This window comes from Methylophaga sp. UBA2496 (assembly GCF_002341635.1).
Lineage (GTDB): Bacteria > Pseudomonadota > Gammaproteobacteria > Nitrosococcales > Methylophagaceae > Methylophaga.
Genome location: NZ_DDOK01000004.1, coordinates 701,372 through 759,042, shown reverse-complemented (window position 1 = coordinate 759,042; position 57,671 = coordinate 701,372). Strand labels below are relative to the sequence as shown.

Here is a 57,671-nt window from a genome sequence, read left to right as displayed (position 1 = left end):
CGTAATCGCGCTTAGCCAGCGTATCCAGATGTTTGTCGATCAGTTCGGTCAATAATTCGATATGTTTCAGGGCAACGGAGGATTCATATAAACGCAGTTGTATCAGCAGACATTCGCGCAGATCGCGGGCGCCGACACCGACCGGGTCAAAGTGGTGAATCCGATGTAATACCGTTTCAATTTCATCAAGTTCTACTTCAGCAAATTCTTCGCCCAGACTTTGCTGAATTTCTTCCAGAGTGGTTTTCAGATAACCATCATCTTCAATCGAGTCAATGATAGTGGTGGCAATCGCCTGTTCGGTTTCGGTAAATGGTGTGAGGCGCATCTGCCAGAGTAAGTGCTGTTGCAGACTATCGCTGCTTTCATCCTGATTATCACGTTCAAAATCGCTGTCACCGGAAGGTCCTGAGCTGCTGATGCTCGGAGAATTATCGTAGGTATCTTCCCATTTGCTATCAACGGGCAGATCTTCTGGAATATCGGTGTTTTCCAGTTCGCTGATTTCGCGACTGCCATTATCTTCGTCACGACGAGCGATACCGGGCTCGTCATAATCGTAATCCTCCTCGACTTCCAACAGGGGATTGGTTTCGAGTGCTTCCTGAATTTCAGTCTGCAATTCCAGGGAAGATAGTTGCAACAAACGGATCGCTTGCTGCAACTGAGGCGTCATCGACAGGCTTTGACCAATACGTAGCTGTAATGAGGGTTTCACTTAATTTTTAGTTTTAATGTTGTGACCATGAGTTTATGTTACCGCAATCGTCGCGCCGTTGCCTATACGTCTCTCTAAAATAAAAAATCACAATAAGGTAACCGCCGTGGCTTTAAAACTTAACCACACAGAATTACCCAATGTGAGTTGTAAAGCGGACAAAGCCTGATGACTGATAATGACTTCAAATTTCTCTCCACAATCAATGGTCAGGCGAATTGCTTTGCCCGATTCACTGATGGCGATAAGTCTGCCTGGCAATTGATTTCGGGCACTGGTATCAGAATGCGGGTGCGTGCTGATGGTTATTGCCAGGGGATCAATTGCAATATGTCTTGCGGAGGCAGAACCCTCTGCGGCAAAGATTTTTAGCGCATTGGTATGAAATATTTCGCCATCATAATAGCCATGAAAAAGATTCAGCAAAGGAGCTGAAATGGGTTTTCCTTTAAGCAGTTGAATAGTGTGAGGTGTTATGGCCGAGGCCTGCACCCGATCATGCGTTGAAAACAGTACGGTGCGTTTACCACTGGCGCTTATCTCATTGATTACATCCTCCAACTGACGTTGATGGAGGCTGTCCAGATTGGCAAACGGCTCATCCAGCAACAATATCTCCGGTTCAAAGGCTAACACTCTGGCGATAGCAACACGGCGTTGTTCGCCACCGGATAATGTGCTGGCGGGTTGATTGGCCAGCCGGGTTAAATTGACGGTTTCCAATACGTGTTGTAGCCGGGACTGGTGAAATGACTTATCGACTTTTTGGAGCTTTAACGCCAGAAGAATATTATCTGCCACAGTGCCAGGCAACATATAAGGATGTTGATCAACCAGGCCTGTTTGCTGACGATGTTGCGGTTTTGGCGTAGCGATGTTTTCACCGAATAAGCGGATATCACCGGAGTCGGGTCGCTTGAGTAGGGCCAATAAATGAAATAGCGTGGATTTTCCAGCCCCATTTTCACCCAATACGGCCAGGCATTGGTTGGCTGTAATGTTGAGTTGTTCAATATCCAGCACCAGCTGATTGTCATAAAGAACTTTGACGTTGTCGAGTTGATAAGCGTAAGTCATGTTAATCGCCGATTTATCCAGGACAGGGCAAAATTCAAGATAAAAGCGATCAACAACAACACAATGCCCAGTGCCAGAGCCAGTTCAAATTCGCCCTTGCTGGTTTCCAGCGCAATAGCCGTGGTCATCGTGCGGGTATACCCTTCAATATTCCCGCCGAGCATCATCGCTGCACCTACTTCACCAATCGCTCGGCCAAAGCCCGTCAAAATGGCTACCAGTACAGCCAGCCGAACGGCTTTTAATACCTGAAAGCATTGTTGCCATTTATTGGCACCAAGGCTTTTCAAGGTCAAAAGTAATCGTGGATCCGATGTGTTTACGGTAACCAGTGTCAGGTTCATCATGATGGGAAAAATCAGGATGCTCTGGGCGATGATCATTGCTGATTGTGTATACAGTAATCCTAACTCACCTAAAGGCCCCATCCGGCTGAACAGTCCGTAGAGGAGTAATCCTATGACGACAGTGGGCATGGCCATCAAAGTATTAAGGAGATGTTGCAGAGCTGATTTGCCCGGAAAATCCGTCAACGCAGTAAACACCCCGGCAGGAATTGCCATTAAAGCGGCGATAGATGCCGCAGCGACAGAAATGCTGACAGAGGTCTGGATGATTTCCCATACAGTCGCATCAAAAGAGACCAGGAGTTTAATAGCAGCGGTGAACGATGCGCCGAAAAATTCCACGGTTAATTCAACCTGATAATCAGCGAACTAAACCCAGACGTTCGCATACGGTTAGTACAGGTTGGCTTTTATTCATGGAATAGAAATGCAATCCTGGTACATCAAGCCCGAGCAGTTTCTCAGTAAAATCCGTCAGGTAATCCGTAGTAAATGCCTGCATTGACTCGGTGTCATCATAAAACTCTTCAAGACGTTTTTTCAGCCAACGTGGAATTTCCGCCCCACAGGCGGAAGAAAAACGGGCCAGCTGGGAATAATTATTAATCGGCATAATGCCGGGAATTATCGGGATATCAATGCCTTTTTTCTGGCAACGTTCGACAAAGTACAAATAGGAATCAATATTGAAAAAATACTGGGTGATGGCACTGTCGGCACCGGCATCGACTTTACGTTTGAAATTTTCCAGGTCCACGCCGGCATCCTGAGCTTGCGGATGCACTTCGGGGTAAGCAGCAACTTCGATAGTGAAATGATCGCCGGTTTCTTTACGGATAAATTCCACCAGTTCATTGGCATAGCGGAAATCACCCGGATCCCGCATACCAGAGGGTAAATCACCTCTTAATGCCACCACACGGGAAATATCGTTATCAATATAGGTTTGTAAAATAGTGCGAATGCGTTCCTGAGAAGATCCTACACAGGATAAATGTGGAGCCGCATCGATTCCGGTTTCAGCTGCCCGCTGTTGGACAGCGATAACGGCTTCGAGCGTATTGTCCTGAGTCGACCCACCTGCACCAAACGTCACAGAATAAAATTCAGGTTTTAATACTGCGAGTCGCTCTTGCACGACTAAAAGATTTTGTGCGCCTTTTTCCGTTTTTGGAGGGAAGAACTCACAGCTGATAACAGTTTTTTTGGACATGATGCTTACTTCAGGTAAAAGAAAAAGGGCTAACTTTTACGTTAGCCCTGCTTAACTTAGTAACGATAGTGTTCCGGTTTATAGGGGCCCTGCTGTTCAAGACCTAAATATTTAGCCTGTTCAGCATTTAACTCGGTCAGATTAGCACCGATTCGGCCTAAATGCAGCCGCGCGACTTTCTCGTCGAGACGTTTAGGTAATACATAAACCTTATTTTCGTAATTAGCACTGTTATGCCATAACTCGATTTGTGCCATTACTTGATTGGTGAAAGAGGCTGACATGACAAAACTTGGATGACCGGTTGCACAGCCCAGATTAACCAGGCGACCTTCAGCCAGCAGGATAATACGCTTACCATCAGGGAAAATAACGTGGTCAACCTGAGGCTTAATGTTTTCCCACTCGTAGTTACGCAGTGAAGCAACATCAATTTCGTTATCAAAGTGACCGATGTTACAAACGATAGCTTCGTTACGCATCGCTGCCATGTGATCATGATTAATGACATTGATATTACCGGTAGCTGTAACAAAGATATCGGCTTTATCAGCGACTTCGTCCATGGTGACAATACGGTAACCTTCCATTGCTGCCTGTAAGGCGCAAATAGGATCAATTTCAGTGACCATAACGGTCGCCCCCATGCCACGGAAAGCTTGAGCACAACCTTTACCGACATCGCCGTAACCTAAAACCACACAGATTTTACCGGCAACCATGACATCAGTTGCACGCTTGATGCCATCAAGCAATGATTCACGGCAGCCGTACAGGTTGTCGAATTTTGACTTAGTGACCGAATCGTTGACGTTAATCGCCGGGACTTTCAATGCACCCGCTTTCATCATTTCATATAAACGGTGGACGCCGGTAGTGGTTTCTTCTGACAGGCCTTTAATGTCTGCCAGTAATTCAGGGTAATCCTGATGCATCATCGTCGTTAAGTCGCCACCATCATCCAGAATCATATTCGGGCGCCAGCCGTCGGTACCAATGATAGTCTGACGAATACACCAGATAGCTTCTTCTTCGGTTTCACCTTTCCAGGCAAAAACCGGAATACCCTGATCGGCAATCGCCGCTGCAGCGTGATCCTGAGTTGAAAAGATATTGCATGAAGACCAGCGTACTTCAGCACCTAATTCGACCAGGGTTTCGATCAAAACGGCTGTTTGGATGGTCATATGCAGACAACCGGCAATACGGGCGCCTTTTAAAGGGGCTTGACCGGCATATTCTTCGCGTAACGCCATCAGACCGGGCATTTCGCTTTCGGCAATTTTAATTTCCTGATGGCCCCATTTTGCCAGACTGATATCGGCAACTTTGTAATCCGGTGTCAAGTTTTCTACTGCTGATTGCATGATAAATTCCTGTGTTAGTTGATTTTTGCTGCTTCACGTAAGACGGGAGCAAGATCGGTTCGTTCCCAGCTGAAGTCAGCTTCTTCACGTCCAAAATGACCGTATGCGGCAGTTTGCTGATAAATAGGACGGACTAAATCCAACATTTTGATAAGGCCAACCGGGCGCAGATCAAAATGCTCGCGAACTAATTCGACAAGTTTATCTTCAGCAATTTTGCCGGTACCGAATGTATCGACACTGATAGATGTTGGCTGTGCGACACCAATCGCGTAAGACACCTGGATCTCACACCGATCAGCAAGGCCTGCTGCAACAATGTTTTTTGCAACATAGCGTCCTGCATAGGCCGCGCTGCGATCCACTTTGGAAGGATCTTTACCGGAAAACGCACCACCGCCATGACGCGCCATACCACCGTAGGTATCGACAATAATTTTACGCCCGGTCAGGCCGCAATCGCCGACCGGCCCACCGATAATAAATTGTCCGGTCGGATTAATATGATATTGCGTGTTTTTGGTCAGCCATTCAGCGGGAAGCGTTTTTTTGATAATCAGTTCCATTACTGCTTCTTTGAGATCGGCCTGGCTGATTTCAGGGTTATGCTGAGTCGATAACACCACCGCATCGATACCGACAGGAACACCATCCTCATAAATAAAGGTCACCTGACTTTTAGCATCAGGCCGTAACCATGTGAGTTCACCACTTTTACGCACTTCTGCCTGACGTTTGACCAAACGATGAGCGTAAGTAATAGGGGCGGGCATTAGCACTTCAGTTTCGTTACTGGCATAACCGAACATCAAGCCCTGATCACCTGCACCCTGATCTTCTTCTGTCTCACGATCAACGCCCATGGCGATATCACCGGATTGTTTCCCGATAACAGACATCACGCCACATGTTTGACCATCAAAACCGACGTCAGAGCTGTTATAACCGATATCCGTTATGGTTTTACGGACGATATCTTCCAAATCCACCCAGGCGCTGGTTGAAATTTCTCCGGCAACAATGGCAACACCTGTTTTAATGAGAGTTTCACAGGCAACACGGGCGTGGGGATCTTTTGTCAGGATGGCATCTAAAACAGCGTCGGAAATTTGGTCTGCTACTTTATCTGGATGACCTTCTGAAACCGATTCAGAGGTAAAAAGATAAGCATTACTCATAGACAACTTCCTCATTATTAAAATTCAAATAAGGTAATGATAGTCGGACTATGGGTAAAGTTCGGATGAAACGCCCATTACTATCAGTGACCTGTTAATAATGAACGCCGTTTTGAAAATGTGACATTGAATAAGCCTAGCAGAGCTTCCTCTGTCGCAGCGTTCCTCATTCAATGGGGCATATATTAATTCATATTCGAAAAATTACAAGTTAAGGACTAATGCTCATATAACTAGCTGATGTCCATGATTTTTCAGCCAACCACGATGTTGACGGTAATTCGGGTCGAATTGTTCCACCAACTGCCAAAAAGCTTTCGAATGATTGTGCTGTTGCAGATGACACAGCTCGTGAATGATGACGTAATCACTGATGGGCTGTGTGGCCTGAACCAGTTGCCAGTTAAGTTGAATATCTCCTCGGATATTACAGCTGCCCCAGCGGGATTTATAGCTTTTGATCTGAACCTGATTGGGCTGCAGGCCGGTATGCTTAGCAAGTTGTTTTACGCGGGCAGTCAGTAATGCTTCTGCCTGGTGTCTGTACCACCTCGCTAAGGCCTGCCTTATTTGTATTGATGAAGCACTGGCTGGAGCCATAATGAGAAATTTGTGTTGATCAAACTGAACATGTAATCGTTGGCGCTGGGACTCATGAATGATATGTAAAGGATAGTGTTCGCCCATAAACGGCTGCAATTCACCGTCGATGAATTGCCTTTCTGGCGGACGTTGCTGGTAATGCCGCAATTTATCCTGAATCCAATGTTGTTTGCGCATTACAAACTGCTTGGCCAGCCATAAGGGCATGAGTTTGGGTAAATGCACCGTCACGTTGCCATCCTGGATTTTAATGGCCAGAGACTTTCTGCGCGGGCTTCGAACAACTTCAACGGATAGATCGTTAATCTTAATGATACTCATCGCATGACTTAAAAAGCATATTAACTGGGCATTTTAGCGGCTGATTTGCGAAAATGTCGGATTAAACAGGTTTTATTATGACTCTGACAGCCAATATTAAATTCGCTCACCGGTTATCGCTGGCCCCCATGCTGGATTGGACTGATCGCGACTTCCGTTATCTATGCCGGCTCATTTCCAGACACACTATGTTATATACCGAAATGGTGACAACAGGTGCGTTATTGCATGGAGATTATCAACGTTTTCTGGCACATGATGAGCTGGAATATCCCATGGCGTTACAGTTAGGCGGTAGTGAGCCTGCTGAACTGGCAAAATGTGCCATATTAGGTGCCGAAGCGGGTTATCAGGAGATAAATCTAAATGTGGGCTGTCCAAGCGATCGGGTGCAAAATGGCCGGTTTGGTGCCTGTCTGATGGCTGAACCCAGACTGGTTGCTGAATGCGTGACAGCAATGAAACAGGCCGTCGATATCCCCATTACGGTAAAAACCCGCTTAGGTATTGATGAGAGTAATAGCTATGAATTCCTAAAAGAATTTGTTGAGTCAGTTTATCAGGCTGAGGTGGATGCATTGATTCTGCATGCCCGCAAAGCCTGGCTAAAAGGGTTAAGTCCTAAAGAAAATCGGGATATTCCGCCACTTGAATATGAAAAGGTGTATCAAATCAAGCAGGAATTTGCAGATTTGCATCTGGATATCAATGGGGGAATCCATATGCTGGATGAAGCTGAAAAACATCTGCAACAGGTGGATGGTGTCATGATGGGGCGCGCGCTTTATCATCAGCCCTATCTTCTGGCCGAGGCGGACAAACGGATTTTTAATGATGATCGATCAATCCCGAGTCAGCATGAAATAGTTGAATTGATGCTGCCGTATATTGAAATGCGCATGAAAGAGGGGAGACCCTTAAAATCGATAACCCGTCATATGCTGGGTTTGTTTCAGGGCTTGCCCGGCGCACGTCGCTGGCGACGGCATTTAAGTGAAAACGCCCATTTACCCGGGGCCGGGGTTGAAGTGGTTCAGGATGCGCTCAATTTAATAGGCGGAGATTAAAAGTAACCACAGAGACACAGAGGGCACAGAGTTTTATAAATAGTTTGTGGTTTATGATGACTGGCGTGTAAGTGGTGTTTGAAGACTTTCAAAAAATAGTCCGCAGAATACGTAGATGGACGCAGATTAAATAAATGGTTTTCAGTTTGATGCAGTAATGCATCACGAAAGAACTATGAGGGCTAACTTCTTTCAAACTGACTTGTTAAATCATTCATAAAGCATCTGCGAAAATCTGCGTAATCTGCGGATAAACCAATAATAAAAACTCTGTGTCTCTGTGGTTCATAAAAATCAATTCCTCAAGCCAGTACCTTTATGCAGCAGATACAACGCATAAGTGGTCAGGGCAGCGATAAACAGCAGGATGATGGCAAAAGCAGCGACTACGGGAATATCCGAGACGCCCAATAAGCCATAACGGAACGCGTTGACCATATACAACACCGGATTCAACATGGAAACGTTCTGCCAGAATTCCGGTAGCAGCGAAATCGAATAAAACACCCCACCCAGATAGGTGAGGGGGGTCAGGATAAAGGTTGGAATAATCGAGATTTCATCAAAACTGCGAGCATAAAGTGCGTTAATGAAGCCGCCCAATGCAAACATGATCGCGCTGAGAAACACCATGCTGATGGTGATGCCAATATGTTGTATGGTGAGTTTAGTAAAAAATAATGACACTAAAGTGACTATCAGTCCAACACACAATCCACGCGCGGCACCACCGACGACATAGCCTGCGAGAATGATGTAATTGGGAACTGGTGACACCATCAGTTCTTCAATATGGTTCTGAAATTTTGCACTGAAAAAAGACGAAGCCACATTGGAATAAGCATTGTTAATGATCGCCATCATGATGATCCCGGGGGCGATGTATTCCATATAGCTGAAGCCATCCATTTCACCAATTCGGGTGCCAATCAGGTTACCGAAAATAATAAAATACAAGGTCATGGTGATCGCTGGCGGTAACAGCGTTTGCGCCCAAATCCGCAAAAAACGTCTGATTTCCCGTGTTACTAATGTTGAAAATGCGATCCAATGGTGCTGACGACGATGATTCATTCGACAGACTCCGGACGCTCAACCAGGGTTAAGAATAATTCTTCAAGACGATTTACCTTATTTTTCATGCTTCCCACTTTTATGCCCCGTTCTGTCAATACACTGAACAAACCATTCAGTCCTTCATGTCGATGCAGCTCTACTTCAATGGTCGTCGGGTCCACCTGATGATATTCAATTCCTTGCAGTAAATTGTTATCTGTCAGTGGTTCAAGTAAATCGAGCACAAACGTCTCTTTATCCAGACGGTTTAATAACGATTTCATATCGGTATTTTCAACGATGCGGCCTTTATCGATAATGGCGATATTACGACACAGGTTTTCGGCCTCCTCAAGATAATGCGTGGTCAGGATGATAGTGGTACCACGTTGATTGATTTCGCGTAAAAATACCCACATAGAGCGACGCAGTTCAATATCTACACCAGCTGTTGGCTCATCCAGTATGAGGAGTCGGGGATTATGAACCAGGGCTCTGGCAATCATCAGCCGGCGCTTCATGCCGCCAGATAATGAGCGTGAGGCGGTATGTCGTTTTTCCCATAAGCCCAGTTGTTTAAGCAAGGCATCGGCTCGGGGTTCGGCCTGTTTGGCAGGCACACCATAGTAACCGGCCTGTGTGACCAGAATATGTTTGACCTGCTCAAAACCATTAAAATTAAATTCCTGCGGCACCAGCCCGATATAACTTTTAGCGAGTTCGGTTTGAGTGTCCAGATCGGCATCAAAGATTTTTACCGCCCCGCTGGTTTTTGTCACCAACGAGGTTAATATACTGATGGTCGTAGACTTGCCAGCGCCATTTGGTCCGAGCAGTGCAAAAAAATCACCTTCTTCTACAGTCAGGTTGATATCTTTGAGCGCTTCCAGACCATTGCGATAGGTTTTATTCAGATGTTTAATAGTCAGCGCTTTCACCGGAATCGCCCCAAGCAGATTTAAACGTACTAGATTATCATGTCACCCATGCCCGAGGATATTGACCAATTAATGCTTCCCGTTACAGCGCCACTGTCAGAAGAAGAATTGCTGCGGCGTTGTGAGCTCATTACGGGAAAAACAGTTGCCCAGCTGGCGCAACAGTATAATCTGCCTGTACCTGCTGATTTGCGACGACATAAAGGCTGGCTGGGCAATCTGTTGGAACGTATTCTGGGGGCAGATGCCGGCAATCAGGCTGAACCGGACTTCGTGGCTTTAGGTATTGAATTAAAAACTATCCCGTTAAATAGCAAGGGTGAACCAAAAGAATCCACTTATGTCTGCACGGTGAATCCACGGGCAGTGGCAGAAACCCATTGGCAGACATGCTGGTTGCGTCGTAAACTGAGTAAGGTTTTATGGTTACCGCTCGAGGCAGAGAATTCTATTCCACTTGAGGAGCGATATATCGGGCAGGCAATTTTGTGGCAACCTTCAGAGCATCAGGAAACTGTGCTGCACCAGGATTGGGAAGAGTTGATGGAAATCATGATTGCTGAAGGTGGTGTTACCGCGAGACTAGGACGTTATCTGCAGATTCGTCCCAAGGCTGCACATAGTCGGGTGACTACCCGTCAAGTCGGCCATGACGGTGAGGTTGAATTGCATCATCCATGTGGTTTTTACCTTCGTACAAGTTTTACGCAACAAATTCTGTCAGGGAAAGCTTGCTGTTAATGTTCAGCAACAGGCAGAATGCACATTAGATAAAAGGATTGGCTAAGTGCAAAAACTCAATGCATTAGTAGTAGACGCTTCTACTGAATTTAGAAATAAAGCCCGCGCGCTATTGTCGGCAGCCGGATTTGAAGTCGATATTGCTGAAACGGGGTATCAGGGGCTGGAGCATGCTCAGCAAACACGATATCGATTAGTCTGCTGCAGTGATGATCTGTCTGATATTGCCGGCAGTGAATTCTGTGGTCAATTACGGGCTATTAATGGTTATGATTATGCTGCTGTGCTGGTCATGACGGAAAGTGACAACGCCCGGACGCTGAAACAGGCCCTTCTGGCTGGCGCTACTGATATTTTCAGCAAACATGATGAAGCCGAACTGGGTATTTATGTGCAACGTCTGGCTCAACGGGAGACCCGCCAATTATCCGGCCGGGTATTGTTCATTGAAGATTCCCGGGTATTGCAAACCATTATTATCGATTTACTGACTGATATGGGGCTGGATGTTGATGCCTATACCTTTGCAGAGGAAGCATGGGATGCTTTCAGTGGCGGAGACTATGAGCTGGTGATCACCGATATCATGCTGGAAGGCAGTATGAGTGGCATTACACTGGTCAGAAAGATCCGCCGATTGCGGGAGGATTATGGCAATGTGCCGATCATAGCGACTTCAGGCTTTGATAATGTGTCACGCAAAATCGAGTTATTCCACCTTGGCGTCAATGATTTTGTCTCCAAACCGATTGTTCGCGAAGAATTGCGTCAACGGGTATTTAATCACATTACCAGTTACCAGAATTTTCGTGAACTGAGAGCGCAGCAGAATTCATTATGCAGTCTGGCAATGCTGGATGAATTGACACAGTTATTTAATCGTCATGCGTTACGGGAGTTTGCGGGTAAATATTTAAGCGAAGCTTATCGTTTCAAGCGTGATTTGGCGATGGCCGTCATCGACCTGGATCATTTCCGGGCGATTAATGAGCAGCATGGTTTTGTGCGGGGTGATAATTTATTGGCAGAACTGGGCAATTGGTTAAAACGCCATGTGCGTGATGTCGATATGATTGCCCGCTGGTCCGGTGAAGAGTTTGTCCTGCTCTTGCCAGGATGTGACGAGCAGGCCGCTTCAGCCCTGATGCAGCGTATGCAGAAACGTTTAACCAGATTCAAACCCGCCAGCATCAGCATTACTATCAGCGTGGGTGTGGCGATCCTCCGCCATGATAAACAAGACACCTTAAATAGCCTGTTTGAAATGGCTGATCGCGCAATGTATCAGGCAAAAATGGCAGGGCGGAACTGTGTGCGGATTTATCAGGCAGAGTCAGAGAAAACCGTTAGCGAAACTCAGGAATGAACGGATGCAAACTCAACACACTGTTTGTGAGTCAGCATAAAGATTCCATGGCCGCCTTGTTCTAATTCCAGCCACAAAAAATGGGTTTCCGGCCATCTCTCATCTACTGCCAGATCGCTATTGCCCACTTCAACAAACAACAAGCCGTGTGGTGTTAGAAACTTAGCTGCTCCAATAATGATCTGTTCAACCAGAGCAAGCCCGTTATCTTCAGCCTGCAACGCATCAACCGGTTCATGATGATATTCAGCTGGCAGGCTGGCCATTTCAAAATCACCAACATAAGGTGGATTACTGACAATCAAATCATATTGCCGCGAACGCTCCAATTCAGACCACAAATCCGATTGGATAATTGTTAGCTCATCTCCGAGCAAATGTTTATTTTTATTTATCTGGGCGACGGCCAAAGCTTCTTCGCTGATATCCACAGCATCTACTTCTGCGCCTTCAAATGCCATCGCCAAAGCGATCGCAATACAGGCACTGCCGGTACACATATCCAGAATGCGTTCTACACCCTCGACATTCAGTAACCAGGGCAAAAATTGGCTTTCAATTAACTCAGCAAAGGGTGAACGGGGAATCAGAACGCGTTCATCAACATAAAATGGCAACCCTGCAAACCATGCTTCACGCGTTAGATAGGGGACTGGTACACGTTCCTCAACTCTGCGTTTGACCAGATTGAGCAAAATCTGTTTTTCAGCACTACAGAGTCTGGCATCCAGAAATATTTCGGGTAACTCGGTTACTGGAAGTTTAAGACTGTGCAGAACAAGTTGAGTCGCTTCATTAAACGCATCGTTATTGCCATGACCAAAAAATAACCTGGCTTCTTCAAAACGCGAAGTCGTCCAACGCAGGAAATCGCGCAAAGTGCTGAGTTCGGCCTCAGCAGCTTGATAGTTGGTTGTCATTAATGGGCGGTGATATCAACGAAGTGACCAGCTATAGCCGCTGCTGCAGCCATTGCCGGACTCACTAGGTGGGTACGACCGCCCTGACCTTGTCGGCCTTCAAAGTTACGATTAGAAGTTGAGGCGCAATGCTCGCCGGCTTCCAGACGATCAGCATTCATTGCCAGACACATGGAACAACCTGGGTCGCGCCATTCAAATCCGGCCTCAACAAAAACTTTGTCCAGACCTTCCTGCTCAGCCTGTTGTTTGACTAAACCTGAACCGGGAACTACCATCGCCTGTTTGACTGTCTCGGCAACTTTCCCACCCTTAATCGCAGCTGCAGCTTCTCGAAGATCTTCAATACGTGAATTGGTACAAGAACCAATGAAAACGCGGTCCAGACGGATGTCCTGAATCGGCTGATTGGCATTTAATCCCATGTACTTCAATGCTTTTAACATGCCATTACGTTTTACTGCATCATTTTCCGCATCAGGATCGGGAATTCTGGCATCAACAGGCACGACCATTTCGGGGGACGTGCCCCATGTGACTTGTGGTTTGATTTTGCTGGCATCGAGAGTCACGACTTTATCAAAATGTGCATCTGCATCACTGTGTAATTCATGCCAGGCTTTTACCGCTTTATCCCAGTTTTCACCTGTTGGGGCAAACGGACGATCACGTAAATAATCAATGGTCGTGTCATCCACAGCAATCATACCGGCACGCGCACCAGCCTCGATCGTCATATTACAAACAGTCATCCGGCCTTCCATGGATAAGTCCTGAATAGCTTCTCCAGCAAACTCAATGGCATAACCTGTACCGCCAGCAGTACCGATTTTACCTATAATGGCCAGCACAATATCTTTTGCGGTAATACCGGGATTGACATGACCTTCGACGTTGACCAGCATATTTTTGGATTTGCGTTGGATCAGACATTGGGTTGCCATAACATGCTCAACTTCTGAGGTGCCGATACCGAAGGCTAATGCACCAAAAGCGCCATGCGTTGACGTATGCGAGTCACCACATACGACAGTCATTCCCGGAAGTGTCGCACCCTGTTCAGGCCCGACAACATGCACAATTCCCTGACGTAAATCATTCAAGCCAAATTCAGTAATACCAAATTGTGCGCAATTTTGATCAAGGGTTTCAACCTGCAATCGTGATATTGGGTCTGAAATACCCCGTTCCCGATGACTTGTTGGCACATTATGATCTGGTGTCGCCAGAATCGAATTCAAACGATATGGAATTCTTCCCGCCAGGCGTAATCCCTCAAAAGCCTGCGGGGAGGTCACTTCGTGGACCAGGTGGCGGTCAATATAAATTAACGCAGTACCATCCTGTTCACTGCGAACAACATGTTGATCCCATAATTTGTCATAAAGTGTTTTGGCGGACATAAATCTCAAAACCGGTTTAATTCAGATAGCAGAACATTATACCGTTTTGCGCTGAGTTGCTCTATCAGCTCATATTGATCTTCCTTGCTCTACTCAGTCTCGATCTTGAAAAAAGGTCATCCGGGCGGTGGAATGACAGGCATAAAAAAACGGGCAACCCGAAGATTGCCCGTTCTTAAATTACAGAATAGAAAAAGTGATTATTCCATATTAGCGTGTCTGTATTTCATTTCCTCTTCAGGAATACCTTTCTCATGAATAAGATGAGAAACAATGGCTTCCAGGAAAATCAACGTAGACAGTTCAAACATGGTACCCATCGGCATGCCTTTTGTTGGAGCAAAGCTTGAATCAGTACCAATTTGAATGGTTTTATCGGCCAAATCGCCAATCGTCGAGCTGGATTTTGAACAAATCAAAACCACTTTAGCTTTCTCAGATTTAGCTTTGTTGGCAAATGAAACCAGCTGTGTTGTCTCACCAGAACCCGAAATAACGATTAACAAATCGCCTTCACGGATACTTGGTGTGCTGATTTCGCCCTGCACATACACGGTATAACCACTATGCATCAATCTCATACCCAGGAAGTTACCAACCAGTCTTGAACGACCTGCGCCAGTGATAAAGATGCGTTTGGCATCATCACACATAGCAACAAATTCAGCTTCAAGGGAACTGTCAGTCGCTTTCAGGATATCAGTGATTTTGTTTACAACTAGATCACGATGCATTGTCATATTTCTAATCCTTTATGCTGCGTCAACCAAAGCACGTAATTCTTTAGCAGATTCTGCTGGAGAAGGTGCACCGTAGATAGCCGCACCAACAACAACGATATCCGCGCCAGCACGAACGGTGCTTTGGATAGTGTCTTTGTTGATACCACCAGCAACAGAAACTTTAACATTCAGACCCAGACCAGCGATGGTTTTCAGATCTTCGAATGGAGTTTGACCAGCAGCTTGTGCGTCCAGACCAGTGTGAACACCGATGATGTGCGCGCCGTTAGCAGCAGCTTCTTTAGCTACAGCAGTTTTATCTTCAACACCGATTAAATCGATTTGAGCTTCAGCATTGTTAGCGTTTGCAGCTTTAATAACGCCTTTCATGGTAGCCATATCAGAAGCACCCAATACAGTAGTGATATCACCACCAGCTTCAAAGAAAGGAGTTGCTTCGTATTCACCAGCATCCATAGTTTTCAGGTCAACCAGGATTTTTTTGTCCGGGTGGGCAGCTTTCAGAGCTTTAACCAGTTTCAGACCGTTGTACTTGATGCAAGGTGTACCGATTTCCAGAATATCGACGTAAGGAGCGACTTGTTCAGCCAGCGCCATAGTTGCGTCAAAATCCAATGAATCCAGAGCCATTTGAATTTCAGCCATGTTATTTTACTCCTAAAATTTTAATAAAAATTATTGCCACGCTTCATTGTGCGAGCGGGACTATAGTTCAGAATTTGGCGGCAAGTCAATTGAGCCAAAATCTGTTGAATCAGGTCGCGACAATTAAGCCGCAACCTGACAGCAGATTGCTAATAAATAATTAGCTTTCCAGATTTGCCAGACGTGTAGCCAGCAGTTCTTCCAGTGATTCCAGTGCTTTGGCAAAGCCATCAATACCTTCAGACAGTTTTTCTGCCGCCATGCGGTTTTCAGCGTGCATGGCATCGAAAGTGGCTTTATCCAAATTCAGTTTTGCAACATCAGATTTTGCAGCAACTTCTGGAGAAAGTTTACGTTCCAGAGTGCCTTCTGTGTTTTGTAACTCATCCAGCAATGCTGGAGAGATTGTCAGCAGGTCAACGCCCGCCAATTCAGTAATTTCACCTACGTTACGGAAACTTGCGCCCATGACTTCGGTGTTATAGCCAAATTTTTTGTAGTAGCTGTAGATTTCAGTAACAGACAAGACACCTGGATCTTCGTTTGAAGGATAAGAATCACGGCCGGTATCTTTTTTATACCAGTCAAGGATACGTCCAACAAATGGAGAAATCAGTGTAATGCCATTTTCCGCACATGCAACTGCTTGGTGCAGACCAAACAACAACGTCAGGTTACAATGAATACCTTCTTTTTCCAGTACTGCTGCTGCCTGAATACCTTCCCAGGTTGAGGCAATTTTGATCAGAATACGATCACGTGAAACACCAGCGGCTTCATATTGCGCAATCAGATCACGGCCTTTGGCAATAGTCGCTTCAGTGTCGTAAGACAGACGTGCATCAACTTCTGTAGAAACACGACCCGGAATGATTTCCAGAATTTTCAGACCAAATGAAACGGCTAAACGGTCAAAAGCCAGAGAGACAACTTCAGATGCCGGTGCATCCGCACCCAAAGATTGACGGGCTGCTTTCAATGTATCGTCAACGATACCTTGATATTGTGGCATTTGCGCCGCAGCAGTAATCAATGATGGATTAGTTGTTGCATCACGTGGAGTGTATTTTTCAATTGCTTGAATATCACCCGTATCAGCAACAACGACGGTCATTTGCTTTAATTGATCAAGTAAATTCGCCATTTTCTTACCTTCTTGAGTTAGTTTGTAGAGCTATTGAGCTTAATAATTTTTAGTATCACAAAATCTGTTTACGGTTAAAAACCGCGAGCAACCCACCATTGGATACCCAATGGTGGGGTAGTAAATTCGTAATAAAGGCTATTTAAGCTTTGCTGCGAATATAACGCTCAACACCTGTTAATGGTGCTGCATTGGCTTTGCTGCGAATATATTTTTCAACACCAGTCATGGGTTTATTTGTTGCTAATTGGTTGCGAATATATTTTTCGACACCAGTTAACGATGAACCACCGTTTGATTGAGCACGGATGTAACGCTCTACACCAGTTAAACCATCATTCGCTTTAGTTGGTGCTGACGCAGCTGCTTTCGATTCAGGTTTGCAACAACTATCGTTGTCAGACGAGAACAATCCTTTGAAAAAGCTGCAGATTGAAGCAAAAAAACCTTTATCACTCATGAGTATACCCCTGTTACGTTCTTAACCCCATCTGCCCAACATGATGAGGTTGGTGCAACGGGTAAATTACTATTTTAGATTCTGTGTGGCAAGCCAGCTGGATTGCAGATCAATGATTATAATCATGCTCTGCTGTTTTAGACCAATTTATCTGCATGGTCAATAAGTTATGCTGGCAGAACTGGCACAGTGGAATCCGGATGAGTCAGTTAAGCTTAAAAAAAACGAGTGGCACTGGGCCACTCGTTTTTATTCATGCTACTGTTTGTTCTGCTTACGCAGCATCAACCAATGCGCGCAGTTCTTTAGCAGATTCTGCTGGAGATGGTGCACCGTAGATTGCAGCACCAACGACAACAATTGTTGCGCCAGCTTGAATTGTTTTCTGGATGGTGTCTTTGTTCAGACCACCAGCAACAGAAATGCGTACACCCAGATTCAATGAAGCGATTGCTTGCAGATCAGCAAATGGTGTTTGACCAGCTGCCTGTGCATCCAAACCAGTGTGAACACCGATGATTTGCGCACCGTTTTTAGCGGCTTCAGTTGCAACAGCTTTTTTGTCTTTAACGCTGATCAAGTCAATTTGAGCTTCTGCATTGTTAGCATTGGCTGCTTTGATAACGCCGCCCATAGTTGCTTTGTCAGATACGCCCAGAACAGTACAAATATCAGCACCCGCTTCATAGAAAGGTGTTGATTCATATTCACCAGCATCCATAGTTTTCAGGTCAACCAGGATCAGGTTGTTAGGGAATTTGGTTTTCAGGGCAGTGACGATTTCCAAGCCATTATACTTAATGCAAGGTGTACCGACTTCCAGGATATCGACATAAGGGGCAACTTGTTCTGCCAATGCGAGAGTTTGATCGAAGTCCAGAGAATCCAGAGCCATTTGGATAAGTGCTTTTGCCATGCTGACATGCTCCTAATAATTGATTTAGTTTGTAGTTATACGTTGAAAATACGCTCGCAGACTATAAAGCACAACGTTCATTTATGTCAATTTTTCCGGCTTTTACACGATTTTCGCGATCATTCATTACTGGACAGTCTATTTTGTTCTATGCGACGCTTTTTGCCGGTTCAGTTAACTTAACATTATTTAATAAGCAGGTAATCATGCAGACAATCAACAACCTGAGTGGATTCATCATCGATATGGATGGTGTGTTATGGCATGGCAATATGCCGCTGCCGGGGTTAACGGAATTTTTTTCTATTCTGCGCTACGTTGAGATTCCTTTCGTGCTTGCGACAAATAATGCAAGTCTTACGCAACAGCAATATCTCAATAAACTGGCTGATATGGGGGTAGTCGTATCAGAAAAAGAGATTCTGACTTCCAGTATGGCCACGGCGCGTTATCTCAAAGAAACCTTGCCGGCTTCAAAAAAGAGGGTATTTGTTATCGGCGAGTCGGGGTTAATTGAGCCGCTTCAGCAGCAAGGGTTCGAAGTTACATCAACTTACTACCCAGCTGATCCGCAATCCAACACTGAGAATATCTGGGCGGATATAGTGGTGTCAGGTTTAGACAGGAAACTGACATGGGATAAGCTGGCCACAGCAACGTTAAATATACGTGCCGGAGCTGAGTTTTATGCCACCAATGCAGATACTACCTTACCCACCGAACTTGGCGAGGTTATGGGAAATGGTGGTGTACTGGCCGCTTTAACAGCGGTAACGGGTGTCGAACCTATAGTGATTGGTAAGCCCGAACCCATTCTGTATCAGCAGGCTTTTGAAATTCTCGGTACAAATAAACATAACACGGTTGCGATTGGCGATAGATTAAATACCGATATATTAGGTGCCGTTAACGCCGGTATGCGCAGCATTATGGTGTTAACCGGAGTGTCATCGGAAGCCGATCTGGCGGATATTGATTATCGCCCCGACTGGATATTTAAGGATATTCAGGAAATCACGACAATATTAAAACAGCTCTGATAATCAGGAGATTGAGATAATGAAAAAAATAATGAACCATGTTGATAAAGTGCTTGAGGAAAGCCTTAACGGCTTTGCCAAAGCGCATCAGGATATTGTTTATTTGCAGCAACAACCCGCATTTGTCCGTCGTTTAACTTTGTCAGAAAAACCAAAAGTTGCACTGATTTCCGGTGGTGGTTCAGGACACGAACCGCTTCACACCGGGCTCGTAGGGAATGGCATGTTGGATGCCGCCTGTCCTGGACAAATCTTTACCTCACCAACCCCTGATCAGATGCTAGCTGCTGCCGAATCAGTAGAAAATGGTGCTGGTGTGTTATTCATTGTCAAAAACTATGCTGGCGATGTGATGAATTTTGAAATTGCGGCTGAAATGCTGGAATGTCAGCATGAGACGGTACTGGTAAAAGACGACGTGTCTTTACCCGAAGCACATAGTACCGGTCGCCGCGGGGTGGCGGGCACATTGATTGTGGAGAAAATTGTCGGTGCCGCGGCAGAACAGGATTACGATCTGTCCCGGTGTAAAGCGCTGGGTGATCGTGTTGCTGATAATACAGCCTCAATGGGTTTTGCCTTAAGCAGTTGTACCGTACCCGCTGCGGGGCGTCCTACATTTGAAATCAGTGAAGACGAAATTGAAATGGGCGTCGGCATTCATGGTGAAAGAGGGCGTGAACCGATGACGATGGCTTCGGCAGAGGAACTGGTTCAGCATGTAACCGCCGCCATTGATAAGGAATTAAATCCTCAGCCTGGTCAGCAGGTGTTGTTACATGTAAATGGTTTTGGCGCGACACCGTTGATGGAGCTCTATCTGGTCTACGATTTGGCGGCAAAATTCTGGGAAGGGAAGGGGATTGAAATCAAACGCTCGTTAGTTGGTAACTTCACAACCTCTCTCGATATGGCTGGTTGCTCAGTGACATTGACCTTACTGGATGAAGAAATGCTCGCTCTGTGGGATGCCCCTGTACATACTGCCGCACTTCGTTGGGGTTGTTAAAAGCGTTAACCACAGAGACACAGAGGGCACAGAGATAGTGATAGATTTCTAAATTGTAATGTCTCAGGGAGGAGGCTTATGAGTAATGAATTAACAGGTGAAATTATTGGTGCGGCAATTGAGGTGCATCGTCAAGTTGGTCCGGGCCTTTTAGAAGCAATTTATGAAGAGTGTCTGATAAGCGAATTAAAGCAGAGAGGTTTACGATTATTGAATCAATATCCCCTGCCAATTTTCTATAAAGGTAGACAACTTAACTCTGCTTATCGACTAGATTTGCTGGTTGAAGACAAAGTAATTGTGGAGTTAAAAACAGTAGAAAGTCTTACTGGGCTTCATAAAGCTCAACTTTTAACCTACCTGAAACTAGCAAAGCTGAGATATGGATTATTACTCAACTTTAATGTTTCAATGATGCGACAAGGCATTGTGAGAATGCTAAACGATTAACCCTCCGCTCCGCATGTTTTTTTTAATTCTCTGTGCCCTATGTGTCTCTGTGGTTAACCATTTTCAAGAATCACATCAGCAATAGCACACAGCATCAACTGGCTGGTGCGGGCACCGGCATCGATATGGCCCCGGGCGCGTTCGCCGAGAAATGATGCTCGGCCTTTGGTGGCGAGCATATCCTCCGTCGATTCCATCCCTTCAATTGCCGCTTGTTTCATACTCTCCAGTGCAATGGACAGTTCGGCTTCATGGGTCATGCTCTCCTGCAGACTGGTTGAGGCTGGAATCAGGGTATCCAGCATGGTTTTTTCACCGATATCAGCTTTCCCACGGGCTTTAATGGATTCCACGCCCGCCGTAAAAATCTCGCTGATACTTTCCAATGCAACAGGTTTCTCTTTGGCTGTTTTACCCATCGTGACAAACATGGATCCAAATAATGATCCCGATGCGCCACCCATGGTCGACATCAATGTCAACCCGATTTTGCTCAACGCGGCTGAAAAGTCCAGTTGTTCCAGTTCATCACGGTTTTTCAGCAATGCGTCAATTCCCCGCTGCAGGTTAATCAGGTGATCACCATCGCCAATCGCCTGATCCAAATGCGCAATTTCATCTGCATGACTGTTTATGGTATCTTTGATAGCGTGGATAAACGGTAAAACAGAAATACTGCTGTCAGACATACATACCTCTTAACCTGGTTATTAGCATAATCGGCTTAGCATAACGTAGCTTTTGATTTCCGAAAACGTCAGAAGCTAAAAAAAAGCCCCAACCCGAAGGTTGAGGCTTTTTATCAGTTTTAAACTAAACCCGGAGGTTTAGAAAATAACTGCTTACCAGCTGATGAAACCACCGATAGCTAATACGTCAGTGTCTAACTCGCCACCGCTGTGGAATTCATCTTCCATTTGCGAGTATTCAGCAACCAGTTTCAGGTTTGAAGTCACATCGTGGTAAACACCTACAGTCCACATGCTACGTTTATCAATATCATAAGTAGCAATCGTGCCTGCTTTTTCAGCAGAAGTCAGGTCTAATGTTGACTCACCATAAGATGCTTTAACTGCTGTTACGCCAGCGAAAGTGTAGCCAGCTTGAACGTAATAACCATCACCATCACGCTCTTTGCCATTAGCATCAGTTGCAGAACCAAACGCAAGGCCACCTAAGTCGCCCACACCTTTGTTGTCATAATAAGCTGCAACAAAGTCAAAGCCGCCTAAACCAAGGTTTGCACCTAATGTCCATGCATTTGATTTGATATCGCCACCAGCACCATCAATTTTTTGAGTCATGCCGCTCAACCAAGCTTTAAACATGCCGCCATCAAAGTTAGTTGCATAGCTCAGGTCAGCTTCATAACGTGGATCTTTTTCTGCGCTTCCGCCAGCTAAAGTGCCAACTTCGTCAGCATCCATAACCGCTAAAGCAACCTTGAAACCAGCCATATCAACTGAAGTCCAACGCATTTGTGAACGCCAGTCGGCATAGTCATAACCGTAACCGATACGACCTAAAGTTGTTTGGCCATTATCCGAGTTACCAGCTACAACAGCACCAACGCCGTATAAAGTTTGGTCTAACAGAATGTTGTGTGAGCCATAAAGACCTAAGCCTTTACCCAGCATTACTTGACCGAAAGCACCATCAACAGTTGCAAACGCTTCACGTTGCTCCATTGCTGAACCGTTCTGGCCTTCGTTAAAGTAGCTACCACCGTTAGTTGATGGAGAGATAGAAACACGTGCACCAACTGTCAAGCCATTGATTTCAGGAGCTTTAACGTTGAAGCCAAAGAATGTTGGCAATAAACCGTTACGAACACGGCTGTTATCGTTGCTGCCACCACCGGCAACGTCTGCATCTGATTGTACGAAGAATTGGTTGATGTTACCGTCAACACTGAATTCGTATCCGTTTTCGCCGCCAACGACGATTGTCGCGTTAGCTGCGCCGGCTGCTGCAAATGCTGCTGCGCCGACTAATGTAGCTAGTGTAGTTTTTTTCATGTCTGTTCACCTTCTAGTTGTTAACAGATTACTTTAAGTTTCTCTCGTAACCGGAATGTTTCGCGGTTAAGACTGTATTTTCCACATCTGAAAAACCTTTGCAACACTTTTACAACAAAAAAATGTGAATTTGGTCATTTTGCCACGAATGTGTGTGTTTTTTACAACAATGAAGGTTTTCATACTATATATGTTAGGACAAAAACAAATTAACCACAGAGACACAGAGTGCACAGAGATTAATATTTGCAGGTAAAGTTGCTGAAACCACTAGTAACAATGAGGAAGAAAGGTAATCCGCAGATTACGCAGATGAACGCAGATTAAACTTTGAAGACTTAATGATTGGTTTTTCGGCCTATCAACAGATCCTATACTAACAATTTAACAAGAGCTTATTGGTTTCGGTGTCTCCGTGGTTAATTTTTATACCCAAACACAAGCAGCCTTCAAAGCTACCTCAATAAATGCAGCTTTATAATATCTGTGAAAATCTGCGTAATCTGCGGATAAACTTCTATTAAATCTCTGTGCCCTCTGTGTCTCTGTGGTTAGTTATCAAAGCAGGAATAGCAGCCAATAAAAAAGCCCGGTTTGCAATGCAAACCGGGCTTTGAATTCGATGGTGGCTCGACCTGGAATCGAACCAGGGACACAGGGATTTTCAATCCCTTGCTCTACCAACTGAGCTATCGAGCCAACAAGGTGCGGTATTAAACCTGCCCGAGTGCCTGCTGTCAAGTCATGTTAAGCATCCCGGGAAGTTGTCCTTGTGGCATTTATGCAGCCATGCTGTAATGACGGGCAGTTTTGCATCGGGGCAGCAAATAAAAATGAATTCAAGCCAACGTATTTTATTGTGGGTCATCAGTGTTTTAGCGATAGCTTCGGCTGTTTATTTTTTTTCGCCATTATTTGATTCGCCAGTCCCTTCAGATAACAGAACGGTTGAAAATCCGGATAGGGATGATAATGATGATGAGAAGCAGCATCATCAATTTGCGCTATCGGTTGAGGTAACTGAAGCCGCCCAGGAATTGGCCTCTATCAAAAGTCAGACGTTGATGGAAAGCTTCCATACTCCAGAGATGCGTGCCTCTGCCGTGGTTATTCCGACACAGGATTTACAATTAGCCCGTTCACGTTGTGTTGAGGCGGAAATGCAACATCGTCTTGCTCAGGTGAATGAACAGGGGATGAGCAAAGAGCTTTCACGCCTGAAAACATTACAGCAGGCAACGGGAAGTGTGGCATCAAAAGAGGTTAATTTCGCCCAGAGCAATTTATTGGTGGCTCAGGCCGAATCCGGGTTAAAACAGCAACTGGTCAACAACTGCCATGCCGAAATACGTCAGCAGTGGCCAGCCCCCATTGCTGACTGGATTATTAAGGGCGGTGAAGATTTCAATCTGCTGATGGCAAGGGAGCAGACCGTTATAAAAGTCATATTGCCGGTGAATCAAAGCTTGAATCAGCGCGCGACTACCATTCGTTGGCAACAAACCAATCAGGAAAATAACGTGGGGCAGGCGCAACGATTGGCCGCTGCCTTTACGGCCGATCCGGTATTAAGTGGTGAAACCTGGTATTTCCTGAATAAATCCTCATCGTTGCGGGAAGGGGCCCGATTACAGGTATGGGTGCCCAATTCCGATAACGCATTATCAGGTGTGATGATCCCATATCAATCCGTCATCTGGTACGCGGGACAACCGTGGACATACCTGCGAATCAATGATGAACGATTCCAGCGGATATCATTGGCGGAAGGCATTCATTCTGTCGAGGGTATTCATCTTCAAAGAGGGATTCATCCGGGTGATGCTATCGTCACCTCAGGGGCTCAGACATTGTTGTCGGAAGAGTTTAAATGGCAAATCCATGATGAAGACGATGATGATGACTAATCGAATTCACTACAAACCATTATTTGATAAATAACAGGAACACGGATGCTCTCTCATTTGGTTGCCTTTTCGGTTCGTGCACGGGGTGTCGTATTGGCTATAGCCGTGTTGATGCTTGGTTATGGCTGTTATCAAATTTATAAAGCCAGTCTGGATGTGTTTCCTGAATTTGCACCGAAGCAGGTTATTATTCAGACCGAAGCATCGGGGTTTACTGCCGAGCAGGTGGAAACGCTGGTTACCCAACCGATTGAAAATGCATTGGGCGGCTTACCGGATGTCATGTTTGTGCGTTCGGCCTCCACTCCCGGTTTATCTGTTGTCATTATTACTTTTGAAGACAAAACCGATATTTATCTTAACCGTCAGTTGGTTTCAGAACGGTTGATGCCGGCACAGGGCCAGTTACCGCAAGGTGTCGGTCCCGCTTTGATGGTGCCGCTTGAGTCGTCTTCCGGCACGATTATGACCATTGGTTTAACGTCGGATCAACAGAGCATCATGCGTTTGCGGGAAATGGTCGACTGGACCTTAACACCCAGATTGCTTGCTGTAGATGGTGTGGCGGATATCAACGTATTCGGCGGTGCTGAAAAGCAAATGCAAATTCAGCTGGATCCGCAGAAGCTTGCCATGTATCAGTTGTCGCCATTAGATATCGTTGCCGCAGCACGCGAAGCTACGGCATTGCAGGGTAGTGGGTTTATTGAAAATGCCAACCAGCGAATGATGCTTCAGGTGATCGGCCAGCCGGTGAGTGCTGAAACGATGGCGAATGTGGTCATTCGTCAGCAGGGCCAATCGGTATTACATCTTGGTGACGTTGCCACAATTGAATATGGTCCGGCTCCAGCAATCGGTGGTGCAGCCATTGGCGGCAAGGCTGGCATTGTGTTGATGGTCATTGGTCAATATAAGGCTAATACGCTGGCTGTGACGCAAGGCGTTGAAACCGCTCTGAACGAGTTTCGGGATGGGTTTGAGGTCGATGGTATTGAGTTACATGCGGATCTGTTCCGCCCAGCCAACTATATACAAACATCACTGGCGAATATTCGACATCATTTGCTGGTGGGCGGCGGTTTGGTGTTATTGGTGCTGTTTTTATTTCTGTTTAATTTACGCACCGCGATAATTTCCATGACAGCGATTCCGTTGTCATTATTTGCGGCATTAATCGTGCTGCTCGAATTCGGCGTCAATATCAATATTATGGTGTTGGGCGGTCTGGCGATTGCCTTGGGCGAAGTTGTGGATGATGCCATTATTGATACCGAGAATATCTTCCGGCGACTGCGGGAAAATGCGGTGTTGAGAGAACCACGGCCCGTTATTCAAATCGTCTATGAAGCGTCCATGGAGGTGCGTAGTTCGGTGGTTTATGCCAGTTTGATTGTGATGCTGGTATTTGTGCCGTTATTAACACTGGGCGGCGTAGCGGGACGAATGTTCGAGCCTTTGGGACAGGCGTATATTCTGGCGATTCTGGCATCCTTATTCGTTGCGTTGACTGTTACGCCAGCACTTTGCCATGTCTTGCTAAGCCGGATTGGCGTCACACGCACTACCGAGCCACCGTTAATTCACTGGTTACAAGTCGGCTATGGGCAGATATTACGAGTCACTTGCCAGTTTCCCAAGCTGATGGTGTTATCCGTACTGATCTTTTGCCTGGCTGGTGCCAGTTTGCTGCCTTATTTCGGCGGACGATTTTTACCTGAGCTGCGTGAAGGACATTACATTATTCATACAGCCAGTGTGCCCGGAACCTCGTTGCAGGAATCATTACGCATAGGTGGTTTAATAGAACAGCGTGTGGCGGCTATACCCGGCGTGCGAGCGACTTCACAATGGGCCGGGCGTGCAGAACGGGGAGCCGATACCTTTGGCACCCATTACAGTGAATATGAAGTGGATCTGGAGCCACTGTCAGGTTCTGAACAACAGGCGATTTTGGATGAAATCCGCGAAATCCTTGAAGAATTCCCGGGGATCAGCTCTGAGGTGAATACCTTTCTGACAGAGCGTATCGATGAGACTATCTCGGGCTATACCTCGCCGGTTGTCGTCAATATTTATGGTAATGATCTTGATGCTCTGGATTACAAAGCACGTGAAGTGGCTGATGTGATGGCAGACATTGAGGGCGCAACGGATATTCAGTTACGTGCACCACCAGGCGAACCTCAGTTGCAAGTGCGGATAAAACTCGAAGAATTACCCCAATGGGGCTTGCAACCGGCGACGGTGATGCAAAACATTAAAGCTGCCTTTGATGGTATTAAAGTGGGTCAGATTGCCGAAGGGAACCGTCTATTTGATATTAACGTGGTTCTGCCACCGCAATTACGTGAACAGCCACATCACTTATTAAGTTTGCCGTTGCGTACTCTGGATAATCGTATGCTGACGTTAGGCGATGTCGCCGAAGTACAGCAGGTTTCAGGTCGTCACGCGATTCTGCACCATGGTGCTCAACGACTGCAAACCATCACTTGCAATGTCAGCGGTCGTGATTTACGTTCTTTCTTTAATGAATTACAGCAACGTGTGCATCAGCAGGTACAGTTTGATGCGGATAACTATCCTGAATTTACCGGCACCGCTGTGGCTGAAGCCGAATCGCGTAAGGATCTGTTAGTGCACTCGGTTCTGGTCGGGCTGGTAGTGTTGATTTTGCTGTTTATGGCTCTGCGCAGTGTGCGGAATACCTGGCTGGTGTTATTAAATCTGCCTTTTTCATTATTAGGAGGTGTGATGGCGGCCTGGTTAACCGGTGGGGTGTTATCTATTGGTTCGCTGGTCGGATTTGTCACACTGTTTGGTATCACACTGCGTAATGCGATTATGCTGGTGTCACACTACCAGCACCTGATTGAACATGAGGGTAAAGTCTGGAACATGGAAACAGCTATTCAAGGTGCACTTGAGCGTCTGCCATCAATATTGATTACAGCGTTGGTAACTGCATTGGCGATGCTGCCGATTGCTATCAACGCGGATAGTCCGGGACGCGAAATAATGGGGCCGATGGCTGCCATTATTATTGGAGGATTGATTTCGTCAACTTTGCTGACTTTGTTAGTTTTGCCCAGTGTGATGTTGCGTTATGGCGAATTTAAAAAACGTCGGGTCAGTCAAATGGAAACCACCATGCAAACGCAATAATGCCGAGTACAAATGCGATCAAAATGATTTCAACAATCATCAGCGACCAATAGCAAAGGTTTCTGTGGTGTTACTTTTCTGTTCAGCAAAGAATTGATAGATATCTTTCAACTCTTCGCCGGAAAAACGGATCAGAATCAATTCCTGTCCCGGATGAATGATGTTTGGATCATATCCCATGGTATGGGTATTAAAGTTATAGACATAACTGGTCGAGACTTTCTGATGCAGGATTTTACCAAGAAAAGAACTTAAACCAGTGGGCAAAGGTTCATCGGCGTCCGCCGGAATAAGCACACTGACATTTTGTTCAGCACCGTTTCGTTGCAGACGGATACCCTGACGAAAATTACGAATCAAACCTGTTTGAATAATGCCCCACAAACCTTGGACATCTTCTTCTGTTACCCGATGCAGATAAAACAGACTGTCCTGCATTTCGGCTGTATCACTATCAATTAAATCGGCGATATCCAGCTTCTGTACACCACGACTGATCGTCACAGACATTTCCTGATCCGCTGGTATATCAGCATCTGCCAGTTCGCTGGCTTTAATCTGCCTGACCTGTTTCTGTTGACGGATCTGTGTAACAGGTGCTGTGTGATCGATATCATCACGTTTTAATAACTCCACCAGCGGAGCAGTGATGGTCTCGCCCTGCTCAGTCACAATGGTAACGGGAGCGATATGATCCTCTTCTTCAGCTTCCAGCTCCTGTAACGTGGTATTTTCGCTGATTTGTTCAGTATAGCGGAGAGTCAGGGGGGTATTAGCGCTAAGCGATTTATCATCCATCAGACTTTTCAGTGTCGTGACACGTTGTTCCAGCTCCGGCAGAGCAATAATACTGTCTGGTCGGACAAACATATCTTCGTATTCATTGACAATAATCGAATCCGAGTTGGAATCAGCCAAACGATCTACAAACTCTTCTGCTTCCTGCTCACGAATGGTTTCACTGTCGGGCAACTCTTCTGCGGAGCGGATTATTTCCAGCGGTAAATCCGGTTCGATGACTTCTATCGGAGGATCAACAGTGAGCTCACTGCGATTTGGCGGGGCGTCACTCCATAACAAGTAGCCAAACAGTAATAACACGATAACAGCGAGTATCGCCGCGACTATTGTAGAACCTGTACGGGCTCGATCCATTTGAAAACCGCCTCAGTGCATGTTTATTCAGTCCGAGAATAAGCTACCCAGTGTTAGCAAATCAAGTTTCCGGCACCATGACTGATGAATACATTCCGACGGGGATACATTCTGCAGCCATTGCTCAGTCTGTTGCGGTTGAATCGTGTCAGTCGTTTGCAGCAGGTTCAACAGATGTTGACCCAGCATTGTGGCATCCATATTTTTTTGGCTGACCGCATCTATGACGCTGATCACCATGGTTTTCAGATCTAACTGTGCCAGCGCGACAGGAATTTTTTTAATGATGAGTGAATCATCCTGTGGCTGCAGTTCGAAACCAAAGTTGTCCAGCAAGCTCTGTTGTTCAGCAACAGCTACTTGCTGAGCGGCAGTACAAGGGATATTCAGTGGAACTAATATCGGGCGGCTTTGTAATGGCAGTTTTTGCAGATGCCCGGCAAATTGTTGCTGGCGCAAAGTTGACAGAGCCCTGGGTAAATCAATCAGGTAATGCTGTTGCTGAAACAGTGCCCAGGCAAAGCGTTGATGCAATACCTGTATTAACTGAAAACCATCTGTTGAATTGGATCGATTCACCGGAAATGCTATCTGCAGTGACGATTCATGCCGGGCATTGGAAAACTGGTGCTCCTGATAGCTGGCAGTGGATTCTGCAATACGTGGTGCAGAAGAAGCTGATGACGGTACGGAGTGCACAGGTCTGATTTGTCCATGTAATTCATCGCTAATGGCCCGATGAATAAGGCCGTGAATCAGTCGGGTCTCGCGAAACCGAACTTCGTGTTTGGTAGGATGCACATTAATATCCACTCGGTCCAGTGGAATTGTCATGTATAAAACATAAGCCGGATGCCGGCCGGCCGGAATGAGATCCGCATAAGCCTGACGAATCACCTGACTTATCAGTCGATCCCGGATGACCCGGCCATTAATAAAAAAGTATTGCTGATCGGCTTGTGGCCGATGTGCTTCGGTATGACCCAACCAACCCTTGATATTGATGACATCAAATTGCTGGTCAATAACAAGTGCTTGTTTGACGAAGGTTTGTCCACAGATTTTCCCAATCCTGGCTAATTGCTGTGCATCGGTCTGAGCAATCGGCAGATTTAATTTTTGCTGACCATTTAAATTACACTGAAACCGCACATCAAATCGGCTTAATGCCAGACGTTGCAGTGTCGTGAGAATCTGTTGCTGTTCGGTGCGGGCACTACGAAGAAAGCGTCGGCGTGCAGGCAGGTTGAAGAAAAGATCACGCACCGCCACGGTCGTACCTTTCGGATGTGGAACCGGCTCAGGCATATCTGTTTCAAAATGGATTTGCCAGCCACATTCACTATCATGTTGTCTGGAAATCAAACTCAGATTGGAAACCGAGCTGATACTGGGTAAGGCTTCTCCACGAAATCCCAGACTGGAAATCTGGCTCAGCTGATCACTGGAAGAAATTTTGCTGGTGGCATGGCGACTGAGTGCCAGACAGAGATCATCAGGATGAATACCTGAGCCATTGTCCCGAACCTGAATCAGCTGACTGCCGGATCCTTCAATGGTGACATCAATTTCCGTTGTGGCTGCATCAAGGCTGTTTTCGACCAGCTCCTTAATGACTGATGCCGGGCGTTCGATAACTTCGCCAGCCGCAATCTGATTGGCGAGTTGCAAGGGGAGAGCATGGATACGTTTCGGTGTCAGCATTGACACAGTTTAACAGTTGCGAAGAGGAATTCCGCAGTCAAAAAACGCTTAAGGAATTTTCAGTATATCACCAACATGTAAGGTACTGGTTTGCAGATTGTTGGTTGATTTAAGTTCCATCATATTCACACGATAACGCTGTGCAATGGCACTGAGTGTATCTCCACGGCTGACAATATGCTGCTGAGGTTTGACCTGCTGTGTGATGGGGTTACGCTGGAAATAGCTGCGAATCCCGGCCAACATGGCTTGAGCAAGTTTGTTCTGGTGATTGACATCGTTGAGCTTGCGTTCTTCTTCGGGGTTAGAAATAAATGCTGTTTCTACCAGAACCGATGGAATATCCGGTGACTTAAGTACCACGAAAGCCGCTGATTCAACTTGTTTTTTATGCACAGGTCCAACCCGCTTCAAGCCACCCAGAACACTGTTGCCGACTTCCAGACTGGCTTCCAGACTGGCAGTTTGAGACAAGTCGAGTAATACCGACGCCAACAAATCATCTTTGTCTTCCAGACTGATTCCACCAGCCAGATCTGCAGCATTTTCCCGATCAGCCAAAATCTGGGCTGCTTCACTGCTGGCACCGCGGGAAGACAGAACATAGACGGAAGAGCCTTTGGCACTGGTACGCTGAAACGCATCGGCATGGATAGAGATAAACATATCAGCACCGTTTTGTTTGGCACGTTGAATACGCTGTCTCAGGGTAATAAATTCATCTCGATCCCGCGTCATATAAGCTCGCATGCCCGGCTCGTCGTTAACCAGTTTAGCCAGTCGTCGTGAGATGGCCAGTACGACATCTTTTTCCCGCGTACCGTTGCGGCCAATGGCTCCCGGATCACGACCGCCATGGCCAGGATCAATTGCGATAACAATATCACGACGTGGTAATACTGGTCTGCTTCTCACGGTTGTTGCAGTTGCCTGCGGCAGCTCACTGGATGTTGTTTTAGCCTGCGAGGGAGCGTCATTATTTTTTGCCTGATTAGACGAAGGCTGATCAGTCGATGTTTCAGCATTGGGGTCTGGAGATTGGGTCGTTTTATTTTTGGCAACAGCAGCAGTGGCTGGCCCATGTTTTAAATCAACCAGCAGACGATGGGAGTATTCACCTTCAGGAATCAAGGCTCGGATTTCATAATCTGTGGCTTGTTTAAGATCAAATACCAAACGATAGGTATTTTGATCGTGCTGGGCATGGCGAATTTTATCGACCACGGCACTGTTGAAAGTGGGGGCAATTAAGGCTTTATTGACTTTGGCCGCTTTAATATCCACAACTAAACGATGCGGGTTGGTCAGGGTAAAACTCTTGTACTCCAGTGCTTTATCCAGATCCAGCACAACGCGGGTCAGGTTTTCATTTTGGGAGACACGGATATTTTCTACCGATGCGCTATGCGCCGTGGCAGTTAATATCAGCATTATCCATCCCAATAATAAACGAGACATAGTCAGTTCCTGCAATTTACTCAGCCTTAGTTTGTGATTGAAGGAATAAAAAATCAAGACTTTTTTCTATATTTTTAAAAGAGATACAGAGTAAAGCTGAATTAATTGTGAAGTTTTTCGCAGATATCTGACGCGACTTCTGAATAAGCAGTAAGAATCACTTGTCGGCCGGAAGACTGATAATTCAATGAGATCAGCAGATCCGGTTCAGGTAATACACCTTTACCTTGCTCCGGCCATTCGATTAATGTCAGGGTATTTGCAGAAAAATAATCCTCAATACCGAGATAGAGTAATTCTTCCGGATCCGCCAGGCGATACAGATCAAAATGATAAATATCCCGCTGATGGATAATGTAATGTTCCACCAGAGTGTAGGTCGGACTTTTGACTTTTCCAGTATGTCCCAGAGCGGTAAGTAGCCCCCGGACAAAAGTGGTTTTGCCAGCTCCAAGATCACCTTTCAGATGAATGCAAAATGCTGATTCGGGCAATAATACTGCCAGTTTAGCAGCCAAATCCAGGGTGGATTGTTCGTCAGCGAGCCAGAGCATTAATAGATAAGGTTCGCTAATCGACGGAGATGTGGCATCAAATCCATTGCCAGTGTCCCGCGTTCACCATCCAATTCAGCAGCTCTGTCCGCTGCCATACCATGTAATGTCACGCCAACACAGGCTGCATCCATTATCGGGAAATGTTGTGCCAGCAAACCGCCTATGACACCAGCCAGTACATCACCCATACCGCCACTGCCCATTCCTGGATTACCCCAGGTGGAGAGGCGGGTAGGCGCTTCTCCGTTTGAGATTAATGAGCCGGATCCTTTCAGCACGACCACACCACCATAACGTCTTTGCAGCTCATAAACGGCTGCAAAACGATCGGCTTGAATATCTTCTGAGCTGCAACCCAACAAGCGTGCAGCTTCACCCGGATGTGGTGTGAGCACCCAATTGTCATGATGTTGCGGATTTTTGCTCAGCAGGTTTAATGCGTCAGCATCCACTACCATGGGTAAGTTGGTCTCAATCGCTTTGTGGAATAACGCAATACCCCATTCACTCTGGCCTAAACCGGGACCAACCGTTAAGGCATTGGCCGGACGTAACAACGCTTCCAGATCACCGGCATCCTCCACGCCGTAGCACATCAATTCCGGTCGGGCCAGATTGAGGATTGGGCCATGCGTGCTGCGGGTGGCAATACTAATCAGTCCTGCGCCAACACGCGCCCCTGCTTCTGCGGCAACACGTGCTGCTCCCGGCATTCCGTGGTCACCACCAATAATAAATAAATGACCGTATAGACCTTTATGTCCTGTGCGCTCACGCGGTGCTAATCCAGCTGCGTCATTTTCAAGACTGACGCGACGTGCAATTGGAGTAAAGACGTTATAAATGGCGGAAGGGACTTTTAGCGAATCAAAACAGACCTCACCGCAAAAGTTCGGCCCTTCACCGGTAAACAGGCCTTTATTCAGGCCAAGAAAGCTCAAGGTGATGGTAGCGTGAACTGCTGTTCCCAGAGCTCGCCCGGTATTGGCGTGAATGCCGGAAGGAATGTCCAGCGCCAGAACGGGAATACGTTTGGTATGCTGGTTGATAGCATCAATGGCGAGAGCGTAGTCACCACTTACTTCACGGTTAAGACCTGTCCCTAAAAGCGCATCCACAATAACGTCGGTCGTGGGTAATTTATCTTCAAAGCGATGAATTTCATTACCCGTTGCAATATAGGCTTCACGGGCCGCGAGCGCTTCCTGGCTCATTTCCTTCTCGTCGCCAACTTGAAATGCCACGACACGGTAATCTTTTGCTAACGCCTGACGAGCCAACTCAAAACCATCGCCTCCATTATTACCGGTACCGCAGACCACCAGAATGCGTTCGGCTTGAGGCCAGTAATTTTTAATTGCATCCAGCGCCGCTTCTCCAGCACGTGACATTAATTTTGCTGGGGAAATGTTATGTTGCTCCGTAACGATACGTTCCAGTTCACGGGTTTGCTCAGCAGTGTAGAGTTCATGTGGCAAGGTCGACATAAAATAATATCCCGATGAAAAAATTCAGTTCTTTATAATAGCCCGCATGGCCGATCCAAATACAGTGCAGTTCTCCCGTGCGCTCCTTGCAGATATGCAAATCTGGGCGCGTTCGCTGGGCTTTCAACAGCTAGGGGTCAGTGATATTGACTTGTCTGTCGCAGAAGATCAATTACAACACTGGCTGGCACGCGGATTTCATGGCGAAATGGACTTCATGCAACGTCATGGCAGCTTGCGGAGCCATCCTGAAGAATTAGTGCCTGGCACGGTTCGTGTGATTACGGCGAGAATGGATTACTGGCCGGAAACCGCGGCCGATGCCTGGCAGGTGATGGGGAACAGTGAACTTGGTTTTGTTTCCCGTTATGCCCTGGGCCGGGATTATCACAAATTGATACGTAAGCGTTTACTCCGCCTTTCACAAAGAATTGAAGAGGCTGTTGGGGAAATGGGCTATCGTGTATTCACCGACAGTGCCCCAGTGATGGAAAAGGCATTGGCACAGAAATCCGGTCTGGGCTGGATAGGCAAGCATACTAATGTATTAAACCGTCAAAATGGTTCGTATTTTTTCCTGGGGGAAATTTACACTGATCTGCCTCTGCCGTTAACCGAACCGGTATCCGAGCATTGTGGCAGTTGTACTGCGTGCATTGATATCTGTCCGACTCAGGCCATTGTCGCGCCTTATGAACTGGATGCCCGCCGTTGTATTTCCTATCTGACCATTGAGCTGCGTGGCAGCATTCCAATTGAATTCCGCTCAATGATGGGCAATCGTATTTATGGCTGTGATGACTGTCAGCTGGTTTGCCCGTGGAACAAGTTTGCTCAGATGACCACGGAATCAGCCTATCTGCCGCGACAAGGTCTGGATGCGCCACAGTTAGTCGATTTGTTTGGCTGGACAGAACAGGAATTTCTGCAGCGACTGGAAGGCAGTCCAATACGACGTATTGGCTATGAATGCTGGTTGCGTAATATTGCAGTTGCCCTGGGGAATGCTCAGACTAGTGACAGTGTGTTGGCAGCATTAAATAACCGGGCAGGGCATCCTTCCGAGTTAGTTCGCGAACATGTGCTTTGGGCCTTGGCGCAACACCAACGATTGTCATAACTTTGTCACGCCGTCGCATTAAGTTGTCTTTTTAGTGATGGAGTTATCCGCTACGGAATAGGTCAGAACCACTCGTGTGATAAATACATTCAGGAAAAAGCATGTTGGAAAACAGCTTCGATAATCTTATACAGAAACAACTCAGCCGCCGTTCTGTGCTGCAATTTGGTTTGGGAGCGATGCTCGCATCGGCTATGCCATTGTCTTCTGCGGCAACCATATTGCAGCTTCATCCTCAATTAATGGGCTTTAAAGCGATTTCTGTGGCGGATTTACTGGATGAAGTGGTGGTGCCGGAAGGCTATCGGGCAGAAGTATTTTACCGCTGGGGCGATCCAGTTTCTGACGGTCCTGTGTTCAATATGGATGCCAGTAATTCGGCGGCAGAACAGGCTCTTCAGGCCGGCATGCATCATGATGCGATTCATTTTTATTCCTTGCCTGCCGATTCAGCCAACTCGGATCACGGTTTGCTGGTGATGAACCATGAATACCTGGATCTGGATGTCATTCACACTGATGGCAGCCATACACATGCTCCAGAAACCTATACGGCTGACAAGGTCGTCAAAGAACAAAACGCGCATGGTGTGTCGCTGATTGAGGTCAAGCGTGATAATGGTCAATGGCAAATTGTCCGGCCGTCAAAATATGCACGGCGTCTGACGGCGAACAGCGAAATGCAGATAAGCGGCCCGGCGGCGGGGCATGATTTGTTGAAAACCCATGCCGATCCTGAAGGCAAAAATGTGTTGGGTACATTAAATAACTGCGCCAATGGCAAAACTCCGTGGGGGACTTATCTCACCTGCGAAGAGAATTTTCATTACTACTTTGTTTTTGATCCAAAACATCCAAGGGACGCTGAGACTGAACGACGTTGGAAGCGTTACAAATTAGGGTTCAGTTATTACGGCTGGCAGCAGTTTGATTCACGTTTTGATCTGGATAAAGAACCCAATGAAGCCAATCGTTTTGGCTGGGTGGTTGAATTTGATCCCTACGATCCACAGAGTATTCCGGTTAAACGCACTGCACTTGGCCGTTTTGCTCATGAAAATGTCGCCATCAAAGTTGCCGCCGATAATCGTATTGCCTGTTATTCCGGTGATGATGCCCGCTTTGAATATATCTATAAGTTTGTCACCCGTGACAGCTGGGATGGCACCCCGGGCGCACACCATGGCAAATTGCTGGATGAAGGCGTGTTATTCGTTGCCCGATTTGATGACGAAGGTATTGGGGTCTGGTTACCTTTAATATATGGGCAGAATGGTCTGATCCCGGAAAATGGATTTAGTGATCAGGGTGATGTGTTAATTCATGCCCGGGCCGCGGCTGACCAGTTAGGGGCCACCAAAATGGATCGTCCGGAATGGATCACCGTGCATCCTGAGACAGGCGAGGTATTTGTCTCACTGACCAATAACAGTGAACGCAGTGAAACCAATCCGGCTAACCCCCGACAGCCAAATTTATATGGGCATCTGCTTCGGTTTAATGAGGTCGATGCCACTTCCACCGAATTTACTTGGGAGGTGTTTGTACTGGCAGGCGGGGAAGAGCATGGTGCGACTATCAACGGAGATATTTTTGCTAACCCCGATGGTTTGATGATTGATCAGCGAGGCCTGCTGTGGGTACAAACCGATATCAGCTCAAGCAAAATGAATGAAGGCGAATTTGCTCAGTTTGGTAACAATCAAATGTTGGCAGTAAATCCGGCTACTGGCGAAACCAGACGTTTTCTTACCGGGCCGGTGGGATGTGAAGTTACCGGCGTCACCATAACGCCCGACATGAAAACCATGTGGGTCAATATTCAACATCCCGGTGAGATGCCAGCGGTTTTAGAAAAGCGTGGCATTGTGAAATCCCCCCAAAACCCCAGCGCCGCCAGCAACTGGCCGGATCATCTGCCTAATGGCCGACCTCGTTCCGCTACCGTGTTAATCACTAAAGAGGATGGTGGGGTGATAGGGACGTGATTCTGAGTGATTTACCACAGAGGCACGTAGGGCAGAAAGGTTTAAAAGCTATTTATCCGCAGATTACGCAGTTGGACACAGATTAATTGAGAGCAACTTTGATCTAAACTCGCTTCATAAATCATCACGATTGGTGAATTCAAAAAACTTCCGTGGGGTGGCGCGAGGCAGGAAGCCCAACAATCACATCATCTATGTCGGGTTACGCTGCCGCTAACCCGACCTACATTTTTTATTAATCTTTGTGTGCTCTGTGTCTCTTTGGTTAATCCAAAAAAATCTGCGCCCATCTGCGTAATCTGCGGATCAAATTATGGTAGTTTTGGCTGAGACTACGTTTTGATTAATATTTCAGGCAATTCCCAGCCATTTGAGGCCTAAATGTTTTCATCCCTGACGCTCAACCTGATCGTCTTTGGCATTGCTGCTATGGCCATTGTCCTCGCGGGCAGTCGGCTGGCAAAGTTGGCAGATGAACTGGCCGATCGTACTGGCATGGGCGAGGCCCTGTTCGGAGTATTGTTGCTGGCGGGGGTGACTTCGCTCCCGGACTTTGCCGCGACCTTAAGTGCCTCGATGGATGCACGGCCCGATCTGGCCATGAGTAATGTTATGGGTAGCATGGCGGTGAATCTGGTATTTCTTGGCATTGCAGACATCGTTTATCGCAAAGCCAATCTGGAGCATGCGGCCGCTTCCCCTGTAAACCTGATGCTGGCAGGTTTGTTGATCGTTTTACTGACCCTGCCGTTACTGGCGATCGTCTCGCCTTCAGTTTCATTCTGGGGCGTGCATCCGGTTACACCGGTGATCGTTGTCGCCTATCTGTTTGGATTACACTTGGTTCACCGCACGCAGGTAAGACCCATGTGGTTCCCACGTTCAACCCGGCAGACAGTTCCGGATAAACCCGAAAAACTGCATCATGGTAGCTTGACGGCAACATGGCTTGGTTTTATTGCCCTGGCTTTGGTGACCTGCATCGCCGGTTGGATGGTAATGGAATCAGCCAAAGGCATTGCCGATCACACCGGACTTTCTGACACCCTGGTGGGTGGTTTGTTTACCGCCCTGGCGACTTCCACTCCCGAATTGGTGACCACTATCGCCGCGATACGCTACGGTGCGTTGACCCTGGCAGTAAGCAATATCTTCGGCACCAACTGTTTTAATATTCTTGTGGTCGCCGCGGCCGATGCAGGTTATCCGCATAATTCTATCTATCACGACATGTCGCCAGTGCAGATGACATGGGGGTTGGTCAGTATTTTGATGACGGCCATTCTTTTGCTGGGCATGGTGCGACGCGAGACTTATGGCATTGGCCGAATTGGTTTCGAAAGTGCCTTAATCCTCTCTGTTTACGTCATTGCTTTGGGCATTATTGTGTTAAATGGCTGAGACCTTTCAGGTTAGTAACCACAGAGACACGGAGGACACAGAGGTTTATATGGATATTTATCCGCAGATTTCGCCGATGGGCGCAGATTAATGGAAAGTAACTTTGATTTAACCTTGCTGCATAAACCATCATGATTGGTGAATTCAAAAAAACTTTTGTGGGTTGGCGCTTAATTAACGAAGCATAACAATCACATCTTCATATGTCCGGTTACGCTGTGTTAACTCGATCTAAATCGTTTATTAATCTCTGTGCGCTCCATGTCTCTGTGGTTAATCCAAAAAATCTGCGTCCATCTGCGTAATCTGCGGGTTAAACCTTTGGAGTTCAGTTACCAAAAGCTTCGGATTCAATTGAAAATTAATCTTTCGGCAAATCCTTAAATGCCGCAATGGCATCTTTTCTGGCCTGTTTGTAATCCACCACCGGTTGCGGGTAGCCGCATTGGTCTCGTAGCTCTGCTGGTGGATTATGCAGTTGCTTGATTGGCACATCCTTTAATTCCGGAACAAAGCGTTTGATAAACAATCCCTGTGGGTCATAACGTTCGGATTGCAATGTTGGATTAAACACCCGAAAGTAGGGCGCGGCGTCGACGCCGGTTGATGCACTCCATTGCCAGCCGCCGTTATTGGCAGCGAATTCACCATCAATTAAAGTTTGCATAAAATATTGTTCACCACGTCGCCAGTCGAGTAACAGCAGTTTGCTGAGAAAGCTGGCGGTGATCATTCTGAGTCGATTATGCATCCAGCCGGTTTGGTTGAGTTGACGCATAGCAGCGTCAACAATCGGAAAGCCGGTTTTGCCTTCGCACCAGGCTTTGAAACCGGCTTCATCATTACGCCAGATAACTTTTTCGGTTTCCGGTTTGAATGCCTTACCCATACTGATGCGTGGAAAATACAGCAATAATTGTTTGTAAAAATCCCGCCAGGCGAGTTCACGTAACCAGTCATCATGACGCCAGTCACGATTAGCTTCGCCACAATAAAACTGAATGGTGGCCAGTAATCTTCTCGGACCTAACTGGCCGTTGGCCAGATATGGTGACAAGGTGCTGGTGGCCGGTTTGCTGGGAAAATCGCGTTGAGTTTTGTAATCATCGAGTTTGATTTCACAAAATGCCGAAACACGTTCTAAGGCTTTTTGTTCGTTGCCGGGCCATAAATCATCACGAAATTCTCCGGCCCAGTCACATGCCAATAGATCCGGTTTTAGGGCTTTACCCTGTGATTTTGGTTCGGCATACGGGGCTTGCTGAATATCTTCGAGGATTTGCAGCCAGCGACGGTAATAGGGCGTGAATACTTTAAAAGGATCATCCTGCTGGGTTTTTACCGGTAAGGCGACCAGTAAATCTTCGGCGAGCAGATGCACGTTTATATTGGCTTTGGTTAATGCAGTATTAACGGCCTGATCACGACGTTGTTCATCAAGCGGCGTTTCGGCTTGAAACCATATATCACTGATATTTTGTTGCTGGCAGAATTTTAATAATTCATCGGGCACATCGGTAAAAAAATCGACTTCAAGTAAATAAAAAAGTATGCCAAGCTGGGCAAGTCGATCAGCGATATCCTGTATCGCTGCGGCACGAAGACCCAGTTTGGCGGGAGATTCATTGTGTTGCTGCCATTGTTTGGGGGTGGCGCAAAACACTACCTGGATTGGTCCTTTTTCAGCCGCGAGTGCTAATGCCGGATGATCATCGAGGCGTAAATCATTGCGTAACCAGACCAGTTGCGTTGCTTGCATGATGTTTCCTTACGGTAAATTTCTGAACAGGTATTCAGCGCGCTGGCTGATGGCCTGTTGTTCATCTTGAGATTTGTTGTGCCAGTTTTTGACCTGCATACCAAGGCGAGGATTTTTACTCAGCAGTTCCTGATGCCGGTCGACAAAATGCCAGTACAACGTGGTAAATGGGCAGGCGTTATCGCCACTGGCTTTTTTGGGATTAAATGGGCAGGACTGGCAATAATTGGACATGCGATCAATATAAGCGCCGCTGGCAATATACGGTTTGGAGCCGACGATACCGCCATCAGCGTATTGGCTCATACCCAAGGTATTCGGGAGTTCCACCCAGGCAACAGCATCAACATACATCGCCAGATACCATTCGTGAATGGCCTTGGGTTTGACGCCCCATAACAAGGCAAACAAACCGGTGACCATCAGCCGTTGAATGTGATGACCATACCCATGATCCAGAACTTGTTTGACGCTGTGATGCAGGCAGGTCATGTCGGTTTCAGCAGTCCAATATAATGCTGGCAGATTGCGCCGGGCATTCAGCGCGTTCATTGTTAGCCAGTCATCACGATAGCTCCAGTACAGACCCCGTACATATTCACGCCAGCCGAGGATTTGCCGGATAATACCTTCCACCGCATTTAATGGTGCTTTATCGTTGGTGTGCGCCTTTTCAGCCGCTGCAATCACTTCTGCAGGAGAGAGTAGTTTGAGATTCAGGCAGCTTGATAAGCGTGAATGATAAAGCCACGGTTCATCGGTCCACATCGCATCCTGATAGTCGCCAAAATGTGGCAGCCGATTTTGAATAAAATCTTTTAATGCCGCTAACGCTTGTTCACGGCTGACCGGCCAGTTAAAGCTTTCAATATTGCCGTAGAGATCCGGCAGAAAGTTTTCAACATCCGCTATAACTTGTTTCGTGATGTCATCCGCCTCAAACAATAAAGGCGAAGGCAATTTGGATGGGCCTTTTTTGCCAAAGCTTTTGCGGTTGTCCTTATCAAAATTCCACTGATCTCCAAGCGGCTGGTCATCTTCCATCAGAATTTGCCGACTTCTACGCAGTTGCCGATACCAAAATTCCATTCGCGGTTGTTTGCGATTGGCTAACCAGGCTTTGAATTCACCTTTCTCACTGATGAAATGCTGATCGGCCAGCCATTCAATCTCAATATCAAATTCATTGGCGCATTGCTGTATTTCATTCATAACCCTGACATCACCAGGTAATACGCAGCGAATTTTTTCAAATGAATCCTGTTTTAACGTGGATGATAAAGCGTCACGGAAACTGGATTTTTTATCATTTAACGTCCAATAAATCAGCGGATAGTTATTCGTTTTGAGTTGCTCAGCAAAATGGCGCATCGCCGATAAAAATAAAACCGTGCGCTGTTTACTCGATAAATATTCTGTGGACTCAGCCGACACTTCCGCCATCCACAACCTATCATGCTGTTGATCAAAGTCATCGAACAGCAGACTGCTGGCATCAAGTTGATCACCAAGAATAATATTAAGATAGTGCAACTTAGCCATTTAACGTTGAAAGCGCCGCCAGCCATAATGCAATCGCGGCCCCATAAGATAAATGTCCACGCAGACGCATCAACTCGGCAGAGTAGATCTCGCGTAGTTGCTGCCGTTCATATAAGTGCAGACCGATAAATGATAATGCGGCCAGCCATAACCAATAATGTGTTGGAGATAACAACCAGCACCAGGCCCATAACATGGTGGACACACTGACTATCACGACATGACGTGGCAGATCGTAAATGCTGCTGACATACCAGAGCAGTCCGCCGAGGAAGGTGAAAATCAGTGCGGCATAACTCAGCAGCCAGTCAAAAGCATACAAAAATCCCAGCCAGCTCATAATGGCCAGCCCAAAGAAAGGCAGCAATCCGGCGTAGCCTAAAATCCGATGCCTGGTGGTGATCATGAAGCCTCCTCTGCAGGTAAATGTAAGGTTTCAATCAATAATTGTTTGGGACGAAGTTTTAACAAAAAGCGTAGCTGGATTTTGTAGGCATCCAGATCAAAATATTGTGGTTCAGCATATTGCTGCTGTAATCGTTCAAAGGCATCGTGTTGGTTTTTTACGATGCCGAGATAAAGCCATTGATCGACCAGATGAAAATGTGCCGCTTCATAATCGCCATCAGACGGCAGTTCGGTAATCACTATTGGGCCTTTCCATGGCCAGGCCTGATTTTTAATACCCGATAACGCAGTTTGCAAACGCAGGTTGTAGCGTATTGACGGTTCTTCACCACAGCAGGCACCCAGACATTTTTTTAACTGATAACCGAAACAGCCGTTTTTGGTTTTTTCCAGCCCGCATAGTTTCTGACACAGCTGATGTTCATTAATTAGATCGAGCAGTTTTTTTTCCGCTTGTTTTTGGCTACGGAATAATCCATAACGCTGACTGATATTTGGCGATTGATGTAAGTCGGCCATCTCGACACTGGTGCGATGATAGCCATTTTCATCTGTTGCCAAGGCGATTTGGTACAGCCGTTTGGCTTTGGTCTGTCGCCGGTTATAGCGTGGCGTTTGGCTTTTGATTAACTGATTTTCCAGTAACTGCGCGCCAAAGTCGGAAGGCGTTTCAATAAAGTCGATGTGTTGCAGTTGTTGTTGCATCTCGCTGTTGCGCTGTTTGCCATTTATGACAAAGTGACTCAAAACACGTTGTTTGATATTGACGGATTTACCTATATAAAGAAGTACGCCTTGTTCATCAAAGAACTGATATACACCAGGCCGTTCGGGCAGTTTATTAATTTCATTAATATCGAGATGACTGGGCAGTCGGGTTTGTTGGGACAGCTGCTGACAGGCTTGCTGAATGGTTGATTCATCAAAGTCATGTTGGGTCTGCTGGAATAATTCAAGAATGACCTGTGCATCATCCATTGCCCGATGGCGTTGATTAATAGTCAAACCGAGGCGGGAGACAATGGCATCAATGCCATGACGACGCTGTTCCGGGTAAAGCAGTCGACTGATTTTAACCGAACATAATGTTTTGGCTGAAAAGGTAATACCTATGCGGCGAAAGGATTCTCGAATAAAGCCATAATCAAAGCGCACATGATGGGCAACAAATACTTTGTCCGCTAAACGTTGGTGCAATTCTTCAGCAATGTCGGCAAAGGACGGTTGGTTTGCCACCATTGAATCGGTAATGCCGGTTAATTTGCTGATCCATGGTGGAATACTGATACCGGGATTGATTAAGGTTTGCCAGCGATCGGTTTCCACACCATCGGTGATTTCGATCAGGGCAACCTCAGTGAGCCGATCACGTAATGCATTGCCACCGGTTGTTTCGCAGTCAAGCAATACCAATTTTTCCGGAAAACCCAGTAGCGGTTTCATGGATGAATCGCTGATTTACGGTTACGGCGACAGCGTTCGGAACAGTACAAAACCTGCTCCCAACAGTCACGCCATTTTTTTCGCCAGCTGAACGGACGGTTGCAGACCATACAAAATTTGGATGGTAAGTTTGGTTTGAAATGCACCATTACAATCACAATTTAATTGAGTGTAATGATCATCCTGCGGTTGTCGTGAAATTACCGTGAATTGAAATTGTTATAAATTGTAAATTTACTCTGGCACTTTAATCATGTGCTCGCGGTAATGCTGCAGTTCGCGGATGGAGTCCTTGATATCGTCCATTGCCAGATGTGATGATTTTTTCTTGAAGGCTTTTTCAACTTTGGGGGCCCAGCGACGCGCTATTTCCTTGAAACTGCTGACATCCAGATTACGATAATGGAAATAGGCTTCCAGATCGGGCATCAACCTCGCCATAAATCGACGATCCTGACAGATACTGTTACCGCACATGGGTGATGTACCGGCGGGTACATATTTTTTTAGAAATTCCAATGTTTCCTGTTCGGCCTGCTCAACAGTGACAACACTATTACGCACCCGTTCAGTGAGGCCGGAGCCACCATGTTGTCTGGTATTCCACTCATCCATCCCTGCGAGAATCGAATCTGGCTGATGAATTGCGAGAATGGGCCCTTCTGCCAGGATGTTGAGCTCGCCGTCAGTGACAATGGTGGCGATTTCGATAATATAGTCGTTATTGGTGTCGAGACCGGTCATCTCCAGGTCAATCCAGATCAGGTTATGTTTGCTTTTGGCCATGGGCTCCATCTTTTTATTACTACAGATTTAGGTGAACTATGTTGCCATTAATTGTATCAAAGGCTAATGTACGCAACACATTATAGGATTCTAACTGGTTTAAAAAATTATGAATGAATTTAGCTGGATATTTTTAATTGCTCTCGCCCTGATGACGGGGATTGAGATCTGGTTGTCATTGCGTCAACGTCGCCATGTGCTGGCGAATCGCGATGAAGTGCCTGCCGCATTTCGTGAGCAGATTGGTCTTGCCGCACACCAGAAAGCCGCTGACTATACCGCTGCCAAAGGGGCTCAAATGCGCCGCGAAAGTTTATTTGGAGCTGTAGTGTTAATCCTCTGGACCCTGGGCGGTGGTTTGGCATTATTGTCCGGGGCATGGGAAAGTTTAGGCTGGTCAGCGATGACCACTGGTGTCGTGTTGATTTTGAGCTTTTTGCTGATTGGCTCAATACTTGAACTGCCTTTATCCTGGTATCGCACCTTTGTGATGGAAGAAAAATTCGGATTTAACCGCAACACGCCAGCCTTGTTTATGGGGGACTTTGCCAAACAGTTACTGTTGATGCTGGTATTAGGTGCGCCAATTGCCTGGGTGACTTTATGGCTGATGAACAGCACCGGTGATTTCTGGTGGTTATATTTATGGGCAGCCTGGATGGTTTTTGCCGTGGTAATGATGTGGGCTTATCCTGCGTTTATCGCACCATTGTTTAACAAGTTCACGCCGTTAGATGATGCCAACCTGAAACAAAAGGTTGAGAGTTTATTGCAACGTTGTGGTTTTAAGAGCCAGGGCATTTATGTGATGGACGGTTCGCGCCGCAGTGGACATGGCAATGCCTATTTCACTGGCTTGGGTAATAACAAACGCATCGTGTTTTTTGATACGTTGTTGAATACCCTGAACGAAGATCAGATTGAAGCGGTATTGGCCCATGAGTTGGGACATTTTCGTCGCAAGCATGTTATAAAAAATATGCTGATGATGGCTGTGATGAGCCTAGTTGGTCTGGCGTTGTTAGGTTGGGCTTCAACTCAAACCTGGTTCTACTCCGGTCTGGGCGTGGAAACACAAAATAATGCGATTGCATTGATTCTGTTTATGCTGGTGATTCCGGTATTCAGTTTCTTCCTGCATCCTTTAATGACATCTATGTCTCGCAAATATGAATTTGAAGCGGATGCCTATGCTGCTTCGGTTTCCAGTGCGGATGATTTGATTACCGCACTGGTGGCTTTGTATAAAGAAAATGCCAGTACGCTGACACCGGATCCATTGGTTTCAGCTATTTATGACTCGCATCCACCGGCATCACTGCGTATTGCCGCGTTGCAGACTCGAGTCGCCGGATAGATGCGTTATTTAGTGACTTTGATTTTTCTGTGTGTCAGCGCAACGGCGCTGGCACAGGGAAAACAATTACACGATGCCAATTGTATGCAATGTCACGCGTCTTTGGCAGATGGCCAACCCAATTCAATCTATAGTCGATCGAATAGAGGGGTTAAAACACTGGATGGGCTGGAAAAACGGGTGGCAAATTGTGCGATTGCCGCCGATGTGAACTGGACCCCTGCTCAACAAAAGCAAGTTGTAGAGTATCTCAACAGTCAGTTTTACAAATTCTGATTAACGCAACGTAAGACAATTTCTGCCAGCGGCTTTTGATTCATATAAAGCGACATCGGCACGCTCGATAATATTCAATGAGGTATCACCAGGCTGATACTGACTCAACCCTACAGAAACAGTGACCATACCAATTGTTTCATCACTGTCTTTTTTCTTCAGATTACTGCTCGCCAGCTGTTGGCGAATCCTATCGGCAATTTGCACGGCTTTATGTGAAGGGGTGTCGATAAAAATTAATGCCATCTCTTCTCCGCCAAAACGTGCTGCGATATGCGGTTTGTCTTCACAATGTTTTTTCAATATGCTGGCAAAAAACTGTAAGACTTTATCGCCGAGCAAGTGGCCGAATCTATCATTGACCTGTTTGAAATGATCGATATCAAATAAGGCGAGGGTGAATGTCGTTTCACTGTGCAGGCACAACTCACTTAATTCTTTATTCAGACAGGCACGATTCACCAGACCTGTTAAGCCATCAGTCTTCGCCTGCTCTTTAACGGCCTGTAATTCTTTCCTCAATTTAATAATTTCCTGACTGGTTTGCGCCAGTTCTTGTTTTAATTCGCTGCTTGACTGTCCCATTTTTCGTGTGTTGACAAGAATTTCAGCCAGTACTCCTTTAATCTCGGACAGATCTTGTGATTGTTCCAGTTTATTTTGTTGAAGTGCTAAATCTTCAGAAAAATCATCTGCAGCCAGTTCAACCCGATTAATTTGATTCATCGTGTTGTCGACGACCAGCCGGAGTCCATTATTGGTTGCCTCAAGCCTTTCTGGCATACCCATTAAAACGTACTTTTCATAAAGCTGTTGAGTCAGTTCCGGGGTGATTTTCTCCTGTTGTTGCAATCGACTGTCAATGGCTTTCTTTAATGCCTGATTGGTCCCTGCCACATATTCGTACCAGACGGCGTAATTAACCGGGTTAACAGGTGTTTGGTGCTGATTGATAAAGGGTAGTGCACGGCGCAGGTTTTCAGAGGCCTGATGAAAAGGTTCAGTGTAAACGGGAGGGAATGAGGATGGCGTTGACACAAAATATCCTTACTTAGTGAAGGTTGTCCAAGTTAATCCAGCTTAAATTAAAACCGTATCAATCATTTAACTATTTGAGATGAATTAGCCACAGGGCTGGTAGGGAATAATAAACAAACTATTGTAAAAAACAAAGCAAACTATTATGCAGTGACAAATAACAGAACAAAGTTGGAATGAGGCATGACAAACTTTTCCTCGTAATAAATTCAATTAAAAACCAGTTCTGATTAATGAAGATAGAATGATCACAATATGACCATTACGGCAGAAAACAAGCCGCAGATGATGTCGGGAACTGGTTAATGGATCTGCATGATAACCTGTTAAGGTAGATAATCAACCAAAGCTGACACATCCCGAAACAGTCAGACATATGAGTCAGATGCGGGTTAGTTTTCGTCCAGCAATCTGACGGCCAATACATCGCAACGGGCATGATGCAGAATAGCGTTGGCTGTTGAACCTAGCAGCATTTTAATTCCTTTGCGACCATGAGATCCCACGACGATCAGATCGACATTATTTTCTTCGGCAATACGCACAATGTCTCGTCCCGGACTGCCATATTCAATCCATTGATTGTTGGGGGCGATCTCAAATTTTTGTCCCAAAGCGGATAATTGTTTTTTACCGGCATCGAGTAATGCTTCGCGCATATCCGCATCAACGCTGATCATTGGCTCATAGGCAAAATCGGTGAGTGGGAAATCTTCAACAATATGACATAAGCTCAAACGGGTATTGTTAGCGGCTGCCAGTGCCTTGGCGCGATGAATCACCATGTCGGTATGGTTGGAAAAATCAGCTGCAATCAAAATATGTTGATAAAGGGCCATTGGTATTTCTCCTAAAAGATGCATAAGGCAGGACAGGGCCTGCCTTATCAGTTTTATTTTTCACTTTCCAGAAAACGTTCAGCATCCAGTGCTGCCATACAGCCAGCGCCAGCAGAAGTAATTGCCTGACGATAAATAGGGTCCGAAACGTCACCTGCAGCAAATACACCAGGAATACTGGTTTGAGTGCCTTTTTTGAGAATTATGTAGTCATGCTGCATTTCCAGCTGACCTTTAAACATAGAGGTATTCGGCTGATGACCAATGGCAATAAAGACACCTTGAACGGCAATTTCCTGTGTTTTTTCAGACTCGGTACTTTTAACTCGAATGCCAGTCACACCGGCATCGTCACCTAAAACTTCATCAAGTGTGTGATTCCAGAGAATTTCCACATTACCTGTTTCGGCCTTTTTCAGTAACTGATTACTGAGGATCTTTTCACTGCGGAAGCTGTCACGACGATGGATTACAGTGACTTTTGAAGCGATGTTCGATAAATACAATGCTTCTTCTACGGCGGTATTACCACCACCGATAACGGCGACGGGCTGATTTTTATAGAAAAAACCATCACAGGTAGCACAGGCAGAGACACCGCGGCCTTTAAAGGCTTCTTCAGAATCCATGCCCAGATATTTTGCTGAAGCACCAGTGGCAATAATCAATGCATCGGCCGTATATTCACCGGCGTCGCCGATTAATTTGAATGGGCGCTGGCTTAAATCAGCTGTATGGATATGATCAAAAATAATGTCGGTGCCAAAACGTTCTGCATGTTTCTGCATACGTTGCATCAACTCCGGCCCTTGCACACCATCAGCATCACCAGGCCAGTTATCGACATCAGTCGTTGTCGTTAATTGACCACCTTGTTCAATACCAGTGATTAATACAGGATCTAAAGCAGCACGAGCAGCATAAACCGCGGCTGTATAACCAGCTGGGCCTGAACCCAGAATCAGTAGTCGGCAGTGTTTGCTGTCCGCCATAAGTGTATCTCCCAGTATCGAATAAAAAACGAATAGATTAGAGTACTCATTGCTTTGCCTTTGGACAAGCATCAGCTGCTAAAACCTGTGTTAGAATTTGCGCTTAATCAATTGGCTTCATTGGAATTATCACATTGGCACAAGCGACACGGGCAAACGACAAAAATAAACAGGATGTCACCGCTGGCGCAGTCGGATTCAGACTTCGTGAAGCGGCACTGATTCTGGCGCTCGCATTAGCGGCTTATTTATTACTGTCTTTAGTAACCTACGAACCTACCGACCCCGGCTGGTCAACCACCGGAACAGATGATCTGATTGCCAATCGCGGTGGTATTGTCGGCGCATGGCTTGCAGATGCTTTGTTATACGGATTTGGCTTTCCTGCCTATCTGGCTCCGTTAATGTTGGGATTCAGTGGATGGCTTTTATTCAGTTGGGGTAAACGTGCTGATGGTGACGATGCCTTGCATTTCTGGGTGTTGAAATCCGTTGGTCTGGTCATGGCATTGGCTGCGGCCAGTGGTTTGTCTTCCCTGAGCTTGATGGATTACGCTGAGTTATTGCCTTTGGGGTCTGGCGGAGTATTGGGGGAAGTAGTAGGCCATGGTTTTGAATCGGTATTTGGTGCTTCCGGTACCAGTTTATTACTATTAGCCTTGTTGTTGACGGGGGTAACATTATTCACTGGCCTGTCCTGGCTGATGGTGATTGATCGTCTCGGTGCAATCGCGATGGTGGTACTGATTCATATTGCTCGCTGGAGCCGTGAATTAAAAGAAAATCTGCAGGTGCGTCGCACCCGCCAGCAACGTGAAGAAAGCTTTATTGCGCAGAAAGAAAAAATGCAGCACAAAGCCAAGGTGAGAGTAGAACCTCAGCTACAGGTTAAAGAATTAAGCAAACGCGAAGAAAAAGAGCGGCAACAGCCGTTATTTGAAACTGCTGATGCTCCGGGTATGCCCACCTTGTCTTTACTGGATTTGCCCAAAGCTGTGGCTGCCGGTTACAGCGAAGAAGTATTGCAAGCCTTGTCACGTCTGGTGGAGCTGAAGTTAAAAGATTTCGGCGTAGAAGTTCAGGTCGTTGAAGTTCAGCCGGGACCGGTGGTGACCCGGTTTGAATTACAACCGGCAGCCGGTATTAAAGTCAGTCGTATCAGTGGTCTGGCAAAAGATCTGGCCAGAGCATTATCTATCAGCAGTGTGCGTATCGTTGAGGTTATTCCGGGTAAACCGGTGGTCGGACTGGAAATTCCCAATGAAATTCGCGAAGTGGTTCGCTTACGCGAAATTCTGGCCTGTAGTGATTATGAAAACAGCAAATCACCATTAGTGATGGCTTTGGGCAAAGATATTGCGGGTAGACCTGTCGTTGCGAATCTTGAAAAAATGCCGCATTTATTAGTGGCAGGTACGACTGGCTCCGGTAAGTCTGTTGCAGTTAATGCGATGATTTTGAGCCTGTTATACAAAGCCACACCTAAAGAGGTTCGCCTGATCATGGTCGATCCGAAGATGCTGGAATTATCGATTTACGAGGATATTCCGCATTTGTTGACACCTGTTGTGACCGATATGAAAGAAGCCGCCAATGCATTGCGTTGGTGTGTTGCGGAAATGGAACGCCGTTATCCTCTAATGGCCGCCCTGGGTGTTCGGAATATCGCTGGCTATAACAAAAAAGTTCAGGATGCCATTGATAGTGGTGAACCGATTCCGGATCCCATGGCAGAAGTATTGCCCGGTGAACCCATCCCAACGCTTGAGACGTTACCGTTTATCGTGGTTATTATTGACGAATTAGCCGATATGATGATGGTGGTGGGCAAGCAGGTTGAAGAACTGATTGCCCGTCTGGCGCAAAAAGCACGTGCTGCCGGAATCCATTTGATTCTGGCAACGCAAAGACCTTCGGTAGATGTTATTACCGGATTGATTAAAGCCAATATTCCGACCCGAATGGCGTTTCAGGTGTCATCACGTATCGATTCGCGGACCATTCTGGATCAGATGGGCGCCGAGCAATTATTGGGACAGGGCGATATGCTGTATTTACCGCCTGGCAGTGGCTTGCCGGAGCGGGTGCACGGTGCCTTTGTAGACGATCATGAAGTACATGCGGTGGTCGATTTCCTGAAAACGCAGGGTGGTCCGAATTATCTGGAAGAGATTACGCAGGACAATACCGATGATGGCGACAGTGCAGGCGTTGGTGACGCCAGCGATGGTGAAACCGACCCCCTTTACGATCAAGCTGTGCAAATTGTTACCGAAAGCCGCCGTGCCTCTGTTTCCGGTGTGCAGCGTCGATTGAAAATCGGTTATAACCGCGCTGCACGAATTGTTGAAGCGATGGAAGCTGCCGGAGTGGTTTCTGCGATGCAAACTAACGGTAGTCGAGAAGTATTGGCGCCACCGCCACGCAATTAGTTGCTGCATTAAGTGTCCAAGGGATTGTCGTGAAACAATTTGGAGTAAAAATAATGATAAAACGCTGTGCAACACAGTGGTTGCTGCTTGGAGGGTTAATTCTGCCGACATTGGCGTTTGCAGAATCAGCTATCGATAAGCTTAATGCGTTTGTTCTGGAGGTGACCCGGTTGGAAGCCAACTTCCAGCAGACGGTAATTGATACCGATGGTCAGGTAGTGGAAGAAGCCACCGGCCAGTTTTTATTATCCAGGCCGGGAAAATTTCGTTGGGATTATGACACGCCTTTTCCACAACAAATTGTTGCTGATGGTGAGCGGATCTGGTTTTACGATGTCGACTTAGAACAGATTACGGTCAAGCTGCAGGATGAAGCTTTAGCGGAAACCCCTGCCGGATTACTGTCAGGAAATACCCTGCCGGAAGCGGAATATAATATTCGTGAACTGGAATCGGAAGATGAACTGCAATGGGTTCGACTGGTGCCAAAAGAGGCTGATAATACCTATCAAACGGTTGCTTTGGCTTTTGATGCCAATGGCATTCGCGAAATGCTGATGGTTGATAGTTTTGATCAGCGAACTCGCCTGGTGTTCAGCGATATTAAAATTAATGCGGATTTACCGGCTTCGCGTTTTGAATTTACGGCGCCGCCTGGCGTTGATGTGGTAGGTGATATTCCTTAATGAGTCTGTTTGACAATCTGCATCCACAGGTCGGCCGTCCATTAGCTGACCGGATGCGGCCACAAACGCTTGATGAATATATCGGCCAGCAACATTTACTGGCTGAAGGCAAACCGTTAAGGCAGGCGATTGCCACGGGACAGCCGCACTCAATGATTTTCTGGGGGCCACCGGGTACCGGAAAAACCACGCTGGCAAGATTAATTGCCGGTTATTGCGATGCTGAGTTTATCAGCATCTCCGCGGTATTAGCTGGTGTGAAAGAGGTGAGGGAAGCGGTTACCCGAGCCAAGCAGTTGCAACAGGAACGTGGTCGTCGGACCATGTTGTTTGTGGATGAAGTACACCGTTTTAACAAGTCCCAGCAGGATGCTTTTTTACCCTACGTTGAGGACGGCACATTTACCTTTATTGGTGCCACCACCGAAAATCCCTCATTTGAATTAAATAACGCCTTGTTATCACGAGCCCGCGTCTATGTGCTCAAGTCATTGGAAATAAACGATTTAAAGCTGATCATTGAGCGGGCAATGCAGGATGGAATTCGCGGGCTTGCCGGTCGGGATATCAAGCTGGATGACAGACTTCGTGAACAATTGGCACAGGCCGCGGACGGTGATGGACGGCGGGTACTGAATCTGCTGGAAATCGCCGTTGATCTGGCGGATAGCAAACAGCAAACCGAAGTAGATGAAACTGACCTGGCCGAAGTATTATCGGGCACATTACGACGCTTTGATAAGGGCGGTGAAGCGTTTTACGACCAGATTTCTGCCTTACATAAATCGGTTCGTGGTTCTTCACCGGACGGAGCCTTGTATTGGCTGTGCCGGATGCTTGATGGGGGCTGTGATCCGGTTTATCTGATGCGGCGCATTGTTCGAATGGCAGTTGAAGATATTGGTAATGCGGATCCGCGAGGATTACGTATCGCTCTGGATGCATGGGAGAGCTTTGATAAATTGGGCCGTCCCGAAGGCGAGCTCGCAATTGCTCAAGCGGTGGTGTATCTGGCCAGTGCGCCTAAAAGTAATGCAGTGTATACCGCCTTTAAAGCGGCGATGCAGGATGCCAAAAACTTTGGCTCTGCAGAGGTACCACTGCATTTACGTAACGCACCGACCAAACTAATGAAAGAACTGGATTACGGTAAGGAATACCGTTACGCCCATGATGAACCGGATGCTTATGCGGCGGGGGAAAACTATTTCCCGGAAACCATGCCGCAACGGCAATATTATCAGCCGGTCAATCGCGGTCTGGAAATCAAGATTGCCGAAAAGCTGGCGCACCTCAGAGAGCTGGATAAACAGCGCCGTTAGCAAATTTAACGGGTGTAAATATCGTAACGGGTATTTTTGCTTTCAATACTGACATGCGGTTGTTGGTTGGCAAAAAACTCGGCCCCCTTTGGCCGCTTGACGGCAACTCGTTTCAACGCGACGTCACGTGACACAGTGAGTAATTCTGAACTATTGCTGTCAGGCCCCACCAGCTGATGTAAAAGCTGCATTTCCTTTTTGACCAACGCGGATTTATCTCGTGAGGGATACATCGGGTCAAGGTAAACCACTTCGGGTCTGTCAGTATCGGAAAGGCCCGCTAAATAATCAATGGCATTACCTTGATGTAATTGCATGCGTGAAATGATTTCAGTGACGCCTTTATCGTCCATAGCCCGCTGTAGCGCATCAGCCAGTAAGGCAGCCATGACAGGGTTCTGTTCAATCAATGTGACCCGGCAGCCTAAACTGGCAAGTACAAAAGCATCTCTGCCAAAGCCTGCTGTTGCATCAATAATATAAGGTGTAGCGCCTTTTTTAAGGCCAACTGCTTTGGCTAAGGGTTGCCCCCGCCCCCCACCAAACTGCCGGCGGTGCTGGTATTTACCTGCGGTGAAATCTATGAAAATCGGGCCGCCAATTTCCGGTACGCGAAGTTCAAGTCGTGAAGGCGAAAGCACCAGCTGAGCGCTCTGGATATCGAGCGGGGCGACGGGCAAACCCAAACCATCAGCAAACAGAATTGCTTTGTCATCAAGCTCTGAATCGGTTACTGCCAACGAATGGATTTGCACGGTCAAAAATTATTGACTGATAATAAAGTCACCAAAGGCGCGGCTGCCATCTCCGGTTTTAATATCTTCGATGCGTTTACCGGTTTCGGTATCAATGATGGAAACACTGCCGCTACCCCAGTTGGAAACATAGAGATATTTGCCATTGGCGGTAATATCAATGCCTTCAGGACTATCATCCACCTCAATCGTGTTAATGGTTTCTGCAGCTGCAATATCAATTACAGAAACACTGTTTTCATCCTGATTGGTGACATAAAGAAATTTGCCATCAGGGCTGCTCACAGCGCAGTAAGGCCATTCTCCGACTTCAATAGTCGCGATTACCGCAAGACTGTCGGTGTCGATCATGCTGACACTGTTATCCTGCACATTGACACTGAATAGTCTTTGTCCATCAGCGGTAAGGGCAAGCCCGAAAGGCGATTTACCGACTTCAATGGTTGATTCCATTGTTTCGGTAAGCGTATTAATAATACTCACCGTGCTGTCATCGCGATTGGCCACGTACAGACGGTTGCCGGATTCATCAAAGATTAGCCCGGCAGGTGATTTACCCACATCAATACGGTTTCGAATAAGCTGTTTGTCCACGTCAACAATGCTGATTTTATGCTCATACCAATCAGCAACATAGGCCAGGCTACCATCATGATTGGTGGCGATACCGACTGGCCCCTGACCAACTGGAATCTGGCTGATTTCAGTTAATTGGCGGGCGTCTAATACAGATATATTCTGACTGTCTGGATTAGTAATCAGGACACGCTGACCATCCCGACTTAATGCCACACCGGCAGGAGCCATACCCGCCGTAAGAGTACCGACAACCGCCTTTTTATCGATATCAATCACACTGATGTCATTACTCAGCTGATTTGTAATAAAGGCATAATCAGCTGGTTCAGCACAAGCCGACAAACTAAAACTGAGAGACACAAAAAAAGCGACCCGGTTAAGGGTCGCTTTCACTAATGCATTTTTGTTCATCAAAACGAGCATTATTTTTCCATGATGTTTTTCAGGTTTTCCAATCCACTTTTATAAACAGCCGTAACTGCTTCTACTGCTTCAGCATCAGATTGACCCTCTGGTACAGGAGGGTTGTCCATGAAAGAACGGTAAAACTTGGCACGCCATCTTACTTCTGTACCGCCATTGACTTCTTTTACAAACATCCATGATTTATAGGTTGAAACCGGCAGTGTGTAATAAGGAGTGTCTTTACTGTTGAACGTAATTGTTTTGACGACACTCATATCTGTGATTTTGTAAATTAAAGACATTTTTTCGTCATCAATTTTATCCAGCTCTTCAGTAATTGTTGGATTACCTTCGCTTTTCAAGGTTAAAACACGAACGTTGTCATCTTTCATTTCAACGCTTTCAACCGCCGGATGCCATTTATCGATGGCACTGAAATCTTTTAGCATGGCCCATACTTTTTCAGGGGCTGCATTAATAACAATTTTTTCATCAACTTCTTGGCGAGTTGGGCCATGAGCTGTTGCTACCAGAGGTAAAGCAATAACAGTGGCTGCAATGAGTTGCAAAAATTTCTTCATTCTTAAGAGTCTCCGTTTGAGTCGGTTGTTTACCAAGATATCCACATGAACTAAGAGTCAAGACTGACATAACTAGTTCCTGAAACCTAAAATGGCGACAACACTTTAGCCGATACCGATGGGTTTTTCCACACAGCGATTTGACTTAACATCAGCGATTCAAGAAAATTAGCGGTCTTTCATATTAATATCGGCAATAAATAATGGCACCACTGATCAAAATCAGGGATTTGCATTTTAACCGTGGAGACAAAGTTATCTTCAATGGGGTAGATATTGATATCTACCGGGGTAAGGTAACGGCCATTATGGGGCCGAGTGGTACTGGTAAAACTACACTGCTGAAGCTGATAGGCGGTCAGTTGAAACCGGATCGTGGCAGCGTTGAAATTGATGGGCAGAATGTTCATAAACTTTCTCACTCAAAGCTTTACGAATTGCGCAAGCGAATGGGAATGTTATTTCAAAGCGGTGCTCTGTTGACAGATATTAATGTATTTGAAAATGTCGCTTTTCCGTTGCGGGAACACACAAAACTGCCTGAATCAATGATTCATGATTTGGTGTTGATGAAACTACAGGCTGTTGGTCTGCGAAATGCCCGGAATATGATGCCGGCGGAATTGTCTGGCGGGATGGCAAGAAGGGTTGCTTTGGCTCGGGCTGTTACTTTGGATCCGATGATGATTATGTACGATGAGCCGTTTACCGGACAGGATCCGATTTCGATGGGTACGCTGGTCAATCTGATTCGACGTCTAAACGATGCGATGGGCCTGACCAGTATCATTGTTTCCCACGACGTGGCGGAAACCACGCAGATTGCAGATGAAATTTATTTGTTGTCCGGCGGGAAGGTCGTTGAGAAAGGTACGCCGGAAACACTTAAAACCTCTGGTTCAGATTGGGTTAAACAGTTTTTGCAAGGTTTGCCTGATGGGCCGGTTCCATTCCATTATCCCGGAAATGATTTTGGTAAAGATCTGTTGAATTCAGAGGGAAAACGATGATTGAGGTGCTACGCAGCCTCGGTCGCTGGGGATTAGATACCTTTCAGCGACTTGGCAGGGGCCATATTTTTCTGATGCAAATGCTGGCAGGTATGCCAAGCCTTGCATTCCGCTTTTCCCTGGTAGTTCAGCAATTATTTTATGTCGGTGTATTATCAGTCTTGATAATTCTCATATCAGGCCTGTTTGTCGGCATGGTATTAGGCCTTCAGGGGTATAATACGCTGGTTGATTTCGGTGCGGAGGAATCACTCGGGGTACTGGTTTCATTATCGCTGGTCAGGGAGCTTGGTCCTGTTGTCAGTGCATTGCTATTTGCGGGACGTGCCGGTTCTGCTTTAACGGCTGAAATCGGCTTGATGAAAAGTACCGAACAGTTGTCTGGAATGGAGATGATGGCGGTGGATCCGATGCGTCGTATCATCGCCCCACGGTTTCTGGCTGGTTTGATTTCCATGCCGTTATTAGCGGCTATTTTTAGTGCGGTAGGGATATTCGGCGCTTTTCTGGTTGGTCATGGCTTGTTGGGCGTGGACGACGGGGCTTTCTGGTCTCAGATGCAAGCAAAAACTGACTGGTACGAAGATATTCTGAACGGTGTGATTAAAAGTATTGTCTTTGGTTTTGTTGTGACATGGATTGCTTTGTTTGAAGGTTATGATGCAACACCGACTTCTGAAGGTGTAGGGCGTGCCACAACGCGGACAGTTGTCCATTCCGCTTTTGCAATTCTCGGCCTGGACTTCGTTCTGACTGCGTTGATGTTTGGAGATATA

Annotated in this window: 53 protein-coding genes, 1 tRNA gene and 1 riboswitch (2 of these 55 running past the window's edge); of the genes, 18 read left to right on the top strand and 36 right to left on the bottom strand. The window is 46.4% G+C overall.

Annotated elements, in window-relative coordinates; translation table 11 throughout:
• The 7 genes from B2W60_RS06970 to B2W60_RS06940 all read right to left on the bottom strand — a co-directional run.
• Positions 1–718, bottom strand: the 5' end (the start) of a protein-coding gene (locus B2W60_RS06970; RefSeq protein WP_292361932.1) for an RNA polymerase factor sigma-54. The gene continues 737 nt to the left of window position 1, outside the view; 718 of the gene's 1,455 nt are visible here — the first part of the coding sequence; its start codon is at positions 716–718; the stop codon falls past the left edge of the window.
• A gap of 87 nt (positions 719–805) precedes the next feature.
• Complete coding sequence (locus B2W60_RS06965; RefSeq protein WP_292361933.1) at positions 806–1,795, bottom strand: ABC transporter ATP-binding protein; 990 nt, start codon at positions 1,793–1,795, stop codon at positions 806–808.
• Positions 1,792–2,484 (bottom strand): ABC transporter permease, encoded by a 693-nt coding sequence (locus B2W60_RS06960; protein ID WP_292361934.1) that lies wholly within the window; start codon positions 2,482–2,484, stop codon positions 1,792–1,794. The genes B2W60_RS06965 and B2W60_RS06960 overlap by 4 nt, the downstream gene beginning before the upstream one ends.
• Before the next feature lie 19 nt (positions 2,485–2,503).
• On the bottom strand, positions 2,504–3,355 hold the full coding sequence (metF, locus tag B2W60_RS06955) for a methylenetetrahydrofolate reductase [NAD(P)H] (protein WP_292361935.1): 852 nt from the start codon (positions 3,353–3,355) through the stop codon (positions 2,504–2,506).
• Positions 3,356–3,411: 56 nt separating this feature from the next.
• A complete protein-coding gene (gene ahcY / locus B2W60_RS06950) occupies positions 3,412–4,722 on the bottom strand; it encodes an adenosylhomocysteinase (RefSeq protein WP_292361936.1) in 1,311 nt (436 codons plus the stop codon).
• A 14-nt stretch (positions 4,723–4,736) separates the two neighbouring features.
• A complete protein-coding gene (gene metK, locus B2W60_RS06945) occupies positions 4,737–5,900 on the bottom strand; it encodes a methionine adenosyltransferase (protein WP_292361937.1) in 1,164 nt (387 codons plus the stop codon).
• Between the two features lie 95 nt (positions 5,901–5,995).
• Positions 5,996–6,074: riboswitch (S-adenosyl-L-homocysteine riboswitch) on the bottom strand.
• Positions 6,075–6,125: 51 nt separating this feature from the next.
• Positions 6,126–6,824 (bottom strand): M48 family metallopeptidase, encoded by a 699-nt coding sequence (locus B2W60_RS06940; RefSeq protein ID WP_292361938.1) that lies wholly within the window; start codon positions 6,822–6,824, stop codon positions 6,126–6,128.
• A gap of 77 nt (positions 6,825–6,901) precedes the next feature.
• Between B2W60_RS06940 and dusA the strand changes: the two genes are divergently transcribed.
• The gene (gene dusA / locus B2W60_RS06935) at positions 6,902–7,891 is read left to right on the top strand and encodes a tRNA dihydrouridine(20/20a) synthase DusA (RefSeq protein WP_292361939.1); all 990 of its coding nucleotides are present in this window, start codon (positions 6,902–6,904) and stop codon (positions 7,889–7,891) included.
• A gap of 294 nt (positions 7,892–8,185) precedes the next feature.
• Here the strand turns inward: dusA and B2W60_RS06930 are convergent, their stop codons facing one another.
• Both B2W60_RS06930 and B2W60_RS06925 read right to left on the bottom strand, forming a co-directional pair.
• Positions 8,186–8,965, bottom strand: coding sequence for an ABC transporter permease (locus B2W60_RS06930; protein WP_292361940.1), 780 nt, complete (start codon positions 8,963–8,965; stop codon positions 8,186–8,188).
• The gene (locus B2W60_RS06925) at positions 8,962–9,885 is read right to left on the bottom strand and encodes an ABC transporter ATP-binding protein (RefSeq protein WP_292361941.1); all 924 of its coding nucleotides are present in this window, start codon (positions 9,883–9,885) and stop codon (positions 8,962–8,964) included. Before B2W60_RS06925 ends, B2W60_RS06930 begins: the two co-directional genes overlap by 4 nt.
• A 39-nt stretch (positions 9,886–9,924) precedes the next feature.
• Here B2W60_RS06925 and mutH point away from each other — a divergent pair, with 39 nt between their 5' ends.
• Together mutH and B2W60_RS06915 are read left to right on the top strand one after the other, a co-directional pair.
• Positions 9,925–10,626, top strand: coding sequence for a DNA mismatch repair endonuclease MutH (gene mutH, locus B2W60_RS06920; protein WP_292361942.1), 702 nt, complete (start codon positions 9,925–9,927; stop codon positions 10,624–10,626).
• 46 nt (positions 10,627–10,672) lie between these two features.
• Complete coding sequence (locus B2W60_RS06915; RefSeq protein WP_292361943.1) at positions 10,673–11,992, top strand: diguanylate cyclase domain-containing protein; 1,320 nt, start codon at positions 10,673–10,675, stop codon at positions 11,990–11,992.
• Here B2W60_RS06915 and prmB read toward each other — a convergent pair.
• The 7 genes from prmB to hxlA (B2W60_RS06880) all read right to left on the bottom strand — a co-directional run bounded on the left by prmB (position 11,983) and on the right by hxlA (B2W60_RS06880) (position 18,223).
• Entirely contained in the window at positions 11,983–12,912 is a 930-nt protein-coding gene (gene prmB, locus B2W60_RS06910) for a 50S ribosomal protein L3 N(5)-glutamine methyltransferase (RefSeq protein WP_292361944.1), read from the bottom strand. The genes B2W60_RS06915 and prmB overlap by 10 nt on opposite strands.
• Positions 12,912–14,315, bottom strand: coding sequence for a 3-isopropylmalate dehydratase large subunit (gene leuC / locus B2W60_RS06905; RefSeq protein WP_292361945.1), 1,404 nt, complete (start codon positions 14,313–14,315; stop codon positions 12,912–12,914). The genes prmB and leuC overlap by 1 nt, the downstream gene beginning before the upstream one ends.
• 200 nt (positions 14,316–14,515) lie before the next feature.
• Positions 14,516–15,055 (bottom strand): 6-phospho-3-hexuloisomerase, encoded by a 540-nt coding sequence (hxlB, locus tag B2W60_RS06900; protein WP_292361946.1) that lies wholly within the window; start codon positions 15,053–15,055, stop codon positions 14,516–14,518.
• A gap of 12 nt (positions 15,056–15,067) precedes the next feature.
• Complete coding sequence (hxlA, locus tag B2W60_RS06895) at positions 15,068–15,703, bottom strand: 3-hexulose-6-phosphate synthase (RefSeq protein WP_292361947.1); 636 nt, start codon at positions 15,701–15,703, stop codon at positions 15,068–15,070.
• A gap of 160 nt (positions 15,704–15,863) precedes the next feature.
• Positions 15,864–16,847 carry a transaldolase gene (locus B2W60_RS06890; RefSeq protein ID WP_292356641.1) on the bottom strand — a complete coding sequence of 328 codons (984 nt, stop codon included), beginning with the start codon at positions 16,845–16,847 and terminating at the stop codon, positions 15,864–15,866.
• 142 nt (positions 16,848–16,989) lie between these two features.
• On the bottom strand, positions 16,990–17,307 hold the full coding sequence (locus B2W60_RS06885) for a hypothetical protein (RefSeq protein ID WP_292361948.1): 318 nt from the start codon (positions 17,305–17,307) through the stop codon (positions 16,990–16,992).
• Positions 17,308–17,581: 274 nt separating this feature from the next.
• A complete protein-coding gene (gene hxlA / locus B2W60_RS06880) occupies positions 17,582–18,223 on the bottom strand; it encodes a 3-hexulose-6-phosphate synthase (protein WP_292361949.1) in 642 nt (213 codons plus the stop codon).
• A gap of 206 nt (positions 18,224–18,429) precedes the next feature.
• Here hxlA (B2W60_RS06880) and B2W60_RS06875 point away from each other — a divergent pair, with 206 nt between their 5' ends.
• The 3 genes from B2W60_RS06875 (at position 18,430) to B2W60_RS06865 (ending at position 20,722) form a co-directional block, all read left to right on the top strand.
• Positions 18,430–19,263, top strand: coding sequence for an HAD-IIA family hydrolase (locus B2W60_RS06875; RefSeq protein WP_292361950.1), 834 nt, complete (start codon positions 18,430–18,432; stop codon positions 19,261–19,263).
• A gap of 19 nt (positions 19,264–19,282) precedes the next feature.
• Positions 19,283–20,272, top strand: a complete 990-nt coding sequence (gene dhaK, locus B2W60_RS06870) for a dihydroxyacetone kinase subunit DhaK (protein ID WP_292361951.1) — start codon at positions 19,283–19,285, stop codon at positions 20,270–20,272.
• 78 nt (positions 20,273–20,350) lie between these two features.
• Positions 20,351–20,722, top strand: a complete 372-nt coding sequence (locus B2W60_RS06865; protein WP_292361952.1) for a GxxExxY protein — start codon at positions 20,351–20,353, stop codon at positions 20,720–20,722.
• 53 nt (positions 20,723–20,775) lie between these two features.
• Here B2W60_RS06865 and dhaL read toward each other — a convergent pair whose 3' ends face one another.
• From dhaL to B2W60_RS06850, 3 genes are all read right to left on the bottom strand, one after another.
• The gene (gene dhaL / locus B2W60_RS06860) at positions 20,776–21,411 is read right to left on the bottom strand and encodes a dihydroxyacetone kinase subunit DhaL (RefSeq protein WP_292361953.1); all 636 of its coding nucleotides are present in this window, start codon (positions 21,409–21,411) and stop codon (positions 20,776–20,778) included.
• A 153-nt stretch (positions 21,412–21,564) separates the two neighbouring features.
• Positions 21,565–22,740 (bottom strand): porin, encoded by a 1,176-nt coding sequence (locus B2W60_RS06855; protein WP_292361954.1) that lies wholly within the window; start codon positions 22,738–22,740, stop codon positions 21,565–21,567.
• A 623-nt stretch (positions 22,741–23,363) separates the two neighbouring features.
• Positions 23,364–23,439: transfer RNA gene (locus B2W60_RS06850), tRNA-Phe, on the bottom strand.
• A gap of 134 nt (positions 23,440–23,573) precedes the next feature.
• On the opposite strand from B2W60_RS06850, the gene B2W60_RS06845 reads away from it, so the two are divergent.
• Positions 23,574–24,647, top strand: a complete 1,074-nt coding sequence (locus tag B2W60_RS06845; protein ID WP_292361955.1) for a hypothetical protein — start codon at positions 23,574–23,576, stop codon at positions 24,645–24,647.
• Between the two features lie 45 nt (positions 24,648–24,692).
• Positions 24,693–27,815 (top strand): efflux RND transporter permease subunit, encoded by a 3,123-nt coding sequence (locus B2W60_RS06840; protein ID WP_292361956.1) that lies wholly within the window; start codon positions 24,693–24,695, stop codon positions 27,813–27,815.
• Between the two features lie 39 nt (positions 27,816–27,854).
• On the opposite strand, the gene B2W60_RS06835 is transcribed toward B2W60_RS06840, so the two are convergent.
• The 5 genes from B2W60_RS06835 to B2W60_RS06815 form a co-directional block, all read right to left on the bottom strand.
• Positions 27,855–28,970 (bottom strand): hypothetical protein, encoded by a 1,116-nt coding sequence (locus tag B2W60_RS06835; protein WP_292361957.1) that lies wholly within the window; start codon positions 28,968–28,970, stop codon positions 27,855–27,857.
• A gap of 27 nt (positions 28,971–28,997) precedes the next feature.
• A complete protein-coding gene (gene mutL, locus B2W60_RS06830; RefSeq protein ID WP_292361958.1) occupies positions 28,998–30,674 on the bottom strand; it encodes a DNA mismatch repair endonuclease MutL in 1,677 nt (558 codons plus the stop codon).
• Positions 30,675–30,722: 48 nt separating this feature from the next.
• On the bottom strand, positions 30,723–32,132 hold the full coding sequence (locus tag B2W60_RS06825; protein WP_292361959.1) for an N-acetylmuramoyl-L-alanine amidase: 1,410 nt from the start codon (positions 32,130–32,132) through the stop codon (positions 30,723–30,725).
• 101 nt (positions 32,133–32,233) lie between these two features.
• Positions 32,234–32,686: a tRNA (adenosine(37)-N6)-threonylcarbamoyltransferase complex ATPase subunit type 1 TsaE gene (gene tsaE / locus B2W60_RS06820; protein WP_292361960.1), complete on the bottom strand. Its 453-nt coding sequence runs from the start codon at positions 32,684–32,686 to the stop codon at positions 32,234–32,236.
• Positions 32,686–34,176, bottom strand: a complete 1,491-nt coding sequence (locus B2W60_RS06815; protein WP_292361961.1) for an NAD(P)H-hydrate dehydratase — start codon at positions 34,174–34,176, stop codon at positions 32,686–32,688. Before B2W60_RS06815 ends, tsaE begins: the two co-directional genes overlap by 1 nt.
• Before the next feature lie 46 nt (positions 34,177–34,222).
• On the opposite strand from B2W60_RS06815, the gene queG reads away from it, so the two are divergent.
• The 3 genes from queG (at position 34,223) to B2W60_RS06800 (ending at position 38,685) form a co-directional block, all read left to right on the top strand.
• The gene (gene queG, locus B2W60_RS06810; protein WP_292361962.1) at positions 34,223–35,296 is read left to right on the top strand and encodes a tRNA epoxyqueuosine(34) reductase QueG; all 1,074 of its coding nucleotides are present in this window, start codon (positions 34,223–34,225) and stop codon (positions 35,294–35,296) included.
• 101 nt (positions 35,297–35,397) lie between these two features.
• A complete protein-coding gene (locus B2W60_RS06805) occupies positions 35,398–37,284 on the top strand; it encodes a PhoX family protein (protein WP_292361963.1) in 1,887 nt (628 codons plus the stop codon).
• A gap of 381 nt (positions 37,285–37,665) precedes the next feature.
• A complete protein-coding gene (locus tag B2W60_RS06800; RefSeq protein ID WP_292361964.1) occupies positions 37,666–38,685 on the top strand; it encodes a sodium:calcium antiporter in 1,020 nt (339 codons plus the stop codon).
• A gap of 361 nt (positions 38,686–39,046) precedes the next feature.
• On the opposite strand, the gene B2W60_RS06795 is transcribed toward B2W60_RS06800, so the two are convergent.
• The 6 genes from B2W60_RS06795 to orn form a co-directional block, all read right to left on the bottom strand.
• Positions 39,047–40,444 carry a cryptochrome/photolyase family protein gene (locus B2W60_RS06795; protein ID WP_292361965.1) on the bottom strand — a complete coding sequence of 466 codons (1,398 nt, stop codon included), beginning with the start codon at positions 40,442–40,444 and terminating at the stop codon, positions 39,047–39,049.
• A 9-nt stretch (positions 40,445–40,453) separates the two neighbouring features.
• Positions 40,454–41,986 carry a cryptochrome/photolyase family protein gene (locus B2W60_RS06790; protein WP_292361966.1) on the bottom strand — a complete coding sequence of 511 codons (1,533 nt, stop codon included), beginning with the start codon at positions 41,984–41,986 and terminating at the stop codon, positions 40,454–40,456.
• On the bottom strand, positions 41,979–42,392 hold the full coding sequence (locus B2W60_RS06785) for a DUF3429 domain-containing protein (RefSeq protein WP_292361967.1): 414 nt from the start codon (positions 42,390–42,392) through the stop codon (positions 41,979–41,981). The genes B2W60_RS06790 and B2W60_RS06785 overlap by 8 nt, the downstream gene beginning before the upstream one ends.
• On the bottom strand, positions 42,389–43,837 hold the full coding sequence (locus tag B2W60_RS06780) for a 3'-5' exonuclease family protein (RefSeq protein ID WP_292361968.1): 1,449 nt from the start codon (positions 43,835–43,837) through the stop codon (positions 42,389–42,391). The genes B2W60_RS06785 and B2W60_RS06780 overlap by 4 nt, the downstream gene beginning before the upstream one ends.
• Entirely contained in the window at positions 43,834–43,986 is a 153-nt protein-coding gene (locus B2W60_RS06775; protein ID WP_292361969.1) for a DUF2256 domain-containing protein, read from the bottom strand. Before B2W60_RS06775 ends, B2W60_RS06780 begins: the two co-directional genes overlap by 4 nt.
• 85 nt (positions 43,987–44,071) lie before the next feature.
• On the bottom strand, positions 44,072–44,623 hold the full coding sequence (gene orn, locus B2W60_RS06770; protein ID WP_292361970.1) for an oligoribonuclease: 552 nt from the start codon (positions 44,621–44,623) through the stop codon (positions 44,072–44,074).
• Between the two features lie 109 nt (positions 44,624–44,732).
• Here orn and B2W60_RS06765 point away from each other — a divergent pair, with 109 nt between their 5' ends.
• A complete protein-coding gene (locus tag B2W60_RS06765; protein ID WP_292361971.1) occupies positions 44,733–45,980 on the top strand; it encodes a M48 family metallopeptidase in 1,248 nt (415 codons plus the stop codon).
• Entirely contained in the window at positions 45,981–46,256 is a 276-nt protein-coding gene (locus B2W60_RS06760) for a c-type cytochrome (RefSeq protein WP_292363968.1), read from the top strand. It abuts the gene before it with no gap.
• On the opposite strand, the gene B2W60_RS06755 is transcribed toward B2W60_RS06760, so the two are convergent.
• The 3 genes from B2W60_RS06755 to trxB all read right to left on the bottom strand — a co-directional run bounded on the left by B2W60_RS06755 (position 46,257) and on the right by trxB (position 49,125).
• Complete coding sequence (locus B2W60_RS06755) at positions 46,257–47,294, bottom strand: GGDEF domain-containing protein (RefSeq protein WP_292361973.1); 1,038 nt, start codon at positions 47,292–47,294, stop codon at positions 46,257–46,259.
• A 392-nt stretch (positions 47,295–47,686) separates the two neighbouring features.
• Entirely contained in the window at positions 47,687–48,133 is a 447-nt protein-coding gene (locus tag B2W60_RS06750) for a universal stress protein (RefSeq protein WP_292361974.1), read from the bottom strand.
• 53 nt (positions 48,134–48,186) lie between these two features.
• The gene (trxB, locus tag B2W60_RS06745; RefSeq protein WP_292361975.1) at positions 48,187–49,125 is read right to left on the bottom strand and encodes a thioredoxin-disulfide reductase; all 939 of its coding nucleotides are present in this window, start codon (positions 49,123–49,125) and stop codon (positions 48,187–48,189) included.
• Positions 49,126–49,259: 134 nt separating this feature from the next.
• Here trxB and B2W60_RS06740 point away from each other — a divergent pair, with 134 nt between their 5' ends.
• The 3 genes from B2W60_RS06740 to B2W60_RS06730 are packed head-to-tail and all read left to right on the top strand — an operon-like array spanning position 49,260 to position 53,565.
• The gene (locus B2W60_RS06740) at positions 49,260–51,557 is read left to right on the top strand and encodes a DNA translocase FtsK (protein WP_292361976.1); all 2,298 of its coding nucleotides are present in this window, start codon (positions 49,260–49,262) and stop codon (positions 51,555–51,557) included.
• 53 nt (positions 51,558–51,610) lie between these two features.
• Positions 51,611–52,243, top strand: coding sequence for an outer membrane lipoprotein chaperone LolA (gene lolA, locus B2W60_RS06735; RefSeq protein ID WP_292361977.1), 633 nt, complete (start codon positions 51,611–51,613; stop codon positions 52,241–52,243).
• On the top strand, positions 52,243–53,565 hold the full coding sequence (locus tag B2W60_RS06730; protein WP_292361978.1) for a replication-associated recombination protein A: 1,323 nt from the start codon (positions 52,243–52,245) through the stop codon (positions 53,563–53,565). Before lolA ends, B2W60_RS06730 begins: the two co-directional genes overlap by 1 nt.
• A 5-nt stretch (positions 53,566–53,570) precedes the next feature.
• Here B2W60_RS06730 and B2W60_RS06725 read toward each other — a convergent pair whose 3' ends face one another.
• The 3 genes from B2W60_RS06725 to B2W60_RS06715 are packed head-to-tail and all read right to left on the bottom strand — an operon-like array spanning position 53,571 to position 55,885.
• Positions 53,571–54,320 carry a class I SAM-dependent methyltransferase gene (locus B2W60_RS06725; protein WP_339612379.1) on the bottom strand — a complete coding sequence of 250 codons (750 nt, stop codon included), beginning with the start codon at positions 54,318–54,320 and terminating at the stop codon, positions 53,571–53,573.
• Between the two features lie 9 nt (positions 54,321–54,329).
• The gene (locus B2W60_RS06720) at positions 54,330–55,322 is read right to left on the bottom strand and encodes a cytochrome D1 domain-containing protein (RefSeq protein ID WP_292361980.1); all 993 of its coding nucleotides are present in this window, start codon (positions 55,320–55,322) and stop codon (positions 54,330–54,332) included.
• A complete protein-coding gene (locus B2W60_RS06715) occupies positions 55,322–55,885 on the bottom strand; it encodes an SRPBCC family protein (RefSeq protein ID WP_292361981.1) in 564 nt (187 codons plus the stop codon). Before B2W60_RS06715 ends, B2W60_RS06720 begins: the two co-directional genes overlap by 1 nt.
• A gap of 203 nt (positions 55,886–56,088) precedes the next feature.
• On the opposite strand from B2W60_RS06715, the gene B2W60_RS06710 reads away from it, so the two are divergent.
• Both B2W60_RS06710 and mlaE read left to right on the top strand, forming a co-directional pair.
• Positions 56,089–56,895, top strand: coding sequence for an ABC transporter ATP-binding protein (locus tag B2W60_RS06710; protein ID WP_292361982.1), 807 nt, complete (start codon positions 56,089–56,091; stop codon positions 56,893–56,895).
• Positions 56,892–57,671, top strand: the 5' portion of a protein-coding gene (mlaE, locus tag B2W60_RS06705) for a lipid asymmetry maintenance ABC transporter permease subunit MlaE (RefSeq protein WP_292361983.1). It continues 3 nt past the right edge of the window; the window shows 780 of its 783 coding nt (coding positions 1–780); it begins with the start codon at positions 56,892–56,894; its stop codon lies off the right edge, out of view. Before B2W60_RS06710 ends, mlaE begins: the two co-directional genes overlap by 4 nt.

What these genes read in the sequence shown, in the direction of transcription:
- metK (WP_292361937.1), bottom strand. Translation starts at nt 5,900, where the DNA reads ATGAGTAATGCTTATCTTTTTACCTCTGAATCGGTTTCAGAAGGTCAT.
- dusA (WP_292361939.1), top strand. Translation starts at nt 6,902, where the DNA reads ATGACTCTGACAGCCAATATTAAATTCGCTCACCGGTTATCGCTGGCC.
- B2W60_RS06765 (WP_292361971.1), top strand. Translation starts at nt 44,733, where the DNA reads ATGAATGAATTTAGCTGGATATTTTTAATTGCTCTCGCCCTGATGACG.
- ahcY (WP_292361936.1), bottom strand. Translation starts at nt 4,722, where the DNA reads ATGCAATCAGCAGTAGAAAACTTGACACCGGATTACAAAGTTGCCGAT.
- B2W60_RS06875 (WP_292361950.1), top strand. Translation starts at nt 18,430, where the DNA reads ATGCAGACAATCAACAACCTGAGTGGATTCATCATCGATATGGATGGT.
- B2W60_RS06785 (WP_292361967.1), bottom strand. Translation starts at nt 42,392, where the DNA reads ATGATCACCACCAGGCATCGGATTTTAGGCTACGCCGGATTGCTGCCT.
- B2W60_RS06780 (WP_292361968.1), bottom strand. Translation starts at nt 43,837, where the DNA reads ATGAAACCGCTACTGGGTTTTCCGGAAAAATTGGTATTGCTTGACTGC.
- B2W60_RS06710 (WP_292361982.1), top strand. Translation starts at nt 56,089, where the DNA reads ATGGCACCACTGATCAAAATCAGGGATTTGCATTTTAACCGTGGAGAC.
- B2W60_RS06855 (WP_292361954.1), bottom strand. Translation starts at nt 22,740, where the DNA reads ATGAAAAAAACTACACTAGCTACATTAGTCGGCGCAGCAGCATTTGCA.
- B2W60_RS06865 (WP_292361952.1), top strand. Translation starts at nt 20,351, where the DNA reads ATGAGTAATGAATTAACAGGTGAAATTATTGGTGCGGCAATTGAGGTG.
- mutL (WP_292361958.1), bottom strand. Translation starts at nt 30,674, where the DNA reads ATGCTGACACCGAAACGTATCCATGCTCTCCCCTTGCAACTCGCCAAT.
- queG (WP_292361962.1), top strand. Translation starts at nt 34,223, where the DNA reads ATGGCCGATCCAAATACAGTGCAGTTCTCCCGTGCGCTCCTTGCAGAT.
- B2W60_RS06835 (WP_292361957.1), bottom strand. Translation starts at nt 28,970, where the DNA reads ATGGATCGAGCCCGTACAGGTTCTACAATAGTCGCGGCGATACTCGCT.
- B2W60_RS06800 (WP_292361964.1), top strand. Translation starts at nt 37,666, where the DNA reads ATGTTTTCATCCCTGACGCTCAACCTGATCGTCTTTGGCATTGCTGCT.
- B2W60_RS06930 (WP_292361940.1), bottom strand. Translation starts at nt 8,965, where the DNA reads ATGAATCATCGTCGTCAGCACCATTGGATCGCATTTTCAACATTAGTA.
- dhaL (WP_292361953.1), bottom strand. Translation starts at nt 21,411, where the DNA reads ATGTCTGACAGCAGTATTTCTGTTTTACCGTTTATCCACGCTATCAAA.
- B2W60_RS06750 (WP_292361974.1), bottom strand. Translation starts at nt 48,133, where the DNA reads ATGGCCCTTTATCAACATATTTTGATTGCAGCTGATTTTTCCAACCAT.
- B2W60_RS06730 (WP_292361978.1), top strand. Translation starts at nt 52,243, where the DNA reads ATGAGTCTGTTTGACAATCTGCATCCACAGGTCGGCCGTCCATTAGCT.
- B2W60_RS06845 (WP_292361955.1), top strand. Translation starts at nt 23,574, where the DNA reads ATGAATTCAAGCCAACGTATTTTATTGTGGGTCATCAGTGTTTTAGCG.
- metF (WP_292361935.1), bottom strand. Translation starts at nt 3,355, where the DNA reads ATGTCCAAAAAAACTGTTATCAGCTGTGAGTTCTTCCCTCCAAAAACG.
- mutH (WP_292361942.1), top strand. Translation starts at nt 9,925, where the DNA reads ATGTCACCCATGCCCGAGGATATTGACCAATTAATGCTTCCCGTTACA.
- B2W60_RS06815 (WP_292361961.1), bottom strand. Translation starts at nt 34,176, where the DNA reads ATGTCGACCTTGCCACATGAACTCTACACTGCTGAGCAAACCCGTGAA.
- lolA (WP_292361977.1), top strand. Translation starts at nt 51,611, where the DNA reads ATGATAAAACGCTGTGCAACACAGTGGTTGCTGCTTGGAGGGTTAATT.
- dhaK (WP_292361951.1), top strand. Translation starts at nt 19,283, where the DNA reads ATGAAAAAAATAATGAACCATGTTGATAAAGTGCTTGAGGAAAGCCTT.
- B2W60_RS06715 (WP_292361981.1), bottom strand. Translation starts at nt 55,885, where the DNA reads ATGAAGAAATTTTTGCAACTCATTGCAGCCACTGTTATTGCTTTACCT.
- trxB (WP_292361975.1), bottom strand. Translation starts at nt 49,125, where the DNA reads ATGGCGGACAGCAAACACTGCCGACTACTGATTCTGGGTTCAGGCCCA.
- tsaE (WP_292361960.1), bottom strand. Translation starts at nt 32,686, where the DNA reads ATGCTCTGGCTCGCTGACGAACAATCCACCCTGGATTTGGCTGCTAAA.
- hxlA (WP_292361949.1), bottom strand. Translation starts at nt 18,223, where the DNA reads ATGGCAAAAGCACTTATCCAAATGGCTCTGGATTCTCTGGACTTCGAT.
- B2W60_RS06805 (WP_292361963.1), top strand. Translation starts at nt 35,398, where the DNA reads ATGTTGGAAAACAGCTTCGATAATCTTATACAGAAACAACTCAGCCGC.
- B2W60_RS06885 (WP_292361948.1), bottom strand. Translation starts at nt 17,307, where the DNA reads ATGAGTGATAAAGGTTTTTTTGCTTCAATCTGCAGCTTTTTCAAAGGA.
- prmB (WP_292361944.1), bottom strand. Translation starts at nt 12,912, where the DNA reads ATGACAACCAACTATCAAGCTGCTGAGGCCGAACTCAGCACTTTGCGC.
- B2W60_RS06840 (WP_292361956.1), top strand. Translation starts at nt 24,693, where the DNA reads ATGCTCTCTCATTTGGTTGCCTTTTCGGTTCGTGCACGGGGTGTCGTA.
- B2W60_RS06825 (WP_292361959.1), bottom strand. Translation starts at nt 32,132, where the DNA reads ATGTCTCGTTTATTATTGGGATGGATAATGCTGATATTAACTGCCACG.
- B2W60_RS06775 (WP_292361969.1), bottom strand. Translation starts at nt 43,986, where the DNA reads ATGGTGCATTTCAAACCAAACTTACCATCCAAATTTTGTATGGTCTGC.
- leuC (WP_292361945.1), bottom strand. Translation starts at nt 14,315, where the DNA reads ATGTCCGCCAAAACACTTTATGACAAATTATGGGATCAACATGTTGTT.
- hxlA (WP_292361947.1), bottom strand. Translation starts at nt 15,703, where the DNA reads ATGGCTGAAATTCAAATGGCTCTGGATTCATTGGATTTTGACGCAACT.
- B2W60_RS06890 (WP_292356641.1), bottom strand. Translation starts at nt 16,847, where the DNA reads ATGGCGAATTTACTTGATCAATTAAAGCAAATGACCGTCGTTGTTGCT.
- hxlB (WP_292361946.1), bottom strand. Translation starts at nt 15,055, where the DNA reads ATGACAATGCATCGTGATCTAGTTGTAAACAAAATCACTGATATCCTG.
- B2W60_RS06940 (WP_292361938.1), bottom strand. Translation starts at nt 6,824, where the DNA reads ATGAGTATCATTAAGATTAACGATCTATCCGTTGAAGTTGTTCGAAGC.
- B2W60_RS06760 (WP_292363968.1), top strand. Translation starts at nt 45,981, where the DNA reads ATGCGTTATTTAGTGACTTTGATTTTTCTGTGTGTCAGCGCAACGGCG.
- B2W60_RS06965 (WP_292361933.1), bottom strand. Translation starts at nt 1,795, where the DNA reads ATGACTTACGCTTATCAACTCGACAACGTCAAAGTTCTTTATGACAAT.
- B2W60_RS06790 (WP_292361966.1), bottom strand. Translation starts at nt 41,986, where the DNA reads ATGGCTAAGTTGCACTATCTTAATATTATTCTTGGTGATCAACTTGAT.
- B2W60_RS06720 (WP_292361980.1), bottom strand. Translation starts at nt 55,322, where the DNA reads ATGCTCGTTTTGATGAACAAAAATGCATTAGTGAAAGCGACCCTTAAC.
- B2W60_RS06795 (WP_292361965.1), bottom strand. Translation starts at nt 40,444, where the DNA reads ATGCAAGCAACGCAACTGGTCTGGTTACGCAATGATTTACGCCTCGAT.
- orn (WP_292361970.1), bottom strand. Translation starts at nt 44,623, where the DNA reads ATGGCCAAAAGCAAACATAACCTGATCTGGATTGACCTGGAGATGACC.